45 protein-coding genes (2 of these 45 only partly in view) are annotated in these 57,671 nt (G+C 40.3%); 33 read left to right on the top strand and 12 right to left on the bottom strand.

Annotated elements, in window-relative coordinates; all coding sequences use genetic code 11:
• The 18 genes from HMAT_RS23980 to HMAT_RS23895 all read left to right on the top strand — a co-directional run.
• Nucleotides 1-1,301, top strand: the 3' portion of a protein-coding gene (locus HMAT_RS23980; protein ID WP_158656091.1) for a DUF5008 domain-containing protein. The gene continues 316 nt to the left of window position 1, outside the view; only the last 1,301 of its 1,617 coding nucleotides appear in the window; its start codon lies beyond the left edge, outside the window; the stop codon is at nt 1,299-1,301.
• Between the two features lie 15 nt (nt 1,302-1,316).
• Entirely contained in the window at nt 1,317-3,053 is a 1,737-nt protein-coding gene (locus HMAT_RS23975) for an alkaline phosphatase family protein (RefSeq protein ID WP_104385357.1), read from the top strand.
• 16 nt (nt 3,054-3,069) lie between these two features.
• Nucleotides 3,070-4,440: a DUF1735 domain-containing protein gene (locus HMAT_RS23970; RefSeq protein ID WP_158656089.1), complete on the top strand. Its 1,371-nt coding sequence runs from the start codon at nt 3,070-3,072 to the stop codon at nt 4,438-4,440.
• Between the two features lie 47 nt (nt 4,441-4,487).
• Complete coding sequence (locus HMAT_RS23965) at nt 4,488-5,531, top strand: PKD domain-containing protein (RefSeq protein WP_158656087.1); 1,044 nt, start codon at nt 4,488-4,490, stop codon at nt 5,529-5,531.
• A 289-nt stretch (nt 5,532-5,820) separates the two neighbouring features.
• On the top strand, nt 5,821-8,109 hold the full coding sequence (locus HMAT_RS23960) for a GH92 family glycosyl hydrolase (RefSeq protein WP_199768749.1): 2,289 nt from the start codon (nt 5,821-5,823) through the stop codon (nt 8,107-8,109).
• 158 nt (nt 8,110-8,267) lie between these two features.
• Nucleotides 8,268-8,648 (top strand): hypothetical protein, encoded by a 381-nt coding sequence (locus tag HMAT_RS23955; protein ID WP_158656085.1) that lies wholly within the window; start codon nt 8,268-8,270, stop codon nt 8,646-8,648.
• Nucleotides 8,649-8,796: 148 nt separating this feature from the next.
• The gene (locus HMAT_RS23950) at nt 8,797-9,903 is read left to right on the top strand and encodes an efflux RND transporter periplasmic adaptor subunit (RefSeq protein WP_104385352.1); all 1,107 of its coding nucleotides are present in this window, start codon (nt 8,797-8,799) and stop codon (nt 9,901-9,903) included.
• Between the two features lie 13 nt (nt 9,904-9,916).
• Nucleotides 9,917-14,467, top strand: a complete 4,551-nt coding sequence (locus HMAT_RS23945) for an efflux RND transporter permease subunit (RefSeq protein WP_104385351.1) — start codon at nt 9,917-9,919, stop codon at nt 14,465-14,467.
• Between the two features lie 275 nt (nt 14,468-14,742).
• Nucleotides 14,743-16,263: a DUF6377 domain-containing protein gene (locus HMAT_RS23940; protein WP_158656084.1), complete on the top strand. Its 1,521-nt coding sequence runs from the start codon at nt 14,743-14,745 to the stop codon at nt 16,261-16,263.
• A gap of 255 nt (nt 16,264-16,518) precedes the next feature.
• Nucleotides 16,519-19,491, top strand: coding sequence for a TonB-dependent receptor (locus HMAT_RS23935; protein WP_104385349.1), 2,973 nt, complete (start codon nt 16,519-16,521; stop codon nt 19,489-19,491).
• Nucleotides 19,492-19,501: 10 nt separating this feature from the next.
• Nucleotides 19,502-21,022: a RagB/SusD family nutrient uptake outer membrane protein gene (locus HMAT_RS23930; protein WP_104385408.1), complete on the top strand. Its 1,521-nt coding sequence runs from the start codon at nt 19,502-19,504 to the stop codon at nt 21,020-21,022.
• Between the two features lie 35 nt (nt 21,023-21,057).
• Complete coding sequence (locus HMAT_RS23925; RefSeq protein WP_104385407.1) at nt 21,058-22,530, top strand: glycoside hydrolase family 30 beta sandwich domain-containing protein; 1,473 nt, start codon at nt 21,058-21,060, stop codon at nt 22,528-22,530.
• Nucleotides 22,531-22,541: 11 nt separating this feature from the next.
• A complete protein-coding gene (locus tag HMAT_RS23920; protein ID WP_104385348.1) occupies nt 22,542-23,873 on the top strand; it encodes a DUF5125 domain-containing protein in 1,332 nt (443 codons plus the stop codon).
• A 110-nt stretch (nt 23,874-23,983) separates the two neighbouring features.
• The gene (locus tag HMAT_RS23915) at nt 23,984-24,364 is read left to right on the top strand and encodes a hypothetical protein (protein WP_104385347.1); all 381 of its coding nucleotides are present in this window, start codon (nt 23,984-23,986) and stop codon (nt 24,362-24,364) included.
• A 383-nt stretch (nt 24,365-24,747) separates the two neighbouring features.
• Nucleotides 24,748-25,692, top strand: coding sequence for a hypothetical protein (locus tag HMAT_RS23910; protein WP_104385346.1), 945 nt, complete (start codon nt 24,748-24,750; stop codon nt 25,690-25,692).
• A gap of 5 nt (nt 25,693-25,697) precedes the next feature.
• Nucleotides 25,698-27,686 (top strand): TonB-dependent siderophore receptor, encoded by a 1,989-nt coding sequence (locus tag HMAT_RS23905; RefSeq protein ID WP_104385345.1) that lies wholly within the window; start codon nt 25,698-25,700, stop codon nt 27,684-27,686.
• A 31-nt stretch (nt 27,687-27,717) separates the two neighbouring features.
• Nucleotides 27,718-28,581, top strand: a complete 864-nt coding sequence (locus tag HMAT_RS23900) for an MbnP family protein (protein WP_104385344.1) — start codon at nt 27,718-27,720, stop codon at nt 28,579-28,581.
• 169 nt (nt 28,582-28,750) lie between these two features.
• Nucleotides 28,751-29,773 carry a cytochrome-c peroxidase gene (locus tag HMAT_RS23895; protein WP_104385343.1) on the top strand — a complete coding sequence of 341 codons (1,023 nt, stop codon included), beginning with the start codon at nt 28,751-28,753 and terminating at the stop codon, nt 29,771-29,773.
• Nucleotides 29,774-29,821: 48 nt separating this feature from the next.
• Here the strand turns inward: HMAT_RS23895 and folP are convergent, their stop codons facing one another.
• The 4 genes from folP to HMAT_RS23875 all read right to left on the bottom strand — a co-directional run bounded on the left by folP (nt 29,822) and on the right by HMAT_RS23875 (nt 32,721).
• The gene (gene folP, locus HMAT_RS23890) at nt 29,822-30,661 is read right to left on the bottom strand and encodes a dihydropteroate synthase (RefSeq protein WP_104385342.1); all 840 of its coding nucleotides are present in this window, start codon (nt 30,659-30,661) and stop codon (nt 29,822-29,824) included.
• A complete protein-coding gene (locus HMAT_RS23885) occupies nt 30,658-31,137 on the bottom strand; it encodes a DUF4920 domain-containing protein (RefSeq protein WP_104385341.1) in 480 nt (159 codons plus the stop codon). Before HMAT_RS23885 ends, folP begins: the two co-directional genes overlap by 4 nt.
• A 158-nt stretch (nt 31,138-31,295) precedes the next feature.
• Entirely contained in the window at nt 31,296-31,874 is a 579-nt protein-coding gene (locus HMAT_RS23880) for an L-threonylcarbamoyladenylate synthase (protein ID WP_104385340.1), read from the bottom strand.
• Between the two features lie 28 nt (nt 31,875-31,902).
• The gene (locus HMAT_RS23875) at nt 31,903-32,721 is read right to left on the bottom strand and encodes a 2,3,4,5-tetrahydropyridine-2,6-dicarboxylate N-succinyltransferase (RefSeq protein ID WP_104385339.1); all 819 of its coding nucleotides are present in this window, start codon (nt 32,719-32,721) and stop codon (nt 31,903-31,905) included.
• A 174-nt stretch (nt 32,722-32,895) separates the two neighbouring features.
• Here HMAT_RS23875 and HMAT_RS23870 point away from each other — a divergent pair, with 174 nt between their 5' ends.
• The 5 genes from HMAT_RS23870 to HMAT_RS23850 all read left to right on the top strand — a co-directional run bounded on the left by HMAT_RS23870 (nt 32,896) and on the right by HMAT_RS23850 (nt 39,911).
• Entirely contained in the window at nt 32,896-33,306 is a 411-nt protein-coding gene (locus HMAT_RS23870; protein WP_104385338.1) for an RNA-binding S4 domain-containing protein, read from the top strand.
• Between the two features lie 100 nt (nt 33,307-33,406).
• A complete protein-coding gene (locus HMAT_RS23865) occupies nt 33,407-36,535 on the top strand; it encodes a SusC/RagA family TonB-linked outer membrane protein (protein ID WP_104385337.1) in 3,129 nt (1,042 codons plus the stop codon).
• A 14-nt stretch (nt 36,536-36,549) separates the two neighbouring features.
• Nucleotides 36,550-37,983, top strand: a complete 1,434-nt coding sequence (locus HMAT_RS23860; protein ID WP_104385336.1) for a RagB/SusD family nutrient uptake outer membrane protein — start codon at nt 36,550-36,552, stop codon at nt 37,981-37,983.
• A gap of 1 nt (nt 37,984) precedes the next feature.
• Nucleotides 37,985-39,040, top strand: coding sequence for an isoaspartyl peptidase/L-asparaginase family protein (locus HMAT_RS23855; RefSeq protein WP_104385335.1), 1,056 nt, complete (start codon nt 37,985-37,987; stop codon nt 39,038-39,040).
• 28 nt (nt 39,041-39,068) lie between these two features.
• Complete coding sequence (locus HMAT_RS23850) at nt 39,069-39,911, top strand: cyanophycinase (protein ID WP_104385334.1); 843 nt, start codon at nt 39,069-39,071, stop codon at nt 39,909-39,911.
• Here HMAT_RS23850 and ytxJ read toward each other — a convergent pair whose 3' ends face one another.
• The 5 genes from ytxJ to HMAT_RS23825 all read right to left on the bottom strand — a co-directional run bounded on the left by ytxJ (nt 39,912) and on the right by HMAT_RS23825 (nt 44,379).
• Nucleotides 39,912-40,241, bottom strand: a complete 330-nt coding sequence (gene ytxJ, locus HMAT_RS23845) for a bacillithiol system redox-active protein YtxJ (protein ID WP_199768748.1) — start codon at nt 40,239-40,241, stop codon at nt 39,912-39,914. It lies immediately after the preceding gene.
• 2 nt (nt 40,242-40,243) lie between these two features.
• Entirely contained in the window at nt 40,244-40,984 is a 741-nt protein-coding gene (locus HMAT_RS23840) for a hypothetical protein (RefSeq protein ID WP_104385333.1), read from the bottom strand.
• A 147-nt stretch (nt 40,985-41,131) separates the two neighbouring features.
• A complete protein-coding gene (gene ribH, locus HMAT_RS23835; protein ID WP_104385332.1) occupies nt 41,132-41,620 on the bottom strand; it encodes a 6,7-dimethyl-8-ribityllumazine synthase in 489 nt (162 codons plus the stop codon).
• A gap of 83 nt (nt 41,621-41,703) precedes the next feature.
• Nucleotides 41,704-42,375 (bottom strand): tetratricopeptide repeat protein, encoded by a 672-nt coding sequence (locus tag HMAT_RS23830; protein WP_104385331.1) that lies wholly within the window; start codon nt 42,373-42,375, stop codon nt 41,704-41,706.
• 78 nt (nt 42,376-42,453) lie between these two features.
• The gene (locus HMAT_RS23825; RefSeq protein WP_104385405.1) at nt 42,454-44,379 is read right to left on the bottom strand and encodes a nucleoside-diphosphate sugar epimerase/dehydratase; all 1,926 of its coding nucleotides are present in this window, start codon (nt 44,377-44,379) and stop codon (nt 42,454-42,456) included.
• Between the two features lie 224 nt (nt 44,380-44,603).
• Here HMAT_RS23825 and HMAT_RS23820 point away from each other — a divergent pair, with 224 nt between their 5' ends.
• Nucleotides 44,604-45,815 carry an alanine dehydrogenase gene (locus tag HMAT_RS23820; protein ID WP_104385330.1) on the top strand — a complete coding sequence of 404 codons (1,212 nt, stop codon included), beginning with the start codon at nt 44,604-44,606 and terminating at the stop codon, nt 45,813-45,815.
• 165 nt (nt 45,816-45,980) lie between these two features.
• Nucleotides 45,981-46,832, top strand: coding sequence for an alpha/beta hydrolase (locus tag HMAT_RS23815; RefSeq protein ID WP_104385329.1), 852 nt, complete (start codon nt 45,981-45,983; stop codon nt 46,830-46,832).
• Here the strand turns inward: HMAT_RS23815 and HMAT_RS23810 are convergent.
• From HMAT_RS23810 to HMAT_RS23800, 3 genes are read right to left on the bottom strand one after another with little or no spacing between them, the layout of a single operon-like run.
• The gene (locus HMAT_RS23810) at nt 46,829-47,872 is read right to left on the bottom strand and encodes an ABC transporter ATP-binding protein (protein ID WP_104385328.1); all 1,044 of its coding nucleotides are present in this window, start codon (nt 47,870-47,872) and stop codon (nt 46,829-46,831) included. The genes HMAT_RS23815 and HMAT_RS23810 overlap by 4 nt on opposite strands.
• Nucleotides 47,873-47,895: 23 nt before the next feature.
• A complete protein-coding gene (gene tsaE / locus HMAT_RS23805) occupies nt 47,896-48,306 on the bottom strand; it encodes a tRNA (adenosine(37)-N6)-threonylcarbamoyltransferase complex ATPase subunit type 1 TsaE (RefSeq protein WP_104385327.1) in 411 nt (136 codons plus the stop codon).
• Between the two features lie 12 nt (nt 48,307-48,318).
• Complete coding sequence (locus tag HMAT_RS23800; RefSeq protein WP_104385326.1) at nt 48,319-49,872, bottom strand: bifunctional response regulator/alkaline phosphatase family protein; 1,554 nt, start codon at nt 49,870-49,872, stop codon at nt 48,319-48,321.
• A gap of 267 nt (nt 49,873-50,139) precedes the next feature.
• On the opposite strand from HMAT_RS23800, the gene HMAT_RS23795 reads away from it, so the two are divergent.
• From HMAT_RS23795 to HMAT_RS23760, 8 genes are all read left to right on the top strand, one after another.
• Nucleotides 50,140-51,390, top strand: coding sequence for an HD domain-containing protein (locus HMAT_RS23795; RefSeq protein ID WP_104385325.1), 1,251 nt, complete (start codon nt 50,140-50,142; stop codon nt 51,388-51,390).
• Between the two features lie 33 nt (nt 51,391-51,423).
• On the top strand, nt 51,424-52,464 hold the full coding sequence (lpxD, locus tag HMAT_RS23790) for a UDP-3-O-(3-hydroxymyristoyl)glucosamine N-acyltransferase (protein ID WP_104385324.1): 1,041 nt from the start codon (nt 51,424-51,426) through the stop codon (nt 52,462-52,464).
• A 144-nt stretch (nt 52,465-52,608) separates the two neighbouring features.
• Complete coding sequence (locus HMAT_RS23785) at nt 52,609-54,009, top strand: bifunctional UDP-3-O-[3-hydroxymyristoyl] N-acetylglucosamine deacetylase/3-hydroxyacyl-ACP dehydratase (RefSeq protein ID WP_199768752.1); 1,401 nt, start codon at nt 52,609-52,611, stop codon at nt 54,007-54,009.
• A 10-nt stretch (nt 54,010-54,019) separates the two neighbouring features.
• Entirely contained in the window at nt 54,020-54,808 is a 789-nt protein-coding gene (gene lpxA / locus HMAT_RS23780; RefSeq protein WP_075990789.1) for an acyl-ACP--UDP-N-acetylglucosamine O-acyltransferase, read from the top strand.
• A 23-nt stretch (nt 54,809-54,831) separates the two neighbouring features.
• A complete protein-coding gene (locus tag HMAT_RS23775) occupies nt 54,832-55,455 on the top strand; it encodes an ABC transporter ATP-binding protein (RefSeq protein WP_104385322.1) in 624 nt (207 codons plus the stop codon).
• 84 nt (nt 55,456-55,539) lie between these two features.
• On the top strand, nt 55,540-56,100 hold the full coding sequence (gene efp / locus HMAT_RS23770) for an elongation factor P (RefSeq protein WP_077438233.1): 561 nt from the start codon (nt 55,540-55,542) through the stop codon (nt 56,098-56,100).
• A gap of 165 nt (nt 56,101-56,265) precedes the next feature.
• The gene (locus HMAT_RS23765) at nt 56,266-56,865 is read left to right on the top strand and encodes a 5-formyltetrahydrofolate cyclo-ligase (protein ID WP_104385321.1); all 600 of its coding nucleotides are present in this window, start codon (nt 56,266-56,268) and stop codon (nt 56,863-56,865) included.
• A gap of 178 nt (nt 56,866-57,043) precedes the next feature.
• A protein-coding gene (locus HMAT_RS23760) for a tetratricopeptide repeat protein (RefSeq protein ID WP_158656082.1) crosses the window boundary here: on the top strand, nt 57,044-57,671 show its start. 1,088 nt of this gene lie beyond the right edge of the window; the window shows 628 of its 1,716 coding nt (coding positions 1-628); its start codon is at nt 57,044-57,046; its stop codon lies beyond the right edge, outside the window.

Genomic DNA, 57,671 nt, shown 5'->3' with positions numbered 1-57,671 from the left:
TTTCGGTAACAATTGATGATATCGTTTTCTTTGGCCCACAATTTACTGTTTTAGGAAATGTGGCAATAGATGCAACGTTTCAGGTGGGCGTGGGAACAAATAATTTTGTTTCGGATGTACTCTATTTGGAGGATGGTAAAATGATCTTTACCGGAGCCTTTACAAATTATAATAATAAGGGGTCAATACGTCCCATAAATCGCTTGGTGCGGACATTTGCAGATGGCACCTACGATGCAAGTTTTCGCATAGGAACCGGAGCAAATAATTCACTGAATAGCATTTTAAAGTTTGGTAATTTTTATTATTTGGCAGGTTCTTTTTCTGGATATGGGCAGCGCAATGCTGATATCAGCAACTTGACCCGGATCAATATGACAGGTGCAATAGACACCATGGGCATCAAGCCATTCCGTAGGCCCGGTCAAACGGATACGTTGAAATATTACCCTGCATTTAATGGTGGATTTGACGGCAATGTGGGTAATATCTATGAATCAGATGGAAAGATTTTAGCGACGGGAAATTTTAGGTATTATATTCATCGCACCTATGGTAAGCCAAATAAACTGGAAACGAGAGATACCGTTATCTTGGACAGTACGGAAATCAGGCATGTTGCGCGGCTCAATACGGATGGTTCATTGGATAAATCTTTCAGATTTGCGCCTGATGGAAAATCGTTTGTCGGTGGAAATGGCAATGTTGCCACAGTTTATCATGCCGTTGGTCCACTAAAAGGAAAAATTTTGGTGTATGGTGGATTTAACCGTTTTGATGGTGAGTCCAAAGGATATATCGCCCGCTTAAATGAAAATGGCACCTTAGACGCAACATTTAACCCCGGTGCACAAGGCGCCGATTACAACATCTCATCGGTCACGTATAATAGTGTGACGAATAAGTATCTGGTCGTCGGTTCTTTTACAAAATACAATGGTTCTACCGCTGTCAAAGTCGCCTTGCTCAATGCAAATGGCACGTTGGATCCTTCTTTTCAGGCGAAAATATTCGAGGGTGGAAACCCATCGTATGGTTTGCAGCTAAGCGATGGACTGATTGTACTGGCCGGAGATTTTGTGCGCTATAACAATATCGCCCGTAATGGATTTATGATTTTAAATGCAAATGGCGAATTGAATGCTGCGTATAATACTTCGGGATACTTTTCGGGATATATCAACAAAGCTGTCGAAACGAAAACGGAGGATGGAAAACGCGCATTGCTGCTGATGGGATCTTTTAATCGATTTAATAATGAAGAAGTGCGCAATTTGATTCGCATTAAATTGGAACAATAACCTAAAATTAAACGGATGAAAATGCAAGATAATTTTCGAAACATACATTTGTGGCTAATCTATTTATTGCTGATTTCGACGATGGTTGCCTGCAAGGATGAGTTTGGACGCGTTATACCGGACAATCAGGGCGGGCAGGATACAGTAGATCTAGTGTACGGAAAGCCAAAAGTATTGCTGATAATAGCAGATGGGGCCAGAGGTGAGTCTGTCCGTAATGCCAATATTCCTGTCATGAACGGGTTATTGGATCATGCCATTTATTCATGGGTATCATTGAGTGCAGAGCAGGAAGATAAGCAGGCGACAGGAGCCGATTTAGCGAGTATTATTACCGGCGTCACCCAAAACAAGCATTTGGTGATGGGAGACAATTTTAGCAATAATAACCTACAGACTTTTCCTACGGTCTATACGCGGATTGCTGCGAATGTTAAAGCGCCCGAGTTTAAAGTGTATAGTAGCTCCAAATTGTTTGTTGATAATTTGGCTCCAACAGCCGCCGCCAAGCTTGAAGGATCTGATCAAGCGGTTGCTGATGCCGTAAAAGAAGGATTGAAGCAGCCTGATTTAACGATGTTAACAGCCCATTTTACCGAAATTGACAAGGCGGGAAAGGCAACAGCCTATGATAATAGCAGTGCGCGGTATAAAATGGCCATTGAAAACTTCGATAAGCAGGTGGGCGAAATCACAAAGGCACTGGAACAGCGGTCGACCTTTAAAAAGGAAAATTGGCTGGTGATTATCACCTCAAGTAAGGGTGGGCCTTTTGAAATTCCTCCAGCACAAAACGACAATACGATTTTTAGCAATACAAATGTCAATACATTTACCATATTCTATTCACCGAAATATAATTCAAGATTTATCAATAAACCGTATTTAGGGAGTAGATTTTCGGGAGACTTTCTACGCTTTAAAGGAGGCATATTTGCTGAAATGGGCGAGGCAGATACGCTTTTTGACCTAGGGGATAAGGATAGGGAATTCACCATCGAATTAAAAGTAAAAAAGAACAAAGGTCCAAATAATACATATAAGTTTCCAAATTATCCGTCCTTTATTGGAAAACGTGAAAAATGGGAATCTGGTGCGCCTACCAATGGATGGATTATGGCCTTTAAAGATGATTATTGGATGTTTAATGCACGTGGTCCAAATGGAAGCGGGGAGGTTAACGGCCCAAAATTGAATAATGCAACCTGGAATAATGTCACCGTTGTGGGATCTATAACCAGTGATGGAAAACGGCTCATTAAAACCTATACAAATGGGTTGCCAGGAAATGAAATGGATGTCAGCACTTGGGGAGTGATTAACAGTCCTGCAAAGCTGCGGCTTGGCTTGGTCAATGGCGGTAGCAATTGGAATGAGGGCGACTATTATATTGCGGATGTGCGTTTTTGGAAGACCGCTTTGCCAGAGTCAGTTGTTTCACAATATAATTGTGAGGTGGGAATAAGTGAGGACCATCCTTATTTCCATACGTTAGCGGCGAATTGGCCGGTCGTTGGCACGGTTACAGACGGTATACTTTATGACGAAGGCCCATTTGGAAATACCCTGAAAGTTGGTAATACAAGCTATGAAATATCAAAGCTCAATGATTTTCTATGTGCTCCTTCCGTGGAAACCATCAGCACCTTGGTACCTAAAAGTACGGATATTACTGCGCAGATTTTTAGTTGGCTACAGATTGCAAGACAGGAAAGCTGGCAGTTGGATGGCCGGGTTTGGATCGATAAATAATCTTAAAGAAGATAATATGAAGAGATTTTTTTATTTTTTGGCGATGATTTTGAGTTATAGCCAATTTATGGGCTGTTCGAAAGATAATCTTGAAGCATTTAACTTGCAGGATAACCGTCCTGTACAAGTCATTGCTGAAGGCGGGGGAAAAGACTTGGTCAAGACCAATGATTATGTTCAGGTACCTATGAAAGTTAAGCTGAGCGCTCCCGCATCAAAAACTTTTGATGTCGAGCTCCAGCTGAATACCGACACGGTAACGAAGCTTATTGAATCGGGAGCTTTAAAGGATGTAATAACATTGCCTAATTCGGCCTTTTCTTTCCCGAATGTGGTTAAATTTCAATACGGTTCAGATACGGCATCTTTTGTGCTCACCATATCCAGAACGGAAATAGAACGGGTGTATGGTAAAAAATTTGCACTTTCTTACAAACTAACGAACCCAGGTAAGGGCAATCAGTTGGGCAATCCCAATAGTATCATCGTCACCCTGGATTCCAAAACTCTGCTAACGGCAACAGATATTCATTATCTTTCAATAACGAATTCTCCCGCAAGCATCATTCTGGCGAGCAGTCACAATAATTATAATACAACACCTTCTGGGATTGAAATCCCACTAGGCGTTTCATTGGCCTCCTTTCCGAGTAAATGGTTTTATGTGGAAGTACGTGGTACGACGGACTCTATTTCAAATTGGATAGCTAAGAAAATATTGCCCGCAAATACGGTGGGACTGAAAGAAAATGAGTTTACGCTTCCGTCACGTGTGCAGGTATTGGGCAATAAATCATCTGCGGACTTCAATATTTCAGTTCCTTGGGATATTATCGCAAAAAATAAAGACAAACACCTAGCAATCACTGTCTATTTAAAAGATCCGACATTGCATGTCATCAATCCGAAAAAGAACTACACAACTATTTTAATTGATTGTGCAAACGTTGTTGAGTTTGATGTGACGCAAGAGGGCACGTTAACGGTTAATAGGGATAACAATGGCGGTCCAAATGCGGGTGAGGGAAGTCTTAAATTTGTCGATGATCTGACAAGTACCAAATTTTTACAAAGTGCTTTTACAGGTGACTTGCAATGTACATTGACATTTACGCGGACACTGAAAATTGGGGCCTACACACTTACTTCTGGCAACGACGCGATCGAACGTGATCCAAAGAGCTGGACACTAGAAGGTTCTCTTGATGGTAGCACTTGGGTAGTTATCGATGCGAGGACAAATGAAAGTTTCCCTAATCGGATTCAAACACGAAGATTTAATGTACAGAGACCGGGCAGTTATAAATTTTATCGTCTCAATATCACGGAGAATGTTGGTAGCAGTTTGTTCCAATGTTCGGAATGGCGGATGATTGAATTCTTGTAGTTTGAGCTTCTCACTTGTGTTATTTTATAACGATGAAAATTATAGTCATGAAATTAGGAAGATATATTTATAGTATAGTTTTACTATTTGCTTTACTGGGCTGTGGTAAAGATAAGGAGGTTGTGGTTGAAAAACCGCAACTTCCCAATCCTCAGTCAGCCTTCTCAATTAAGCAGGTCGCCAAGGATGATCCCTTTACATTTGAATTTACAAATCAATCCAAAGATTACACGGAAACGCGTTGGAGTTTTGGCGATGATAGTACATCATCGACAACATCTCCACAGCATACATTTTTAACCACAGGAACTTTTATTGTGAAGTTGCGGGTTCTTAATGAAAATGGCGATTGGGCGCAACGTGAAGAGGTGGTGACAATTGATGCAGAAAAATTGGTGCGCTTCAATGCGACAAAAAATGGGACGGGTAAACTGACCTTGAGCTACGATAGCGATATTGCGGTGAAAGGCGTCACTTGGTCTGTGATGACGGATGAGGACAAGTACCAACAGATTTCCGATCAGGCCAAAGCCGATATAGCTATTGGCGTTGGAACGTTTGCAAGTTATAAACTTGCCGTCAAGACACCAAAAGGTTCTGTGATAGAAATTCCCAAATTACTTACGGATCTGGGGATCGTCAAAGACTTGACCAATATTGATAATACGTTCCGTATTTCGCAGGATAATTCCAGCGGACCAAATGCTGATGAAGGGTCTAAGAAGCTTATAGATGGTGATCTGACAACTAAATTATTTATCGGTGGCTACCAGCCGGGAATGTACTGGCAGTTTGCGTTCTATCAACCTCAGATAATCAATGCGTATACCATCACGACCGGAAATGATTCGCCCGAACGCGATCCCAAAGACTGGGAAATCCAAGGATCGGATAATGGCGAGTCCTGGGTAACTCTGAATACGGTCACAGGCTATAGCTTTGGCACAGCACCAACCGACCGGAGAAGATCGCAGCCGTTTACATTCGTGAATACAAAAGCGTATAGTTACTATCGTTATGTTGTGAAAGCCGTATCGTCGGGATCTAACTTTCAAATGACTGAGTTCCGATTATTAGAGTTGCCACAATAGCTCGGGAAAAATATTTTAGCGGCAACAGATAGTAGGCGTGCTAGAAATAGTGGAATAATTTTTAACAAACAGCATTCAGGTTTACAGCTAATTAAAATGTAAGCTTTAATGCTGTTTGTTATTCCAGATGATACGAAATAGCTGGAATTTTCAAATACAACGGTATGAATTGTAACCATCTTGTGAAAATAGATCAGTTGTCCGCCATATTTAAATTTCTTGATTATATTTACTAATACGTTTTAGCTTTTTAGGCGATTTTAAAATGGCATCGACCAAATCAACAATTATGTTCAATATCAAAAAATTATCAGGCGGCATCCTTTTTCTTTTTGTAACTCGGCTGAGTTTGGCACAACAAACTTCACCAGTAGACTTTGTAAACCCGCTGATCGGTACAGAATCTAAATATGAACTGTCAAACGGCAATACATATCCGGCGATTGCACGTCCTTGGGGAATGAATTTTTGGACACCACAGACGGGCAATATGGGCGACGGCTGGGTGTATACGTATACTGCAGATAAAATCAAGGGATTTAAGCAGACGCATCAACCAAGCCCCTGGAATAATGATTATGGCCAATTTTCGTTGATGCCAATGACGGGTAAACCACAGTTTGATCAGGAAAAACGCGCGAGCTGGTTCTCTCATAAAGCTGAAGTTGTGAAACCGTATTATTATAGCGTTTACCTGGCGGATCATGATGTAACGACCGAGCTTACACCTTCACAGCGGGCGGCAGTATTTCAATTTACTTTTCCCAAGACTGATCAGGCGTACGTGATTATTGATGCCTTTGACAAAGGGTCATATATTAAAGTGATTCCACAGGAAAATAAAATTATCGGTTATTCGACAAAAAATAGCGGTGGTGTTCCGGATAATTTTAAGAATTATTTTATCATTACTTTCGATCGGCCTTTTTCCTACAAGGCGGGTGTAACGAATGGTAATATTAAAGACAATCAGCTGGAAGTTAGGGATGATCACGCTGGAGCGATCGTAGGTTTCCCTTCATTAAAAAGGGGAGAGAAAGTAGTCGCTAAAGTTGCATCTTCTTTTATTAGTTTTGAACAGGCAGCGCTTAATCTGAATGAGGTGACATCTAAAACATTTGAGCAGGTTGCCGACGAGGGCAAGCAACAATGGAATGATGTATTGGGTCGTGTTCAGGTCGAGGATGCCAATATAGATCGTTTACGTACATTTTATTCCTGCCTTTACCGTTCGACATTATTTCCCCGGGATTTCTCGGAAATTGATGCTTCTGGAAAAAGAATGCATTATAGTCCCTACAACGGACAAGTTTTACCTGGTGAGATGTTTACGGATACAGGTTTTTGGGATACATTCAGAAGTTTGTTTCCACTCTTGAATTTACTCTATCCATCCATGAATGACCGAATGCAAGCGGGATTGGTGAATGCTTATAAAGAAAGTGGATATTTACCAGAATGGGCATCACCCGGACACCGTGCATCTATGATCGGTAATAATTCCGCTTCAATAGTAACAGACGCCCTGATAACCGATCGAAAAGGTTATGATAAAGAGCTGCTTTGGGAGGCCCTAAAACATGGAGCCCATAATGCCTATCCCAAACATTCCTCTACAGGACGCTTTGGGCATGAATATTATAACAAATTGGGATACATTCCAGCAGATGTAAAGGTAGACCAGAATGTGGCGCGTTCCTTAGAATACGCTTATAATGATTGGTGTATTTATGAATTTGGAAAGACGCTGGGGAAACCAAAATCCGAAACAGCCATTTATGCGCAGCGTGCAATGAATTATAAAAATCTTTTTGATCCAAGGACAAAGTTGATGCGAGGAAAAAAATCAGATGGCTCTTTTGTGGATAATTTTGACCCTAGCGCTTGGTCTCGTGAGTATACGGAAGGTAATGCCTGGCATTGGAGCTTTTGCGTATTCCATGACCCTCAGGGTCTAATCGACTTGATGGGCGGAAATAAATCTTTTGTTTCCATGTTGGACACCGTGTTCGTTATCCCAAGTTATGAAGGAATGAAAAGCCGTAGCATGATCCATGAGATGCGTGAAATGCAAGTGATGAATATGGGGCAATATGCACATGGTAATCAGCCTATTCAACATATGCCTTATCTCTATAATTATGCAGCAGAACCATGGAAAGCACAATACTGGGTTCGTAAGATAATGGATAAACTGTATCTCCCGACGCCAGACGGCTACTGTGGAGATGAGGATAATGGACAGACCTCAGCTTGGTATGTTTTTTCATCACTGGGATTTTATCCTGTGTCCCCAGGTTCGGGAGAATATGTGATCGGTTCGCCTCAGTTTGATAAGGTGACCTTGAAACTCGAAGGTGGAAAAGAAGTGCATATCCATGCAAAGCAACAGGGGATAGATCAGGTCTATGTGGATCAACTTTTCTGGAACGGAAAAGCTTATGATAAAAACTATATCCGTTATTCAGACCTATTGGACGGTGCAAATCTGGATTTCAAGATGAGTGCAGAGCCGAATAGAAATAGAGGCATCAAGAGAGAAGATGCACCATATTCTTTCAGTAATGAAAAACGTTAAGATAAAGCTTCATTAAAAATGCCTTTTAGGATCAAATGAAATGTACAGTTTGATCTCATAAAATGTAAAATATTAAAAAACCATGATGACGAATCCAATTGCTGTCATGGTTTTTTTACATTAATAAAATAATCTTGGCAGTTTAAAATCATACCTTTGTGGTTCGAAAATTCGATATGTTAGGTAAATTATTCCATCTTCTAACACTCTTTGCGTATCTCAATCTCTTGACGTATGAGTCATTCTCATCAGCGACAGGACAGGTTTTGCATGCTGGAGAAACGATCGTGGAATATTTTTTGGATGATGTATTGGATTTAGAACCTATTCATCCTTCACAGGAAGAGAAAGTATTATTGCAGGACGATTATCGTATATTTTCTGTCAATAGTCAGGTACTATCCATCTTTATATTTGTTTTTGGGATTGTATTTACTGCCTTATGCTTTTCGAAGGATAAGGTACATCCTTTTTATCGGTCAAAGACGCTCTGTCGACCGGGATATTATGAATTCTTGTATAGGTTCCGGCCTTTCTAGGTATTCTCCTTTTACTTTTCTATCGGAGTCTATAAAACTACTGTTTTAACTTTTGTTAATCGTGTCACAGGACAGTTGTTTCCTTGCGTTGTTATGCAATATTAATGTAGCTCCCATCTAGTTTAACATTTTATATTTTATCGTTTTTATGAAGAAATTACTTGCGCTGTGCCTATTATTGGGTACGGTTGGGATGCTGGCTTCTTGTCGTTCCTCTAATGCGAATGCCGAGCAAAAAGAAGAAATTAAAAATATTCCCGTTACACCATTGATTGTCATGGATACTACAGTCTACCAAGAATATATTGCAGATATTCAGGCTTTGAAAAATGTAGAGATCAGATCCAAGCTAAATGGTTTTTTGGATAAAATCTTTGTGGACGAGGGGGCCTGGGTAAAGAAAGGTCAGGTATTGTTCAGATACAACAACGAAGAATATCGTTCAGAACTCGCCAAGGCGAAAGCGCAATATGATAACTCCATTGCCGAAGCGCAGAAAATAAAGCTTGAGATGGAAAGAACCCAAAAATTGGTGGATAAAAATATTGTTAGCCCTTCGGAATACAATTTATTGAAAATTCAGTTGAAGGCCGCCAATTCCAAAATCGAGGAAGCCCGTGCTTTAGTTAACCAAGCTCAGACAAGATTGGATTATACGGTTATCCAGGCACCCTTTGATGGTCGGATAGATCGGATTTTATTAAAAGAGGGTTCGCTACTGACGGAGGGAAGTCTCATTACTACGATTTCTGATTTAAGTCGGGTCAACGTATATTTTGATATTTCAGAACGGGAATACTTAACCATGATGCAAGATAAAATGAATGGTAAAGAGACCCGCAAAACTGTAAAATTGATCTTGGCGAATGGAGCCTTATATCCACATGAAGGCGTCGCTCATATTGTCGAAAGTGAATTCGAAGCAAATACTGGCTCTATTGCTCTTCGTGTACAATTTCCCAATGCAGAGCATATCTTAAAACATGGGGCAACCGGTAAGATTGCCGTGCCAATGGAAACTGGGGAGCACGCATTTGTACATCAAAAATCGGTGTTTGAAATTCAGGACAAAACATACGTCTATACGATGCAACCTGATAGTACAGTCAAGATGACCCCCTTTGTTGCGGGCCCTCGTGTAGGGCATTATTATATTGTTGAAGGTGGTCTTGATCCAAAGGTCCAAGTGGTCTATGAAGGTGTGCAAAACTTGCGTAATGGAATGAAGATTAATCCAAAATTAAGGAAGCTGTAGCGGAGGATAAATTATGTTTGAAACATTTATAAAAAGACCCATATTATCGCTGGTCATATCGGTTTTTATTACCCTCTTAGGGTTGCTGGCCTTATTTACATTACCTATTACACAGTTTCCGGATATCGTGCCCCCTTCGGTGGTGGTGAATGCCAATTATACGGGGGCAAATGCGGAGGTAAGTACCAATGCGGTGGCTATTCCACTGGAAAAAGCAATAAATGGTGTTGCCGGTATGACCTATATGAACTCTGTATCGACCAATAATGGAAGTACGGTGATCCAAATTTTCTTTGAGGTAGGAACAGATCCGGATATTGCTGCGGTAAACGTACAGAATAGGGTGACAACAGTGCTCGATGAGTTGCCCGAAGAGGTCATTAAAGCCGGGGTAACGACAGAGAAAGAAGTCAACTCGATGTTGATGTATCTGAATGTGTTCACTGACGATGAAACTGCTGACGAACGTTTTATCTATAATTTTGCAGATATTAATATCCTGAAGGAGTTAAAACGTATCGAGGGGGTCGGTCTGGCCCAGATTATGGGGATGCGTGACTATGCGATGCGCGTATGGGTAAAACCCGATCGTATGGCCGCCTATAATATCTCTGCAGAGGATGTGGTGGCGGCTTTGCGCAAACAAAATATTGAGGCTGCGCCTGGACAGACCGGGATAAGTTCCGACAAAATGCGGAATATGCAGCAGTACGTCTTGCGTTACCCCGGAAAGTTTACGGAAATTGACGAATATGCGAATGTGCCTATCCGTGCAAATTCCAATGGCTCGATTATTCGTATCAAGGATGTGGCCGACGTCGAGTTTGGTTCCCTGGATTATGAAATGGTCTCCAAGACAGATGGCCGGCCATCGGCCTCGATCATGTTAAAACAGCTTCCAGGATCGAATGCACAGGAAGTTATTCAACGGGTAAAAGATCGTATGGCCGAATTGAAGCAGAATTCATTTCCAGCTGGTATGACCTATACCATGGGCTACGATGTGTCCCGTTTCTTGGATGCGTCTATTTCGTCGGTGATAAAGACCCTATTGGAAGCATTTCTATTGGTCTTCATCGTCGTGTTTATCTTTTTGCAGGATTTTAGAGCGACTGTTATCCCGATTTTAGCCGTACCGGTCTGTCTGATTGGAGCTTTGTTCTTTATGCAGATGTTAGGGTTTTCCATCAATCTACTAACACTATTTGCATTGGTATTGGCCATAGGAATTGTAGTGGATAATGGGATTGTAGTGGTGGAGGCAGTCTATGCCAAAATGGAGGAAGAACACTTGCAGCCAATGGAGGCGACTTTGGAGGCGATGAAGGAAGTTGGCGGGGCAGTCGTGGCAATCACCTTGGTCATGTCAGCAGTGTTTGTTCCGGTCGCATTTCTTTCCGGTCCGGTGGGGATATTTTATAGGCAGTTTTCCCTGACTTTGGCGGCGGCCATTGTGATTTCTGGGATCAATGCCTTGACGTTGACGCCGGCGCTATGTGCGCTTTTCCTTCGGTCACCGCACGACCGTAAGCCATCCAATAATTGGTTGGATCGTTTCTTCAAACAATTTAACGCGATTTATGACCGAACAGCATTTGGGTATAAAGGAATCTTAGTGAAAACAAGTGCGCGACGCGGACTCACCTTGTTATTGTTGGGTGGATTCTTTGTAGCGACCTGGGGAAGCAGTGCGATATTGCCATCCGGATTTATTCCAACGGAAGACCAGGGGATGATCTATGTCGCTGTGACTACGCCCCCGGGTGCTACAGTGGATCGTACCGAACGTGTGTTGGATAAAATAGATTCTGTCGCACGCAAACTGGATATTGTCGAAACGGTTTCAACTTTATCGGGATATAGTATCGTTACCGAGGTGTCGGGTGCTTCCTATGGTATGGGAATGATTAACCTTAAACCTTGGAAAGAAAGAGATCAAACGGTCGATGATGTAATCAAGGAATTGCGCGAGAAAACAAAGGATTTTGTAGATGGGCAGATTGATTTTTTCCCTCCGCCGACAGTTCCGGGATTTGGTAACTCTTCCGGGTTTGAATTACGTTTGTTGGACCGTAGTGGGAATGAGGATCTGAATAAGACCGCAGAGGTACTGGAGAAGTTTATGGAGGATATGGAGAAAAGTGAAGTCATTCAGGATATCAGTTCCAGTTTTGATGTCAACTTTCCGCAATATATGCTGAAAGTTGACTACGATATGGCTGCTAAGAAAGGGATATCGGTAGAAAATGCGATGAATACCTTACAAACTTTGATGGGGAGCCTCTATGCAACCAATTTCATCCGTTATGGGCAAATGTATAAGGTGATGGTACAGGCAGGACCCGAGTATCGCCAGCGACCTGAGGATGTACTCCGTTTATATGTCAAGAATGAAACGGGAGAGATGGTACCATATAATGCTTTTATTTCCATGGAGCGTATTTATGGACCTGAACAGATTACACGGTACAATATGTTTAGTTCGGCGATGGTCACCGGCCAGTCTTCTCCGGGCTTTAGTTCGGGACAAGCCATTGACGAAGTAGAAAAGATTGCATCGTCTTTACCGCAGGGCTATAGTATTGAGTGGTCCGGGATGACGCGTGAACAAAAGATATCGGGAAATCAAGCTTTGTATATTTTTGCACTCTGTTTACTCTTTGTTTACCTGTTGTTGTGTGCTCAGTACGAAAGCTTTTTATTGCCATTACCAGTTCTCCTCTGTTTACCTGCCGGAATTTTTGGAGCCTTTATTTTCCTGAAAATATTTGGTCTGGAAAATAATATTTATGCGCAGGTAGCACTCGTCATGCTGATTGGTCTTTTGGGCAAAAATGCCATATTAATTGTGGAATATGCCAACTTGAAATACAAGCAGGGAATGGATATTGTAACAGCTTCAATTGAAGGGGCTGTCGCTCGTTTACGCCCTATTTTAATGACTTCTTTTGCCTTTATCGCCGGATTGATCCCGTTGATGATGGCGAGTGGTGCCGGAGCTTTGGGGAATCGGAGTATCGGTACTGCTGCGGTCGGAGGGATGCTTATCGGGACGATATTAGGTGTTATTGTTATCCCGGGACTGGTCATCTTATTCTCAAAAAAGGAGAATAAAAAACAGGTCATAAAACAGACATCGTTAGTGATTGCTGCACTAATTCTTTTTGGTAGCTGTTCGGTCCCCAAGAAGGCGGCACAGCCTGAAAAAATTGCCGTACCGACAGCATTTTCAGAAAGGGCTGCTATGGATAGCGTAAATGTGGGTAATCGGTCCTGGCGGGAAATCTTTAAGGATCCGCTTCTGGTCGCATTGATTGATTCCGCTTTGCAGCATAATATTGATATTCGTCAAGCAATCTTACGGCTTGAATCAGCACAGGCTTATTTCAAACAGCGGAAGGCCGCATTAGGCCCCACAGTTGAAGCAGCTGTTGAAGGGGGAATACGTAAATATGGGCACTACACAGAATCGGGCATCGGTAATTATGATTCGAATTTCTCTGATAACCTGAAGAGTGATGAAAAACTGCCGGAACCATTTATTCCCGATTATTTTATCGGACTTCGTTCTTCGTGGGAAATTGATCTATGGGGTAAACTAAAAAGCCAAAAACAAGCTGCTTATTTTGGTTTTTTGGCCGAACAGGAAGGAAAACGCCTATTGGAAACCGAGTTGGTATCTAATATTGCAACAGCCTATTATGAGCTGATGGCCTTAGATCAAAAGATTAAGGTATATAACCGTAATATTGAACTGCATACCAATGCCCTTGAAGTGGTAGAGGTAAAGAAAGATGCCGGTTATGCTACCGAGCTGTCTGTCCAACAATTCAAAGCGCTATTGGCAAATTCCAAATCTGCTCAAGAAAAATTGAGTCAGGAGATTGCACTTTGGGAACATCATATCAACGGATTGCTGGGACGGTATTATCAACCCATCAAGCGCAGTGCGTACGTTGAGAACACCAATCTCTATCATGGAATGGCCTTCGGGACGCCAGATGATCTGGTCAATCAGCGCCCAGATATCAAAACGGCCTATCTGAAGATGATGGCGTCGTCAAACAGTCAGGAAGCGTCACGGCTAGCTTTTTTACCCTCGGTGGCCATTAGCCCTTTTGTCGGTTTGCAGAGTTTCAGTTTCAACAAGTTGTTTAATCTGGACAAGTCCATAGCCTATAATTTATTTGGGGGAATTACATTACCAATATTGAATCAAAGACAGTTGAAGACACAGTATGAAATTGCAAAGGCCGATTATGGAATTGCCTTTTTAAACTATGAGAAATCTGTGGTAAATGCCTATAATGAGGTCTCAAATGTCATCATGACCCAAGAGGCGATCAGCAAACGGCGAACGTTTGTGGATGAGCATGTAAAGGCATTGGATCTATCCATTGAAGCCGCGCAGGAGCTATTTATCGCTGGGCGCGTGACATCTTTGGATGTGGTCACAGCACAAAAAGAATCCTTGGAGGCCCAGATTGGAAAAGTCGAATTGGAGAAAGAAAATACCTTGAACCAGATTTTACTCTACAAAGCTTTGGGTGGTGGTTGGAAATAAAGCTGCCCGTGGAATAATAAGAAAACTATTTTTCATGCGATAAAGAATTAACTTGTTAATTCTTAAACTCTTAATTGGGTTAAGGGAAGGGGCCGTCGTGAGATGTCCTCTTTTTTATTGTTATTTTTATGTAGTTTAGCTTTGACGATGTTGAACCGGGCTTTATTATGTTGCAGCGCATTTTTATTTTCATTTTTCTATTTCATTTAAGTTTTTTACTATCTGCTCAGGACTATTCGGATAGTACCAAGATTTTTCAACGGTTAGAATATCTAATGGAAAATCAGAAGATGTATGTTAAAAATCGGGAAGACAAATTGGACAAACTAAAACAAGAAGCGAAAGCACTTGAAGCTGACCAAATGCGCTTTTTTGAGAAGAATTACGAAATTTTTGAGAGCTATAAAAAGTTTGATTCCGATGCTGCACTTACCTATATCACGCTTTGCCAAAAATTAGCTCCGGCCAACAATGACTCACTTCATACAGTTATTCAACTAGATTTAGCCTGGGTTTATTCGACGATTGGACGTTATATTGAGGCGTCAAAATTGTTGAATGAGATTAGTCCCGCAGGCCTTGGTACCAAACTTTTGGCCAAATATTACGATACCTATAGCTCATTTTATAGTCATTACGGACAAAGTAACAACCGCCAGGAATATTATCAGGCGAGTGAACGTTATCGCGATTCGCTATTAAAGGTCTTACCGACATCTTCATTGGAATACCGGACGACCATTGCGGTAAAAACCTTATTTAATGGCAGTCGGGAAGATGCTAAAAAGCAATTTTTTAAACTTTGGACGGAAAATCAGAAAGACTTGGAGCAGCGCGCCCTCTTGTCCTATTTTATGAGCTTGATCTATAAATACGAAAAAAATACGGCTGGTCAACTTTACTATCTGGCTGTGTCAGCAAGTGCAGATATTGAAATGGCAAATCGTGACAATGCTTCATTTCATGATTTAGCGCTAGCTTATTATGACAAACAGGATTTTGATTGTGCCTTTCGTTATATTGAAAAGGCGATTGATGATGCGATGCTATGTAAAGTACGTTATCGGATTATCGAAGGCACCTCTTCCTATCCGATCATTAATGCCGCATACCAACAGAAAATCAATACCCAGAATAAGCAATTGATCGCTTTGGTTGTTGTGGTCAGTATTTTATTGGTCGGTGTAATTATCGGCTTGATAGTGATCTATCGCCAAGTACAGCATTTGCGCAGGATCAGATCCGAATTGTCCGGAACCAATCAGCAGTTGCGCGCGTTGAACACTGAAATCAATCAAACGAATTTAAAGCTCTCCGAATCCAATCACATTAAAGAGGAGTATATTGCGCAATTTTTTGATATGTGTTCAAGCTATATCGACAAAATGGAGGATATACGAAAAGCTTTACTGAAAAAAGCATCCAATCACCAGTGGGAAGCAATTCGGGAGCAATTGAAATCGACACAGATGGAAGAAAGGGAGGTACAACAACTTTATATCAATTTTGATCGGATCTTTTTGAACCTTTATCCAACGTTTGTTGATGAATTTAACGCTCTTCTTCAGGAGGATGAGAAGATATATCCGAAGAAGAACGAACTGCTCAATACAGAACTGCGTATCTTTGCCCTGATTCGTCTGGGGATAGATGACTCGGTTAAGATTGCCAGTTTCCTTAGATACTCCCTTCGTACAGTTTATAACTATAGGACCAAGGTACGTAACAAAGCAGCTGGTCATCGCGATGACTTTGAGGCTGCTGTTTGTCAAATTGCAACCATTGATCGATCTTAATATCAACTGATAAATACCAAATTATTAATAATACAAGGCTGTATTCGATCTCTTTTTGGTACTTTTTATCTTATATTTATTTTCGTATGATATTGTTTTTTAGTATCTTATGTTTTTTTGTAGGTACTTTTTTAGTACCGTCGCTTTTTTTCCTGTCTGGGTCCTACTAGTTTTGTTTTAAGCGATGGAGCAGGGGAAACTCCTCGCAATTTGGAATAACCAAAGACAAAACAATAACCAATTTTTTTATTTCATATGATTTACTTTACTCGAAAAGTAACCTTTTCCATGGGGCTGATTTTCTTGTGTACCTGGTTGAATTCGGTATTTGCACAAGACCGTATTCAGGTCAGTGGACGGGTGCTTGATGCCCAGGATCAGAAACCACTCACTGGCGTAACAATTACACAGAAAGGTACCAGTAATGCGGTTTCCAGTAACGGAGATGGGCGTTTTCAAATTTCAGCTGTTCAAGGTAGTATTCTTCAATTTAGTTTTGTTGGCTACGACAATAAAGAATTGCCGGCTAATAGTACAATGACTGTTCAGCTGAACGCATCGACCAATGTACTTGAAGACGTTATTGTGATCGGTTATGGTGCCGTAAAACGGAAAGATGTAACCACTGCAATTTCCTCTGTGTCGACCAAAGATTTGGAGAAGAGGCCGGTCGTAAGTTTGGGGCAGGCCATACAAGGGAAGGCTGCAGGTGTTTCTGTGATCCAACCCAATGGAGCGCCCGGTGGTGAGATGTCAATTAAAGTCCGGGGTACAACCTCATTCAATGGTTCAAATGACCCACTTTATGTTGTCGATGGACTACCTGTTGAGGACATCAAATTTTTATCACCAAGTGATATAACGGACATTCAGATTTTAAAAGATGCTTCGTCGGCAGCTATTTATGGGTCGCGTGGAGCAAATGGTGTTATTCTTGTGACCACAAAATCTGGAAAAGCTGGGGAAGCTAAAATTACCCTGGGAGCGCAAGCTACAGCAAATGTGGTAAATAATACCGTAAAAGTGTTGAATACCGCACAATACAAGGAGTTGATGGATGAGACAGGTTATGTAAAGCTGCCAGAAGGGCTTACTGATCAAACAGACTGGTTTAAGGAAACTTATAAAACCGGAGTTCAACAGAATTACCAGTTATCAATCTCTGATGGTAATGAGAAATTACGCTATTATTTGGGCGGAGGTTATCTGACAGAAAAAGGCACACTGCAAGGTTCATTCTTTAGACGTTATAACTTCAAAGCGAATATAGATAATCAGGTGAAAAAATGGATGAAGGTTAACGCCAATTTATCTTATGCGGATTACAATACCAACGGGATTATCTCGGGCAACGGATCTAATCGTGGGGGAGTAGTTACTTCGATCATCAATACGCCTACTTATGCACCTATATGGGATCCTTTGTTTCCTGATCGATACAATACCAATTTCAATGGACTAAATATAAACAGCCCTTTAGAAAATCTCGAACGAACCAAGAATAACAATAATCGGGAGAATAGATTATTGGCAACAGGAAGTGTATTGATATCCTTTATGCCTAATTTAACCTGGAAGTCTTCATTTTCAATGGATAGACGGTCGGGCGTACTGACAACATTTTTAGATCCTTGGATTACGCAACAGGGTAGAAATCAATTTGGAGAGGCCTCTGACGCACGCAACACAAACACGGTATTGACTTGGGACAATGTGCTGACTTACAGCAGAAGCTTTGGAAAACATAGCTTGGAGACGATGGCAGGTTCATCTTGGACAGATTCAAAATATTCCAATAGTTATATTTATGGTTCGAACTATGCCAACGGAATTATCCAGACACTAAATGCGGCAAACAAGATTTCATGGAATGGAACCGGCTCTGGAGCGTCCAATTGGGCCATCCTATCCTATTTTGCCCGTGCGATGTACAATTACGATGGAAAATATCTGGTAACTGCAAATATGCGTGCGGATGGATCGTCTAAATTAAGCCCTTCCGGTCGCTGGGGATATTTTCCTTCGGTGTCGGCTGCATGGCGCTTATCAGCGGAGGATTTTATGAAAGATGTAGACTGGATCAATGATCTGAAAATACGTGGCGGATGGGGGCAGACTGGAAACCAATCTGGACTTGGAGACTACTCTTATCTTTCGTTCAATGTGATTCAGCGCTTACCTTGGTTTGAAGACAAATACCAATATTCCCCGCCGAATATTGGGAATTCGACTACATTGAGAGCGACAGATTTAAAATGGGAGACGACTACCCAGGCAAATGTGGGGATTGATTTTTCTACATTAAATAACAGATTGAACCTGACCTTAGATTACTACCATAAAAAAACAACAGATATGCTGATGGAAGTAAGCTTGCCTACAGGTTCTTCTTCGGCGAGTACAATTAAACGAAACGAGGGCGAGATGACTAATAAGGGATTTGAGATCGGAATAAACTCCAAGAATTTAACAGGAGATTTTACATGGAATACGGATTTTAATATTTCTTTTAACAAGAACCGTCTGGATAAGCTCGTCTTTACAAAAATCTACAATGATGCGGTTACAAATAATCTAGTGAACGCAACTGTCGTTAGGAATGAACCCGGAAGGCCTTTAGGTGGATTTTATGGTTATATCTCTGATGGTGTAAATCCGGAGACAGGTGAATTAATGTATAGAGATTTGAATGGTGATGGCAAAACATCCCCTTCCGACCTGACTTATATTGGAGATCCCAATCCAAAATTTGTATATGGATTGACAAATAGCTTTTCCTGGAAAAATTTTGACTTAAGTATATTTCTTCAGGGTACTTATGGGAATGACATTTTCAATGCGAGCCGAATGGAAACAGAAGGAATGTATGATGGTCGTAACCAAACAACAGTTGTACTCGATCGCTGGCGCGTTCCGGGACAGATTACACATGTGCCCAAAGCAGGATTTGATATTAAAAACTCATCTTATTTTGTAGAAGATGGAAGCTATTTGCGCGTAAAAAATATTTCCTTGGGTTATTCTATCGCACCTGAACGTTTGAAAAAGATTGGAATTCAAAAGATTCAGCCTTATTTTTCGGCAAGTAACCTATTTACGCTGACTAAATATTCAGGCATGGATCCGGAGGTAAACCAGTGGGGGAATTCGGGAAGAGTACAAGGCCTCGATTGGGGGACATATCCACAAAATAGATCTTTTGTACTTGGTGTAAATGTAGAATTTTAATTGAATGGTGATGAAAAAAACAAATATTAAATATTTTTTACCTTTGTTCATGACAGGCTTGTTGCTGGCTTCTTGCTCGCTAAATCGCGATCCACTGGACAGTTATACAGATGTTAGTCAGGGTAAAACAGAAAATGGAACACAGATCGTCTTTAAAAACAGAAGCGAGGTAGATAATTTTCTTTCTGGGATTTACCAACAGATGCGAGATAGGCAAGAGCATTGGTATCTGGACCTATTGTTGATCGGCGATTCCCATGCTGATAATGCGTACGCAGGAACAACAGGTGCCGAAGTTGTACCATTTGAAAATAATTCTATTGAGGGATCCAACTCCGTTGTTGATCGCGATTGGACACGTTATCTTGAAGATATTGCGCGGGCCAACCGTTTAATAATCAATGTTGATAGTGTTGCGGATAAATCCATTAGTGATGCTGACATCAAAGTTTACAAGGCGCAGGGTAAAATCTTTCGGGCACTGGCGATGTTTGATATGGTGCGCATATTTGGCTCCATTCCAGTAATTACAACACAAGGAAAAGATATTACCGCGGAAAATATCGAAGCCGTATACCCGGAGTACTTCCCCAAGCAGGCGACTGAAGAGGAAGCGCATAAACAGATCGAGAAGGATCTGTTGGAGGCCCTGGTTGATGCCCCGGTCAATAACAATGCGAATAAAACCTTGTTTACAAAATCCGTAGCCCGGGCAATGTTGGTAAAACTCTATGCGGAAAAACCCCTCCGGGATTATAATAAAGTTATTCAGTATGCGGACGCATTGACTGGAGATGGATTTGATTTGAATCCCAATTATGGGGATTTATATGAATTGAATGCGGCCAAGACAGACCTAGCGCAACGAAATACAAAAGAATCAATTTTAGAGGCGCAATTTATGCCTGGATCTGGAAACTGGGCGACCTGGATGTTTGGTCGCGACCTGTCTAATTACGACAATGCATTTACATGGGCCAAATGGGTCACACCATCACGTGATTTGATACAAGCATATACGAATGAAGCAGATCAAATTCGGATGGCACAATCTATTGTTTATTATACAACAACCTGGAGCAACTATTACCCATCAAGCCATTATCCTTTTATGTTTAAGTTGCGTTCGGGCATGAGTAGCATCGTCAAGCTCCGCTACGCCGATATTTTGTTATTGAAAGCTGAAGCCATGATCCAATTGGGGTCAAATCTTTCGGGGGCAGCTGATATTATTGATAAGATCCGTACGCGTGTAAAATTGCCCAAATTATCTGCTGGAGTTCGTGCGAATAAAGATGCTTTGCTGGAAGCATATTTAAAAGAGCGTCGCTTAGAATTAGCCTTCGAAGGACAGCGTTGGTTTGATCTGGTTCGTTTGGATAAGGTGGAAGTTGTCATGAATGCTGTGTATGCGAAAGACTCAGGAAGAAAGGCGCAGGTATATCCGTTCACAAAGAATTCCTACCGTCTGCCGATTCCGCAACCTAAAATTGACCAGAATCCTAACTTAGTTCAGAATCCAGGATACTAATTATTTAATTTTTTATGAAACGTAATAATAAAACTATGATATATACATTCTTGTTGTCCTGTCTGATCACAGCAACATCTTGTAACCGTGATAGCTTCACACCTTCACAAGGTGATGATATCAAAAAATCTGGCGATGTCACTATTGTAATGACTAATACAAACCGTGCTTATGATCTGACAAAAAAATATGTCGATTTTAGCACAAAGTTTAATATGTCGCCCAATACGATTTCCTTAAATCCTGATCAGAAGTTTCAGACAATGGACGGATTTGGTGCTGCTATAACGGGCTCTACCTGTTATAATCTGATGAAAATGAGTAAGGAGGATCGGACGAAATTTCTTACCGAGACGTTCTCCGATAAAGATGGTATGGGCATGAGCTATATTCGTATTGCTATCGGATGTTCGGATTTTTCATTAAGCGAGTATACCTGTTGGGACAAGGAAGGAAAGGAAAATTTTGGGCTGCAGTCAGAAGAAAAGCAATATGTTATTCCTGTGCTGAAAGAGATTCTAGCCATCAATCCAAACGTCAAAATTATGGGATCGCCATGGACTCCGCCAAAATGGATGAAGGTCAATAATCTGACAGATTTAAAACCTTTTGATTCCTGGACCAGCGGTCAATTAAATCCGAAATACTATCAGGATTACGGTTGGTATTTTGTACAATGGCTTCAGGCAATGAAGAAGGAGGGCATTAATATTTATTCAATTACCGTTCAAAATGAGCCATTGAATCGAAAAAATTCTGCTTCAATGTACATGTCATGGCAGGAGCAACAAGCATTTATCAAACAATCTCTAGGCCCACAGCTTAAGGCTGCCAGTATTGCTACGAAGATCTACGCATTTGACCATAACTATAATTACGATAATATGGCTGACCAGGAAGATTATCCTATCAAAATCTATAATGATGCAGGAGCGGCTTCCTTTATTGCTGGCGCAGCTTATCACAACTATGGTGGTGATAAAGCGGAGTTAATTGATATTCATAATCAGCGTCCGGATAAGGAACTGGTTTTTACAGAGACATCTATCGGGGAATGGAATGATGGGCGTAATCTTGAAAAGCGTTTAATGGAAGATATGCGCGAAGTGGCGCTAGGGACTGTAAACAATTGGAGCAAGGGTGTTATTGTTTGGAATTTGATGCTGGATACGGATAAGGGGCCAAATCGCGAGGGCGGTTGTCAGACCTGCTATGGTGCCGTTGATATTAGCAAGTCAAATTACAAGAGTATCACGCGCAATTCGCATTATTATATTGTAGGACATCTGTCGTCTGTAGTCAAATCCGGTGCGACACGTATTGGCGCTACAGGATATACCGCTGCAGGACTGGTCTATAGTGCCTTTCAGAATACAGACGGAAGCTATGCTGTAGTGTTGTTGAATGAATCGAATGACAACCGGAAAATTACACTGGCAGATGGTAAACATCATTTTAACTATGAGGTTCCTGCAAATTCAGTCGTCTCTTATCGTTGGAAAAACTAAATACTGGGATTATGAAAAGATATCTCATCAATGTACTATTGGGAGTAATAGCTGTGGTAAGTTCCTGTAAAAAGGATGAAAAATATGCCTATCAAATTGGGGATCCCAAAATTGAATTGAAATCCGACGTTTCTGTAGCCCATTTTGGCGATAGCCTAGTCTTTAATATCCATGTATCGGATAGCGAAGTTGCTTTGTCTACGCTGAAAGCGCAGTTGTATTTTACAGATGACAAGGTTACTGAAACGACGATTCGTACAAAAGAGAACGGCGACTACAGCGGAAAAATTTACGTTCCTTTTTTGAAAGACATTCCGGATGGGAAAGCGACCATTAAGTTTGTTTTGCAGAATATTAGTCAGAAGAAAACCGAACAATCCTTTGATATAAACTTAAGTCGCCCGGACTTTCCTTACCTCACTTTGGTTACCGAATCAAAGTCCTATCGCATGGAGAAGACTGGACGAAACCAATATGCAGCAAACGAGAATTTTTCGGCAGATGTAAAGGGCTATATTCAAGCACCAAAGGTTGGCGAACAAGGTAATGCCATGAGTTTTGGATGGGTTAATAATGCTGTTGATTTTGGTTCTAAAGCTGAGATCCCGTTTTCAAATTCAACGTCTGGCGTATATCCTATACAATTTAATACATTGACGTATCAAGCCTCGCCATTTATTTTCGTATTGCTTAATGGATCGTTGTTCAGCAGTCTTGATGATAAGCATTCTAAAGTTGAGATGGTGTTAAATCAAGGGGAAACAGCGACTTTTGAAGGTATTGCGGATCTACAAAATTGGTGGATTGATCCTGACTTTTTTACGCAATCCGCAGATGGGGGCATATCGTTTAAAGGAGCAACAGGGAAATATCGGATTACTGCTGACTTCGCACTCAAGTACTTTGTCGTTGAGGCCATGGCCGGGAATGACCTTGCTAAATTGCAGGAAGATGGTACTGGAGCTGTATGGATTATTGGAGAAGGCGTTGGAAAACCAAAAGTATCCAGTAATCAGGTAGGTTGGAATACAGATAAAGCACTCTGTTTAGCCCCATTGGGTAATAAAAAGTACCAAATTACATTGAGAGCAGGCGAGTCTATCAATACCGATAATATCAACTTTAAGTTTTTCCATCAGAAGGGCTGGGGCGGAGAATTTGGTGGTACGGACGTGACAACGTCGAGTGATCTGATTTTTATTGGTGATGGTAAAAATGGGCGTGATTCCGGAAATTTGGGTATCAAAACCGGTAAAATGTTGGAAGCTAGCAAAACGTATACATTTACCTTAGATCTAACAGCCGGTAATAAAAAAGCCGTGCTTACAGTTGTACCAAAATAAGCTGTTTTTTGATTTTTCAGTCCCCAGGTAAAACCTTACCTGGGGACTATATTGTTCCTATTGAATTTGTTTAATCAAGGATTCATTTATATATTTGCCGAACTCACAAGATGAAAGCTAGACAGTTCATATGGATTTTATTGCCTTTGATGCTCCTCCAGAGCTTCTCAACAGTATGGCTGTGGTCCATTTTTGAGCTGAATCGAGATTACATTGCACGCTACGAATGTATCAACCGTTTCAATGAAAATGCCCTTTCGTGTAGAGGACAATGTATCCTAATGAAGAAAATGCGTGAACACGAAGAAAAGGAGCAAAAGAACCTTGAATCACGTATTATCGACGTCGTTTTTATCAATAATTCTCAAAATTTTGACTTTAAGGTCTCTTCTTTATTTCAAGAAGATTTAGCGGAACGCTCGTTCCCTGAATACAACGAAAATTATTCTTACAGACCTATTTTTACCATTTTCCACCCCCCATTAGTTTAAATCCATTTTTAGAAATCATCATGAGTTTTTTGCTGATCGCTTATAGCGACAAATAATTCCTCATGTTCACTTCATCGTGTTTAAGCAATAGTGTATTCTGATGGTTCCATCACACCTGATACCACCTAAGGCAGCGTGAATGCCTTAAAAGGAAAATGGACTAATGAATAACAAAATTAAACAGATGAAAACTTTATTTGAACAGGTTGTCTGTTTTTGGATGACGGGTTCCGGGTAATTTAGAAAAATTTCTAGGATAGGATATGTATTGCGGCTACCTTTCTGATAGGCGCGGTCCACTGTCTATATGTTATTCTCTTCTAACCATTCTTGAGCCTGTACTACAACGGATTACCTGTTAACTAAGCTAACATGGTATTTTTATGAAGGTAAGTATATTGGTAAAAACAATAGTTTTTTATGCTGCTCTTGCGTGTGTGTTTCTCGGATCATGTACAAAAGGAAAAACAAATTATGAAGCCGAAAGGGGAGATGTAATTGAAGAGAATACTGAATTTAAGGAAGTCTCAAATGCTGTAACCGCTAATTATACGGTCAGTATAGAAGCTTTAAATGGTGTATTATATCGTGGTTATAATGATATCCGCGTAAGAATTAAGAATACACAAACAAATACTCCCGTGGAAGTGTCGGATCTTACATTTCTGCCTATTAGGACCACTGTCATGGGAGAGAAGAGTTCATGTCCAAATCGGTATAATTTCGATTATAAATCGGCGGATAAGTATTTTTCAGGTTATACGGTTTTCACTACCGAAAGCGATGCCGCGGGTAGTTGGGCACTCTATATCAATTTTACCGTCGGTAATCAATCCTTCTCCTTGATAAAAGAGGTGTCGGTTAGACAACAGCCGAATAAAAATTTGAATATGACGATGTTTACAGGGGGGGATGATGAGCAGTATGTCATCGCATTGATTGCTCCGCAGAAGCCAAATGTCGCCGAAAATAAATTGGTCGCTGGTATCTATAAATTGAACAAGTTGCTTGATTCTTCGGCGAAGGAGATCACTAATCAACTGCAATTTTCCTATTCGCAGGTTGAGCGTTATACGTTGAAGTTAGACCCGCGCATGCCTGAACCTTCCATGGGCAATCACTCATCTCCTAACAACAAAGATTTGTTACAGGACAAGGATGGTTTATACCATGGTGTGGTAAATTATACCATGACAGGAAATTGGACATTAAATTTTATCCTATTGGATCCAGCTGGAAAAGTGATCCGCGGTACCGAGGTGCCAAAGGATTTTACACCGGGAGTGGAAGGACGTAAGAGCGAGCTACATCTCGATATTTTATTCTAAGAGTCATGAAGAAATTAAGTCTAATTCTTTTTATTCTTTCTCTTGGATTGGATGTTAATGGACAAATTATCCCGGTAAAAAGAGATACAACGAGACGATTGGGAGAAGTCAAGGTTGAGGCTATAATCAAGCGAAAGATCGAAAGCGATATGAAAATGGCTGTCTCTGTCGATGAGTTTTTGGCTTCATCAGAGAGTATCAGCTTTATCAAACGTGGGGCCTATGCATGGGAACCCTTACTGAATAACATGAGTACTGAGCGTTCCACAATCACAATTGATGGTATGCATATTTTTGGCGCCTGTACGGATAAGATGGATCCCATTACTTCCTATGTGGAGAGCAATAACCTGTCTTCCATTGATATCAAGTCAGGTCAGGAGGGGAGTATGCATGGGGCAACAGTGGCTGGAAGTATAGATCTAAAAAGGAGAAGTACCCCCTTTGGTCTGGAGCAAAAAGTAGGCGGTGCGTATCAGACAGGGTTCGAGTTTAACAATAAGCAAGCATTTAACCTTGGAAATCTGTTCTATTCAACAGATAACTTCGTGGCTGATGGCAGCATTGCCTTTCGGAAAGCCGGTAATTATTATGACGGAAATGACAAGGAAGTGCTGCACTCACAATTTAATAAACTGAATGCATCATTGGGTCTAGCCTATAAGACAAGCCCACTTTCTGCCATCCGGGTAGATGCGATATTTGACCGTGCAAAAGATGTGGGTTTCCCAGCTTTGCCCATGGACCTTTGGCTATCACGGGCGATTATTACATCCGCATCCTATAAACAATTGTTTGAGCAAGGTCTGGTAAAGGTCTGGGATACCAAAGTTTATTTCAATGCTGTGGAGCACTACATGGATGATACGACACGGCCGGAGAATTTGGTACACATGGATATGCCCGGATGGAGTACGACGTACGGATTGGTATCAAAAATAAATTTAAAGAAAGATCGATATTCTTCAGAGGTACAGTTCAATGCCTACGATAATCTTTCGATAGCGGAAATGCGGATGTACCCTCAGGATCGTTCCAAACAGACCATGTTTGCTTATAGCTGGCCTTGGGTAACAACCCGTTTTGCAAGTGTTGCAATGAATAATTCCTGGGAAATTTCAGAAAGAAGCAAAGTGAATCTCGGTGGTTCGTTAGGCTGGAACTATAACTATTCCAAATACGTGGAATTTAACTGGATTTTCCATCCAGGAACGCCACAAAAAAAGAATAGATGGCTTCCGGGCCTACACGCCAGCTACGAGTTGAACTTAAATCAGTTTGATATTTCGGTAGGAACAGGTTTTGGCCATCGCGCGCCTTCCGTGTCCGAAGCCTATGGCTATTATATTTATAATAGCTTCGACCGTTACGATTATATCGGAAACCCCGATCTAAAGAATGAGATTTCTTATGAGGGCAACGCCAGCGTTGGATTCAAGACCGAGAAGCTAAGTATTGCTGCAAAAGTCAACTATTTCTACATCAACAATTATATCATTGGACGGATTCTGAGTTTAGGAAGTCCTATGAATTATCAATCCGTCGGTGTAAAGGGTTATACTTCTTTAAATAAGGCTACGCTGTTTAATACAGCTGTTAATGTAGATTATAAAATCCTGGATAACCTGCATTGGAAAGCCGTGCTTACCTATGCAAGAGGAAAGGATGATGAAGGCGGGAATCTACCTTTTATACGTCCGTTGAGTTATCAGACTTCACTGCATTATGGGTATAAAAGACTCGGCTTGCGGACCTCCTTACACGGAGATTTTGCACAGATCAACTACAGTCCCATGTACGGCGAAGATCTAACGGGCGCTTACAAAATATGGAGCCTGTCGGCCGATTACAGTTTCAGTCTTGGTAAGTTCAAGTCTGTCTTTCAGTTTGGTGCCGAGAACCTGTTGAATGAATATTATAGTACCTATGCGGATTGGGGAAATATCCCCCGGATGGGACGGAATATTTTTACATCCTTAAAAGTCAATTTTTAAAAAAATCAATCACATTTAAATAACACACATAATGAAAAAATTAACGAACTATCTAATTTTATCTGCTGTTTCATTAACAATGATTTCTTGTAGCAAAAATGACAATAACTCTGTTGCAAATAATATCAGCTTACATTTTAACAACACATTCAAAAATAACACCATTGTCCTTGGTGGAGTATCCAATGATGCAACAGTTAACACATCAGAAATGGGCCAGGTACACCACCTCTCCGAACTCAAGTATGTTGTCAGTAATATTCGGCTTGTCAAAGCTGATGGAACCGAGATTCCTTACAATGTAAATGACCTGGATAAAGGGGCTACTGTGGTGAATCAGGCCAAACCAGCAAGTCTGGACTACGTTTTAACAAATATACCCGTTGGCGAATATCGTCAGCTCAAGTTTGGATTAGGGGTAAAGCAAGAAATCAATACGGTGGATCAGGTAAAGTTTCCAGCGTTTTATGCAGCAGCGGGTGCAAACGATACGGATATGATGTGGCAATGGGCTACTGGATACCGCTTTACGAAGATCGAAGGATTCTATGGCGCCGAAAATAATGCATTTAAGATCCATACGGGAAGTACCTTGAATGGAACGAGCGGTCAGCCTGAAACATATACACAGGGGGTGGATGCTTATCGCGATATTACACTGGATCTCACGACTACCGCTCTGGTTGGGAACAATGCCCCAAAGATCACGATCAAAGCAAACCTTGATAAACTCTTAAGTGGCAAGGAAAAAGTTGCCCTAACAGCGAAAAATGCAACGACGCCGAGTCAGCATAGCAGCATGGAAGCCATGGAAATATTTGTAAATAATATTGGTGGTAATGGTAAAGACGATAAAAGCGGCATGTTTTCGGTCGAAAGTGTTGAAAATAACTAACGAAAAAATAAATTAACGATAAGGCCATCAAGAGTAGGGAAATTTAAATTTTAGAAAGCTACCCTATTCAGATGATGGCCTTGTCTTGCTATAAAAATCTGCTTGGGCCTTGTTCGTTAAAAAAAATAGACATAATGGCTCCATTCTTTTTTCAAAATCATTTACCCTCATGAAAACAGTAATCTGTATTTTAAGTGTATTGTTGATTGCATTGTCATGCAGTAAAGGCGATATGCATGAATCCGTTGAAGAGGACAATCCTGAAATTTCTCTGCAGATACCGGCCGGATTCCCCGCATTAAATGGTTCTGTTGCTGAGAATAGACCTACAAAATATGGCGTGGAATTAGGGGAGAAATTATTTCATGAAAAGAGGTTCAGCGGAAATAATACGATTTCCTGTGCGAGTTGTCACAATCCCAGTCTAGCTTTTTCAGATGGAAAACAGCAGGCAGTTGGAATTTATGAACGGGTGGGACTTCGTAATACGCCCGCTGTTCAAAACATGGCATTTATGAAGTTTTATAATTGGGATGGAAATATCCTGCAATTGGAAAAACAACCTCTCGTTCCGATTATAACACATGAAGAAATGAACTCTTCTATCTTGGAAGTGATCGGTAAAATTGGTGTTGATGCCGATTATAAAAAATTATTTCAAAAAGCATTTGGCGATGCAAGCATAACGGCTGATCGAATTTATCGCAGTATTGCACAATACGAGTATACATTGATCTCTGCTAATAGCAAATATGATCGTGTAATAAGAAATGAAGGCGAGCGACTTACAGCGGAAGAGGAGAGAGGGTATACAACTTTCAAGAGTAAATGTGCAAGTTGTCATGGTACGGAGCTTTTTACTGATCAGAGCTTTAGAAATGTAGGCTTTCCATTGAATCCTAATCCTGAAGAAGCAGGACGAGGTCGGGTTACTGGACGACATGCAGATCAGATGGCTTTTCGTGTTCCCTCTTTAAGAAATGCGGCTTACACAGCGCCTTACGGAAGTTTTGGTCAATTTCCAACCTTAAGATCTGTTTTGGATTATTTTGATAAAGGCGTGTTAGAAGCGGAAAATCTAGATCCTATTCTTAAAGAAAACGGTAATCGAATTCCATTATCAGAACAGGAAAAGCAGGATATTATCGCTTTTATAGAAACATTAAGTGATCCAACATTTCTTGGGAAGTAAATACTACATACCCGGAACGATGTCTATACAAATCGTGTGCACACTGCTCTAAAAGAAGAGATCAATCAGCTGTTTTGCCTCTGCGACATCGTGAACACGCAATAGTTGTACTCCTCTTTCTAAGAGTAATGTATTCAATGCTGTTGTACCATTCAGAGCTTCCTGTGCTGCAATACCCAATTTTTTATAAATCATGGATTTACGTGATATTCCACCTAAAATTGGAAGACCAAAATAGTGGAGCTCATTAACGCGATATAATAACTCATAATTTTGGTCGATCGTTTTTGCAAAGCCGAACCCCGGATCTAGGATAATGTCTTTTACCCCCAAATCCCTTAACTGCGCTACGCTTTCACCTAGAAAGGTAGCAACATCGGTCACAATATCGGTATACTCTGTTTGCTTCTGCATATTTTCGGGAGTACCACGCATGTGCATGAGGATATAGGGTACTTGGTATTTGGCTACTGTGGCAAACATTTCCTCATCAAGCGTACCTCCCGAGACATCATTGATGATATGTACACCAGCGTCAATAGCTTCGGCAGCGACATCTGCTCGAAAAGTGTCTATGGATAAGATGGCTTCTGGAAAGGCTTCTCTGATTGCCAGGATAGGTGGAAGTGCTCTGTCCATTTCTTCCTGAGAAGAGATTAATGGAGCACCCGGACGTGAAGAATAGGCTCCTATATCGAGTATTTGAGCGCCGGCCTGTATCAGATTTTGTGCTTTTTCCAGGGCTTTCTCCACAGTGGTATTATCCCCGCCGTCATAGAAGGAGTCGGGGGTAACATTGAGTATACCCATCACAATAGGTTTCTCAAATGTCATTAGTTTGCCACCTACATTGATGGATGGGGCAGTTGCTGTCTGAAATTTTTTCATCTGACCACAAGTACGCCGTCAGCAACAATATTAATATCGTTTTTTGGCTGAGTAATCTGATTTATTTCGGCTTGAGATTTACCGAGATCTTTTGCAGCATGTTGCAGTGTTGCCACTGAGGTTTCTTTCTTCTTGGCTACGCCTTCGACAACGACAGTTTTACCGATGATATCAGCAGGCATAAAGAATCCGTAATCTTTAAAACGTACCATAATAGGCTCTTCCCCATCGCGGGCTAAGGTCATGAAACAACCTTTCTTCTTACAGACTTCAACAACCTTACCCTCAATTTTGCCAGTGAAAGTATTTTTGTTACTTAGCTCTTTTTCCAGTTTAACAACAGAAATCGCCTTATTTGCCTGAATTTCCTTTCCATATTTTACACCGGGCTTTGCGGAAGGAATCTCCTTTTTTTGCGCATGTAATTGTGTATTTATAGTAATTGCCAGGGCAAAAAATAAAATGATCTTTTTCATCTGTATATATAAGTTGAGTGTTAAAGTTGATGAAACTCCCCGATTTACTTCATCAGCGCAAGCACGATTTTCATGGCCTGTCTCTTTCAAGCGGTAATCAAGATGGTAGAAGGCGTTTTATCCCATTTTATATTTAAAAAAAATTGGAGAGCTTTCTACTACTTTCGAATAAATTCAAATTTACCGCTCGGATCTAGTTTCATGATGGTAGACGATTTACCATCAGTTTTTACATGTCTATCGTAAGCGACAATATAGTCTACACCTGCCTTGATCTCTTCAGCGATTTCGTCAAAATCTTTCGCTGTAGGCCCACCACTGATATTTGCTGAAGTGGAAATAATAGGCTTACGGAAGCGTTGTAGAAGTTGTTCGCAAAAAGGATGTTTGACAATTCGAATGCCAATCGAGCCGTCCTCTGCAATAGCATTGGGGGCCAGATTTTTGGCATTCGAATAGACAATTGTCAATGGCTTGTCCGTATATTCAATAAGCTGATAAGCAACGTCCGGGATTTCGTTCACATAACTTGCCAATTGGTTGTCGTTATGTAAAAGGACGATCAGACTCTTGGATTTATCTCTTCCCTTCAATTGAAAGACTTTCTCTACAGCTTCCGGATTAGTAGCATCACAGCCTATCCCCCAGATCGTATCTGTTGGGTATAAGATTAATCCACCTGCTTTCAGCGTTTCCAACGCCTTGTTTAAATCCTCACGATCCACGAATGCGCTCATTTTTTATTTCTTTAGTTCCGGCTTGAATTTAGACAGCGACATTATGCTCACGCAAAGCATCATTTAATGAAGTTTTCTTATCCGTAGATTCTTTACGTTGGCCAATGATCAATGCACAAGGAACTTGATATTCGCCCGCAGCAAATTTTTTGGTGTAAGATCCAGGGATGACAACCGAGCGTGCAGGCACATAACCTTTATATTCTACTGGTTCAGGTCCGGTAACATCGATGATTTTTGTCGATGCTGTCAATACAACATTAGCACCTAATACTGCTTCTTTTTCTACACGAATTCCTTCAACAACGATGGCTCTTGATCCGATAAATACGTTATCTTCAATGATAACTGGAGCAGCTTGAACAGGTTCAAGTACGCCACCGATACCAACGCCGCCACTTAAATGTACATGTTTACCGATTTGAGCACAAGATCCTACTGTCGCCCAAGTATCTACCATTGTACCCTCATCGACATAAGCACCGATATTAACGTATGAAGGCATCATGATTACTCCTTTCGCTAAATACGCGCCCAGACGTGCAGAAGCTCCGGGAACAACACGTACACCCGTATGTTTGTAATCTGTTTTTAACTTCATTTTATCGTGGAATACAAAAGGACCGGCCGTCATTTCACGCATATCATTGATCGGGAAATACAAGATCACAGCTTTCTTGATCCAGTCATTGACATGCCACCTCGTTCCGATCATTTCCGCTACACGGATTTCACCGCTATCCAGTTTCATGATCACCGTACGAATTGCTTCTGTATATTCTTTATACTCCAATAACTGTCTATCTTCCCAAGTTTCCTCAATCAATTTTTTAAGTGGCTCTACCATATTATTTGTTTGCTTATTTGAATTTGTTTATTTTGATGTACAAACTTAGATAAAGTTGCATTTAAAAGCAACTTTATCGATCTCTCCTGTCATGAAGAAAATATTCATAGGGGAATTATGTTAATTTTCGGTGGAAATACCACGATAATTTGCTAATATAATTATTTTTGAACTATGGCTCCAGCATCAGAAAAATTGAGAATTGATAAATATTTATGGTCGATAAGATTGTTTAAGACGCGAACTTTGGCAACTGAAGCCTGTAAGGCGGGACGGGTCAAGCTGAAAGGTCAAAATATTAAACCTTCTTACGAGGTTAAAATCGGTGATATCTATCATATCCAAAAAGGAATAGAAAAGAAAGTCGTGCAGGTAACCGGCCTTCTTGAGCGCCGGGTGGATGCAAAAACTGCGGTTCAGTTTTATGAAGATCAAACCCCAGTGGAAGAGACTGTAGGCTACAAGTCGGTGTTTCAGGCGCCGGTTCTTAAACGGGATCGCGGAACGGGAAGACCCACGAAGAAGGATCGTCGTGAAATAGATGATTTACAGGCATCCGACTGGTGGGACAAAGAAGATGAATAAGGTAAAAAACATTTCATTTCTTCGATAATTATTTGCATTTTAGGTTAACTAAAGTTGTCCCTATGGATCGGCTTTAACACTGACCAAAATGCAAATAATTATGAGAGGTAGCATGCACGCACAAGCGCTGATGACACTAGCGCTTACCCTAAATCTATCACCGACTATTGCCAAGTCTGGAAATTCCATCTCATCTGCCAATTATGGATATTCATCTTTAGGATTGCAACAAACTATTCGAGGAAAAATTCTTGATGGGAAGGGGCAGGGCATAGGTGCTGTCACGGTCAGAAATTTGACGGCAGGAACAACCGCGCAGTCTGCTCCGGATGGGAGTTTTAGTATTGCTGCAAAACAAGGTGATCAATTGGAATTCTCCTCTGTAGGCTATGATCGACAGACAGTCTCTGTCAATGGTTCGGGCCCCTTAGCAATTACATTGGCAAATAAGAGTACGGTATTGGAGGATGTGACCGTGACAGGTTATACGAACTATTCCAGAAAGCAATCTGCCAATGTCTCAACCACCGTAAAAGCAAAAGATTTAGAGCAGGTACCTATGGCTTCGGTGGATCAAATGCTCCAGGGGCGTGTTCCAGGGATGAGTGTGATGGCTAGCTCAGGGCAACCCGGCGCTACTGCTTCTGTTGTCATACGGGGAGTGGGTTCGATAAATGGTATCTCAGATCCACTTTATGTGATCGATGGAATTCCTATTGCCACTTCGGAACTGAAGAATTTTAGCGCAAATGATTTTGAATCTGTCAATGTATTGCGCGATGCAACGGGAAAATCTCTATACGGATCCAGAGGTTCAAACGGTGTGATTGTCATCACGACAAAAAAAGGTAAATCTGGTCAGTTAAATGTGAATTTTAATTCTCAATATGGTATTTCCAAACTGACACGGCCGAAATTCCAGATGATGAATACGCAACAACGTTTGCAATTTGAAGAAGAGTTGGGGGCATTTGTCGATCCAGATAATAATGAAGGCATAGGGCCTGGATGGACCTATTCACCTAAAAATCCTGATGTGGTCAGCGGAACTCCAGTTTATAAGGCTCGCGCAGCTCAAATTTTGGATAGTTTGAGGGGGATTAATGTTGACTGGCGTGATTACTTCTTTCGCAATGGAAAGTTTATGGATCAGCAGGTGAATGTGAGTGGAGGCGGGGAGCATGTGCGGTTCTATAGTAGTGCGGGGTACTATAAACAAGAGGGTGTTGCCATTCGATCTGGTCTTGATCGATATACCTTGAAGAATAATGTGGATTTTGACAAGGGGAAACTTTCAGGAGGAATAAATGTGACCCTTGGGTATACAAATTCGAAATTTACCGAAGGTGTAGGAGCCTCACGTGTCGGATCGTCTATGGCATCAGTCTATTATGCACTACCTTATGAATATCCATATGCACCGGACGGAACGCTTATTCATTTTGGGAATGAAGACGATTACTTTATTTTAGATCAACGTGAGGGGAGTGCTGGATTGGAGCGCTTGCTCAACTCAAGCAGTTCTTCTGAATTATTTAATACTAATGTTGGTCTCAATCTCAATTATCAATTGCTGCCGACTTTAAAAGTCCATACGCGATTGGGGATAGATTATAATACGACTACCGGCCAAGATTATATCGACCCAGATTCTTATTATGGATCAAGGGATAGGGATCCGACGCTTGGTGGGAAGGGACTGTTCGCAGAAGACAATCTCCGCTCTACCAATCTGATCAGTACCACAGGATTAACCTATCAAAATACTTTTGACGAAAAACACAACTTGGAGCTCTCTGCTTATTTTGAATATTTATATCGACGTAACCGCGCTTTTGGGTACAAAGGCTACGGTATTGACAGCCGCTTGCCCGAGAATCCGAATGGTGTAACAGTAAGTCCGACCTATTTACCTGCAATTTTGGGCGGGCGCACGAAATATGCGTTGGCTTCGTATATGGCCTTGGGAAGGTATACCTATGACAATCGCTATTCGTTGACGGCAAGTTATCGTTATGATGGCTCATCACGTGTGGCGGAAGCCAATCGTTGGCATGGTTTCTACTCGTTTGGCGCCAATTGGAATATCAAGGAAGAGGAATTCCTGAAGTCCAATGAATTTATAAAAGGCTTATCCCTACGAGCTAGTTATGGTACCACGGCCAGTACAATTAATGGTGATTTCAATTACTTGGCAACTTTTAGAAAGGATATTACCTATGGCGGCGAAACGGCCATTCGTCCTTATGATCCCGGAAACCCGAATTATGACTGGGAATATGTGGATGAATTCAATGCTGGATTTGATTTGGAGCTTTTTCCATCAAAGCGGCTTCGTGTTGCCATGGATTATTACAATAAAATAACCAAGAATATGTTTTTTGATCAGCCGATTTCCTTGACATCGGGATTCTTGGATCGTAAGCTACCATTGAGCACGGGCAAGATGCGTAATAGGGGAGTGGAAATGAGCGTGTCCGGTGACGTTGTTAAGACGACGGATTGGGGGCTGACTTTAGGCGTCAATGCCTCGTATAATAAGAATACGATATTGTACCTTTCTGATGCATTGACAGAGGTTTTAGATGGAGATACACGTATCATGCGAGTTGGACTGCCCTATGGAACCTATTATGCGCCTGAGTGGGCCGGGGTTAATCCCCAAACGGGTGATGCACAGTATTATAACCGTGACGGCAGTGTAACGACCGAATACGACGAAACTTCACAGGCTGTTACGAAATCCGGAAGCATGTTCCCGAAATGGGTCGGTGGATTTAATACAACTGTTCGTTGGAAAAGCCTCTCGTTGGACGCCTTGTTTGCATTTGTTAGTGACGTGCGCCGTTGGAATAACGAGGATTTTTATAATGAGAATTCAAGCTATATGACGAGTAACCAAAGTATACGCATGCTTACGGACCGCTGGAAACAACCGGGGGATAATGCTATTTTACAGCGGATTGATATACCGCGCGAATATACGTCCAAAGATATCCAGGACGCCTCCTTCCTCAGATTGCGGAATGTGAATTTGGTTTATCAGTTTCCGAAAACGTTGTTTGGAGATCAAAAGGTGATTAAAGGAGCCCGAATTTTCTTTCAGGGGCAAAATCTATTAACCTGGACGTCTTGGCGAGGGCTTGACCCCGAAAATAGTGAGGGGATTAGCCGTTTTAACTATCCTGCACCGAGGACATATACCGCAGGATTTAGTGTTAACTTTTAAAAAAGACTACAGTAATGAAATTATTTAAAAATATGTTGAGAATTGGCCTCTTTACTGTGGGCTTGGCAACTTTATATTCCTGTAATAAATTAGATCTGAAACCTTCAGATACCATTGATCCTGAAAAGGCTTACCGTAATCTGGAAGACATCGATATGGCCATCAAAGGAGCCTATGCAGGGATGACCTATACGCTCATCGGAAATAGTGTGGTTGTTTCGGATGAAGCGATTTACCCCTCAGAAAATACGGTTGGCAATGTGAGTGCATACCGTTGGCAGTATACGGCTTCAAGCTCCTCGGTGACGAGTGCATTTGGTGAGTATTATGTTGTCATAGATCGCGCGAATCGCGCTTTGGCAGGGCTCGAAAAATTAGAGAAAGTGGATGCTAATAAGAAGAAGCATTACCAAGGGGAGTTGTTGGCCATACGTGCTTTTGCACACGTTGAATTGTTGAGAGCTTATGCCGCCGGTTATGAACCTACCGCATTGGGCATACCCTATATGATGAAGTCTGAAATAGGACATCCCCGGCGGAATACGGTTGCCGAAGTATTCAATTTGGCCCAAAAGGATATTAACGATGCTTTGGCATTAATTGGAGATGAGGAAGCGATGTACCGCTTTTCTAAAACAGGTTTATATGCATTGCAGGCAAGAGCCGCTTTATATGCAAAAGATTGGACCTTGGCAATTACGGCTTCATCGAAAGTCATCGCAGCAAAACCCTTGGCGGATAGAATTTCCTTTCCGAAAATATGGTCAGACGAGAGTTCCAATGAGGTTGTTTTTTCGTTGCATAGGACTGCTGCGGATCTTCCAAAGGACGAGGATTCTCCAGCTGAAGGACCTATCGGGGCGATGTTCTTTAGACAGGACGGCGAAATAGCACTTTACACACCTTCAAATAAGTTGATTGCTTTATTTGACAAGAATAAAGATATACGTTTTAGAAGCTATATTCTCGATGACCCCAATCGTGGGGCAGGGAAACAACAGTACCTGATTGGAAAATATTTGGGCCGTAAAGAAGCTGATGCAACAACTGGCCTCGTAGACGTAAAATTATTTAGAACAGGCGAGATGTACCTGATCCGGGCGGAGGCCAATGCGGAGACCAATAAACTCAATGAAGCAAATAATGATTTGAACACCTTAAGGAGGGCGCGTATTCAAGATTATCAAAATCAGCTCATATCCTCCAAAGACGAACTAATTGACGCTGTTTTGGCTGAGCGTTACAAGGAATTAGCATTTGAGGGACATCGTTTTTTTGATTTAAAAAGAAGGAAAATGCCCGTTCGTCGAGGAGCTCAAGATGCTGTAAATACGGCAGGAGCATTATTGCTGGAACCTTCAAAAGCGCAATACAGTTTTCCAATTCCTGCAGATGAAATATTTGTCAATAAAAATATGGTTCAAAATCCAGGTTATATAAAAGAATAAAATGAAGATACATGCAATGATAGCAGTGATTATGGGGACTGCTGCGGTGACGCTTTCCTGTAATCATAATGATGGAAAGGAAACACAAGAAATGGTGAAGGAACAATTTGTTCTGGCAATTCATGGCGGAGCGGGGACAATTTTGAAAAAAAATATGACTGACTCGATGGAACAGGCTTATAAAACCGTTTTGGAGCAAGCTTTAAAAGTCGGTTATGACCAATTGAAGCAAGGGAATTCCAGCTTGGATGCCGTAGAACAGGCGATTCACGTGATGGAAGATTCGCCCTTGTTCAATGCCGGAAAGGGGGCGGTGTTTACGAATGCGGGCAAAAATGAACTGGACGCGTCTATTATGGATGGGAAGACATTAGCTGCCGGTGCAGTTGCTGGCGTTACAACTATCAGAAATCCAATTTCTGCAGCGCGTGCGGTGATGGAAAAATCGGAACATGTCATGATGGTAGGCAAAGGAGCAGAAGAGTTTGCCAAAGAAGCAGGTTTGCAGCTAGTGGATCCATCCTACTTCTGGACTAAAATGCGTTGGGATGCATTGCAAAAAATTAAAAAAGAAGACAGTACTAAAATGCAGCTCGATCATGATCAAAAGCAGAGTTTGCGTTTGGGCATCATTAATAAGGATTATAAATTTGGGACGGTGGGCTGTGTCGCACTGGATAATCAGGGGAATTTAGCTGCTGGAACTTCAACAGGTGGAATGACAAATAAAAAATTCGGTCGTGTTGGCGATTCGCCGATTATTGGCGCCGGAACCTATGCAAATAATATGACTTGTGCTGTTTCCTGCACGGGATGGGGTGAATTCTATATCCGTAATGTAGCTGCATATTCTGTTTCCGCTTTAATGGAATACAAAGGAGACAATGTATGGCAAGCTGGTCAAGCGGTGATTGATCAGATCGGCAAGATGGGGGGTGATGGTGGAATGATCGTTATGGATAAAGAGGGGCATGTCGCTATGCCTTTTAATACCGAGGGGATGTATAGAGGGACGGTAACCAAGGATGGTAAGATAAAAGTAGAAATTTATAAATAATCAAACGTATTATAAAGGGAAAGCTGTCATGAAAAAGTTGTTGTGTATTATAGTGGTCGTGGTGCTGTGTTCTTTCGCCAGCCAAAAATCAAAGATTTCTCCTAAAGGGACACTGTTTGTTATCGGTGGCGGACATAAGGATGAGCATCTGATGGAAGCTTTGGTACAGGCGGCCCAGCTTTCGTCAACGGACTATATTATGATCTTGCCAATGGCTTCAACTTTGCCCAAAGAGTCCGTTGAGGATATGGTAAAGCAACTGAGTGAGGTAACAAAAAATAAGGTTACCAGTATCAATTTTTCAAAATCAGACGCCGAAAATAAGCATTTGGTTGACTCCGTGCGTCACGCTAAATTGATCTATATCACAGGGGGGGATCAAAACCGTTTTATGTCGATAGTCGAGCATACGGCATTGTTCGATGCGATTCATATGGCTTATCAGCAAGGTGCATGTATAGCGGGTACAAGCGCTGGAGCGGCAATAATGAGCGAGACGATGATTACAGGTAATCAATTAAAAGATTCAACCTATCGGCCGACATTCAATAGACTGGAACATAAAAATTTAGAGACGGCCAAAGGTTTGGGACTGATAAAATCTGCCATTATAGATCAGCATTTTGTGAAGAGAAGCCGATATAATAGACTTTTTACCGCCCTGGCAGAGTTTCCCGACAAGACCTGTATCGGGATCGATGAGGGAACGGCAATTATCGTGCGGCAGAATAACGTAAAAGTGGTTGGAGAATCCCAAGTAATCGTTGCCAAAAATCCACGTGGATTAAAGAAAAAATCCAATGGAATGATCACTTGGGACAATCTTACGCTCAGTGCCTATGATGAAGGTAAAATGTTTAAGCTAAAATAACTAAAGGTATTTTTCGATTTCATCAAATTGGATATCCCCATGTGATGCATCGTAAAGACTGTTTTTTCCTTCGACGATAAGGATCTGGGGGGATTGATGTTGAATATTCCACCGTTGTGCAATTTCATTGGAAAGTGCGCGGTAGCGTAATAAGTCTAACAGGTAGATGGAATAATCCTGATCAGATGTATTTGACATACGTTCTAAGCTGCGCTTTGCCATGTTGCTGATACCACAGGTCGTACTGTGCTTAAATATAGCGGAGACCTTATCCGACTGATAAAGTTCCTGTAACTGTTCTTCCGTATTTAATTCTATCCAATTGATCATAACTATAATTCTTTAAATTTTTTTTGCTCGACTTGTACAAAGGAAGAGACCGAAGAGAATACGCAGCTTTTCTTATTATTGCTGGCGCAGCTAAATAGACTTGGTAAGCGTATACCGTCACCGATCTCCTTGTAACGACTTACCTCATAACTGATTTTTTCTGCTTTATCCGTGTAATCATAACGTGTAATCTCGCCCGTATTTTGATCGATATAAAGTAAACCATCTAACTTTGATCCCAGCACTGCACCTGATGAAGTAATGCTTGCAATGGTCAGTTTTTGCCCGCCAATAAATCGTTCTTCCTGATTTTTGAGCTGGATACTTTTTTGCTCAATAAGCGTTGGTAGCAAAAGCAGATTGAGATCTACAAAAAGTTGGTTTTTAATGGATTTTTTTATTTCCTGACCATCTGTTGCAACATTGCCCCCAATAAAAAGCTTATCTGTACCACTGCCTTTAAAATTGAATAAATAGGTCACCTGATCAGATCCGCTATACCCGTCGAATCTACATTCTCCGGTTGTTCGGTTAAAAAGGAATTTACGCTCCTCATTAGACAGCTCTTCAGACACCGTATTTCCCTTCGCTGAAAAAGCTAAGTATTGCAGGGAATCCCATTTGTCTTGGCCACCAATACTACGCCAGATCTGTTTGTTTAAACTATCATCCTGAGCCGACAGATGTGCCTGACAGAGTATTGATAGCATAAATACCAAAAGTATATTCGATAATGTTTTCATAATCATATCTAAAAAATAAAAATCGATTAATAAGATATTACCATACTTTATTAATCGATTTATTTAAAATAAAAGTACTTGTGCTTTTTTATGTTTTGGCCCAGAATACTTTTTCATGACTGAGTACTAGACAAAATTGATACCAAACTAGAATTTTTTAGCAATGGCAGCCATTTGTATTGCCGTAATAGCAGCTTCTTCTCCTTTATTGCCATGTTTGCCACCAGCACGATCCAAAGCTTGTTGAACATTGTCTGTTGTCAGTACACCGAAGATTACGGGCTTGTTATACTTTAGTCCTACATTTGAAACGCCATTAGCAACAGCATGACAAATAAAATCAAAATGTCGGGTTTCTCCCTGAATGACACAACCCAGACAGATGACAGCATCAAAGCTTTGGTTTCTTAATGCCAGATCCGCTCCAGAAGTCAACTCGAAGCTTCCCGGAACTTCAATGATTTCAATATTACTTTCTTTTGCGCCGTGTTTTTCTAGGCCCGAGATTGCGCCGTTCAATAATGCACCAGTAATTTCTGCATTCCACTGTGCAACCACAATTGCAAATTTGAATGGACTCGCATCCGCAACTTGGATATGCGAAAAGTCTGATAGATTTTTAATGCTACTTGCCATAATAGATACAAAGATAATGAATTTAGATGGTCACAAAAAAAGAGGCTATGAAATAGCCTCTTTTTTTGTGAATTTATGATCTCTTATAAATGTGCTTGTACTCTACCCAATAGACCATCTATAGTAGATGCCTCTTGGCTTTCAGGGAAATCAGTTTTGATTTTTTTGTACGCTGTTTCAGCACTTTTGTAGTCGTTCTGTGCCTCGTAAACAAGTCCTAATTTTTTTAGAAATAACGGTGTTGTGTACGAGTTGCTTGATTTTTCAGAAGCTTGTTTATAATAATCAGCGGCTTTTTTATAGTCTTTAAGCTCTGAATAGGCATCTCCTGTTAAACCGATAACCAGTGGGTCTAAAATTTGACTTCCTGTGGGTGAATATTTTTCCAATGCTTTTGCTGCATCATCAAATTTACCTTGACGTAAGTAAAGACCTCCTAAGTATGCATTTGCAATATTTGCAGATTTTGTGTTTGAATACTCATCGGCAATTTGTTTAAAACCAAGGAATGCTCCGTCACCTGCAATAGCTTTATTCTGTAAGGAGTCAATTGTAACAAGCTGCTCGGCTTTATACATGCGATTCGATGCTTCTTCTGCTCTTGGCTGCAAGTAAAGTTTCTCGTATCCAAAGTACAGCAAAATCAATACAATGATACCACCGAAAATAAACGCAACGCTTTTTTGGTTATCTTGAAAAAAAGATCCTTTTGAAGGTTTTAAACCTTGATTTGTATTATTTGTATTTTTAGACATTACTAATCAGTAAAATATGGATTGCAAAAATACACTTTTCGAGCAAATTTGCAAGTATTTTGGAAATTTTAAAGTGAATTAACTTTTGTTTTCGGACTCATTTGATAATTCGATTTCTTTGTCCAGCTGTTCATAGATTGAATTTTTACTTTTAAATTCTGGAACGATAAGCTTCATCTGGTAGACAACCTCATTTTTATTTTGAGTAGCTAACCTTTCTTTTAATTCAGCCAATTTTAGACTGACAATATTATAATTATTTTCACGGACTTTGGCGATCATAATTTTCTCATGATGTGTCGGAAGCGTATTCTCGAGGTCATTTAGCAACTCTTCATAGAGTTTTTCTCCAGGCCTTAAACCGGTGAACTTGATTTCGATATCTTCATTCGGTTTAAATCCGGAAAGACGGATCATCTTCTTGGCCAGCTCAACTATTTTTACGGATTTACCCATATCAAAGACAAATATCTCCCCTCCTTGCCCCATTGCACCGGCTTCAAGAACAAGTCGGCAGGCTTCGGGGATAGTCATAAAATAACGGGTAATTTCAGGATGGGTTACTGTAACAGGGCCTCCTTTCTGGATTTGATCTCTAAACCTCGGAATGACAGAACCATTGGATCCAAGCACATTTCCGAATCGTGTTGTAATAAATTTAGTGTTCACTTTCCCATCCTGAAGGCTCTCCAGGTGATTGTTTAGTGATTGAACATATATCTCGGCAATTCGCTTTGTCGCACCCATAATGTTCGTTGGATTAACGGCTTTGTCCGTTGAAACGAAAACAAATTTTTCGACCTGAAATTCTACGGCTAGGTCAGCTAGATTTTTAGTTCCCAAGATATTGGTCTGTACCGCTTCCAGGGGATGATTTTCCATCATGGGGACATGTTTGTATGCGGCCGCATGGTATACATAATGTGGTTTGAATGTTTCAAAGAGCAAACGCATTCTTTTTGTACTTCTGATATCAGCGATATAGGTATGATACACCTGATTCGGAAATTCGTCCTGCAGATCCAGCTGTAAATTATGTAACGGTGATTCTGCTTGGTCACACAGAATAATCATCTGAGGTTCATATTTCCCCAATTGAGAGGCAATTTCGCTTCCGATTGACCCTGCGGCACCAGTAACAAGTATTCTTTTGCCTTTTGTCTGGCTTAGGATATGGTCGTCATTGATTTTGATCGGATCTCTTTCCAATAGATCTTCAATTTTTATTTTCTGGATCTGATTGGGATTAAGATCTCCATTCATGATTTTTTTAACTGGCGGGAGTGTTAAGATGCTTACGTTCCTTTCGAGGGCAATATCCGTAATTTCATTCTTGCGTTCCGAAGGAATATTATGTGATGCAATAATGACCTCCTCCACGTTCAGGGTATTGATAAGATGATTAAACTTTTTGGAAGAGTAAATTTTCGTTCCATCAATTACTTTGTTAATTTTCTGATCGTTATCATCCAAAAAACCTATAATGGCATTTTTCGATCGAATGTCATGGTCTAAAGTTCTTTTTACCGCGATACCGAGATCACCGGCACCATAGATTAAAGTTTTCTTTCTGCTGCCATTGACCTTTTTAGTGTATAAAAAGAAAATTTTGATAATGGTTCGATAGACCGTTAATATCAAAAAAGAGAAGAGCGCAAAGAAGATGATTAATGCCGTCGGAATATTTCGCTCGATTTCGTTTGCCTGGATAATCAATTTGATGACCAAAAGCATGAATACGCTAAATATTATAGTAGATAATATTCGTATGGAGTCAATGGCACTTGTGTAACGAATTATTCCCGTATACATTTTGAATAAGTAAAATGATAGGGAGCAAACGCTAATAAACAAAATATATCGTATGCTGAAATCTATGTCAAGGAGAAAGTCGAAGTTAAAATCGTAATAAATAACGTTTGCAAGGAGATAGGCAATAGAAACACTGAAAATGTCCAATAAAAAAATGATCCATCTGGGTACGATACTGATTTTACTTAGCATGGTATTATGTCTGATTAATTTAGACAAATGTAGATAATTTTGTTTCATTCCAATGGTCTTTATATGTATTAATCTTTTACAATATATAATGGAGCATGAGCTCAGATAAGTGCACTAAGAATTGCGATATTACTTGGACAATGAAGGGCATGCGGCAACAATTTTATCTTCGTTTGATTAGATTGATTATTTATCGTAATTTTAACTAAAGTCAATTTAACAAAATGAATGAGTTAGGGAAGCTTGCGAGTCAGGCCATGATGTCTCCAAAAGAGATGCTTTTTGAGAAGAAGAAGAATGAAAAAAGTCTTTTTATTGGTATTCCAAAAGAGACCTCACTTCAGGAAAAGCGTATATGCTTAACACCCTTGGCTGTGGCATTGTTGGTTGAGAATGGTCATGAGGTATTAATTGAGACTGGAGCTGGTGCTGGAGCTAATTTTTTAGATCACCATTATAGTGAACAAGGTGCCCGGATAGTGTCTTCGAGAGAAGAGATCTATCAAGCCGATTTGATTATTAAAGTTGGCAGCCCTACCGTGTCAGAAGTTAAATTGATGAAGGAAAGGCAAGTCCTTTTATCTTCCCAGCAACCATCACTAATGAATTTGGAAGTATTAAAGGCGCTTATGCATAAAAAAATTACCGCAATCTCTTATGAGTACCTTAGGGATGAGGGTGGTTGTTTGGCTGTGGTACGGGCAATGAGTGAAATTGTTGGTGCAACCGCAACCTTAATTGCTGGAGAATATCTAAGTAATGCATTTGGCGGAAAGGGACTTATGCTCGGTGGCGTTACTGGAGTCGCATCTACGGAAGTCGTTATTATTGGAGCCGGGACGGTAGGAGAACAAGCTGCACGAACAGCTTTGGCGCTAGGGGCTCAGGTAAAGGTCTTTGATAATTCGATTTACAAACTTCGGCGTTTGCAAAACAATCTGGGAAGCAGGGTGTTTACTTCCGTTATTCAGCCCATTATCCTGAATAAGGCCGTAATAAGTTCGGATGTTGTCATTGGTGCATTACGAGCGCAGAATGGTCGCTCTGCTTGTGTGATTTCCGAAGAAACAGTTTCAAAGATGAAACCTAATTCGGTTGTTATTGATGTCAGCATTGATCAGGGTGGAAATTTTGAGACATCGGAAGTCACTTCGCATGATAAGCCGGTTTTTAGAAAATTTGATGTCATCCACTATTGTGTTCCAAATATTGCGTCGCGGGTGGCACGTACGGCAACCTATGCGATGAGCAACATTTTCACATCCATCTTGTTGGACTTTGCTGAATTGGGCGGTTTGAGAAATGCGATTTGGAAAAGTCCGGGAATAAGAAGCTCAATCTATTTATACCAAGGTAACCTAACCAATGCCGATATGGCTTCCCGATTTAATATGACAGCAAAAGATTTGGATTTACTGGTTGTGTCATCACTCTAGCTCAGGTAATCATGTTTAATCGGCTAAGATAGAGAGAAGATATTATATCCAGTCGGTACGAAAGAATTTACTATCGGTTGACGATATTTGGTTATATGGTCGTTTAAAGAAGAACAACCAAAGCAAGTAAGAAACAGAAACCTAACAATGATAAAATAAATACAAATGAAAACAATTCTTATGATCTTATGTGCTTTGATTTCGCTTGCAAAGGCTCAGGAAGCGATTAATCTTTATCAGGATTCTATTCCAAATGCAGCTGATAAAGCTCAAGCTCTTTTGGGAAAAAATACACCTAAATTATTTATCTATACGCCAGATAAAAATATAGCTAAAAATATTGCCGTGCTTGTGATCCCGGGGGGAGGGTATTCACATATTGCTATGGATCATGAAGGGCATGCGGTCGCTAAGGAGCTTGTGAAGAACGGCTATGCAGCATACGTATTGCAATATAGACTGCCTTCGCCAAATATTATGCGGGATAAGAGTATCGGACCGCTCCAAGACGCCCAACGGGCGATGCAGTTGATTCGTAGTTCCAACCCGCAACTAAAAAAAGTCGGTGTTATTGGTTTTTCCGCGGGGGGACATCTTGCATCAACCCTCATGACCAAGTTTAAGAAAGCGTATATCGCCAATCCGTCACATGTGTCACTGCGCCCCGATTTTGCGGGACTGATATATCCCGTTATCTCAATGCAAAATGATGTGACGCATAAAGGCTCAAAAATTAATCTCATTGGAGAAAACCCATCTGAAGAAGTTGTCCGGTTATTTTCTTCAGATCTACAGGTTTCTTCGGAAGTATGTCCAACTTTCTTTGTACATGCTAAAGATGACACAGCTGTTCCTATTGAAAATAGCTATAGGATGATGACTGCGCTGGATAAGGCGAATGTTCCAAATACGCTCTATGTCTTTGATGAAGGTGGCCACGGATTCGGATTAATCAATAAAACTTCGGAAAAAAAATGGTTTGATGCATTTCTTTCCTGGCTGTCGACCTTAAATTAATCGAAAGCAATCCAATTGGAAATTGTTAGATCAACGGCTTGATTTTTTTTGGGAATTAACTGTGAAGTGGTGACACAATGCAGATCAACTGTATTATTGGAAATCACAATTTCATAATAAAAACCTCTGAATTTGCTGTCTTTGACAAAGAAAGCCGATTCTTCTGTGGGTGAAAAAGAAATCCATTCCTGGTGAATTGCAATGGACTTTTCGCTTTTAATACCCAAATTTTGTGCCTGTAAAGCATTTAAAATATTACTTTTTGCCAGCAGCTGTGCCGTATACGGGTGTGATGGCTGACTATAGAGTACATGTGGATTATTTTGATCCAATATTTTACCTGATTTCATCACAATAAGATTGTCCGCAAGTGCGAGCACCTCGGTGGGATCGTGCGAAACTAAAATTATCGTCAGTCCTGTATCCCTGACAATATCTTTGATGTCCTGTTGTAGGGTGTCCCGAAAGGATGCATCGACTTGGTTAAACGGTTCATCCATCAACAGTACTTCAGGTTCGTTGATCAACGCGCGGCAGATAGCAACGCGCTGTTTTTCTCCGCCACTGATGTCAGCGACCCTTTTTTTTGCCAAATGATCTATGCGCAAGCGTTGTAAAATCTCGGCGGTTTTATCCTGTTTACGTTTAATATCTGTATTAGGTAGCTGTGAAGCGACATTATCCCATACATTTGCGTAAGTGTTTAAATCGTCGAATCCTTGTGACACAAGCTTCATGGCATCATGTCCGGGTATTAGCTTGTCTTTGCGTGTGGGAACTTGCCAGCCTTTATACCGCACTACTCCGTCGGTTGGTTCCAACAAGCCATAGATTAATCTAAGAAGTGTACTTTTTCCGCTTCCTGATTCACCGATAATAGCGGTTATCTTTCCTTCTTCAATATCAAAAGAAGCATTTTCGACAGCAAACTGCACATTGTTTTCATGAAATGAGAAACTTAATTGTTCGGCATGAATAGCTGCTAATCCGGAGACGTGGGTATCTGATGGAATATATTGACAAGACGATGAATGAGCCATAATGGAGAATGATAAATGCTAGATTAACGGATAGATATTTTTCGGGTATCGGCATCCACGATGCTGATCTGTATTTTCTTTGCTTCTTCAGGCAATAGATTGGGGATTTTTTCAGGCCATTCAATGAAGCAATATGCTCCCGAATAGAAATATTCCTCATAACCAAAGTCAAATGCCTCCTGCTCATTTTTAATCCGGTAAAAATCAAAATGATAGATAGATCCGTTATCAGAATCATATTCATTAACAATCGAAAAAGTAGGACTCGAGGTGCTATCTTTTACACCTAATTGTTCACACAAATATTTTATAAAGGTTGTTTTTCCTGCACCCATTGGGCCATATAGTAGAAAAATTCGATCCTTTGGAAACCTGTTCAAAAGAGTTTGGGCTGCAACAGAAAGATCTGCCGTTGTATTTACGATAATTTCCATGTTGCAAAATTACTATTTCGGCAAGTATGTCGCAAAGGGGATGATCATTTCTTCCAATGATATTCCCCCATGTTGGAATGTTCCGTTGAAGTAGTTGACAAATTGATTATAATTGTTGGGATAAACAAAGTAGGAATCCTCTTTGGCAAATACATAAGTTGAGCTCACATGAAGTTTGGGTAATTGTGCGTCATGGGGATTCTTTATTGTAAATACATCTTTTTCAATGTAGTTTAGATTTTTCCCTTGTTTATAGCGGAGATTTGTATTTGTATTTCTATCTCCGACGATTTTGCTCGGTTTTTTGACTCGAATCGTTCCATGGTCTGTTGTGATAATAACACGCACCTTTTTCTGTGAAAGCCATTTTAGGGTCTCTAAAAGAGGTGAATGTTCAAACCAGGATAGTGTAAGCGAACGGTATGCCGCTTCATCATTCGCCAGTTCACGAATCATGGAACTGTCCGTTCGTGCATGGGATAGCATATCAACAAAGTTGTAGACCAGTACATTGAGCTGATTATGCATCAAGTTTCCTAAATTATCTAAAACGTCCTTGCCTTGTTCAAGTGTCAAAACTTTGGTGTAAGAATGTTTTATCGGTTTACGATATAACCTTTTGACCTGGTCATCTAGAAATTTGTCTTCATATAAGTTCTTGCCCCCTTCATCCTCGTCATTTTGCCATAACTTAGGAAAACGTTTTTCCATTTCCAATGGCGTTAAGCCACTGAAAATTGCGTTTCTTGCATATTGAGTAGCAGTTGGCAGGATACTGAAATAATTGATCTCCTCTTCCAGTCTAAAATAATCTGTAATTACCTCGTTGATGATTTTCCATTGGTCAAAACGCAAATTGTCTATCAGTACGAAGAAAGTCGCGATATCATCTTCAAGGACTGGAAATACTTTCTTTTTAAACAATTGATGGGACAAAATAGGGCCATTCTCTGGGCGATTGATCCAATTGATATAATTGTTTTCGACAAATTTTGAAAACTGCATATTTGCCTCGGACTTCTGCATCGTCAATATTTCATGCATATTGTTGTCCTCAAGCTTTTCGAGTGACAATTCCCAGTAAACAAGTTTTTTATATACTTCTGACCATTGCGTAAAATCTAAGTCATCATTTAATATCATGCCTAGATTGCGGAAATCCTGCTGGTAGGCCATGGAGGTTTTCTCATTGACAATGCGTTTATTTTCGGTGAGCTTTTTTATTGTCATCAAAATCTGCTTGGGATTTACAGGCTTGATGAGATAATCATCTATTTTGGAGCCAATGGCATCCTCCATGACATGTTCTTCTTCATTCTTGGTGACGAGTACGATCGGAACGGTCGGATTAATGGATTTGATGATCGCAAGTGTTTCGAGTCCGGTTAGTCCCGGCATATTTTCATCCAGAAAGATTAAATGAAAAAAACCATTTTTAAAGGCTTCAACCGCATCGTTTCCATTGTTGACCGTATCAACTTTATACCCCTTACTTTCTAAAAATAAAATATGAGGTTTTAGAAAGTCAATTTCGTCATCAGCCCAGAGAATATGTGTTTTTTGCATCTTGTTATATATGTCTACTTGTATGAGAGGTTGGTAGTGTTACTCAAAATTGAATTGTAACAAAAGAAAATACCTCGTTTATTGAATGGATTTCAATATGATACTAACATAAGCAAATATCGTGCTTTAGATTTATTTTTAACATTTCTTAACGATGAACTAACTATCTTTGTTTTAAGTTTATATTAGTGATAACCATAAGTTTGTGTTTTAAAAACTAGGTTTTCAATTTAATATGTTGAAAAGTAGTATTAATTTATCGCCACATTGAACAAAAATAAAATCATCAATGATCCTGTGTATGGGTTTGTTGCCATTCCGACGGGATTGGTCTTTGACCTTGTACAGCACCCTTATTTTCAGCGACTTCGTTATATTAAACAGGTGAGTATGACTCACTTGGTGTACCCTGGAGCATTGCATACACGGTTTCAACATGCAATAGGTGCTATGCATCTTATGTCGATGGCATTGGAAACCCTTCGGAGCAAGGGGATCGAAATTTCAGTGCTTGAAGAAGAGGCGGTCTTGGCTGCTATTTTATTGCATGATATCGGTCATGGGCCTTTTTCTCACTCTTTAGAACATAGTTTGATTGTGGGTGTTTCACACGAGTTGCTTTCCTCCTTGCTGATGGATCGCATAAATCAAGATCTAGGAGGGAGATTAAGCTTGGCTATTGCTATTTTTAATAATCAATATGAGCGAAAATTCCTTCATCAGCTTGTTTCAAGTCAATTGGATGTGGATCGCATGGACTATTTAAATCGAGACAGCTTCTTCACGGGAGTTTCTGAAGGGGTCATTTCATTCGATCGGATTATAAAGATGTTGAATGTTGTGAATGATGAGATTGTCGTTGAATATAAGGGGCTCTATTCCGTGGAAAAATTCCTTATTGCGCGGAGGTTAATGTATTGGCAGGTCTATTTACACAAAACCGTTATCGGAGCAGAGCAATTATTGATTAAAATTTTACAAAGAGCGAAAGACTTGACCGCATCTGGTAAGGAACTTTTTTCTACGCCAGCATTTCATTGGTTTTTGAGTCAGCAGGTTGATCGCACAAATTTTTTGGATGACCCGTTGCATTTAGACTGGTTTACCCGTTTAGATGATACGGATATTATGTCCGCAATAAAAACATGGGAACGACATGAGGATGAGATTTTGAGTAAAATGTGCCAGCGAATTATGAAAAGGGATCTATATCGTTCAATAATGAGCAATAAGCCCTTTTCTACAGCATATCTTGAACTGGTAAAAAGCAAGGTGCAAGCGTTCTTGGGAGTAAGACAGGAAGATATCCATTATTATGTATTTACGGAAGAAATTCACAATCGTGCATATAACCCCTCAAACGATCAAATCAAGATATTATTGAAATCTGGTGAACTCATTGATATTACCGAAGCATCGGATCTTGGAAATTTAGAAGCATTGTCTAAAAATGTATCCAAATATGCGTTATGTTATCCAAAAGAGGTGGGATATATTGCAATTCCTTCTGCTGGATAGTTATTTTTTAATAAAAAAACATAGATTTGTACCATGCAATTTACTGCTCAACAAATAGGGACATTATTAGAAGGAAGGATTGAGGGGAATCCAGAAGTTACTGTAGGTAACCTTGCCAAAATTGAGGAAGGTAAAAAAGGCGATCTTTCTTTTTTGTCAAATCCAAAATATGAGCATTTTATTTATAACACGGATGCTTCCATTGTCATTGTGAATGAAGATTTGCAATTGATGCAAGATACCAAACCGACACTCACGATTATTCGTGTAAAGAATGCGTATGCGGCTTTCTCTACCATACTGAATATGTATAACGAATTTCGTCTTGATAAAAGCGGACGTGAAGAACCATGTTTTATACATCCTGAGGCAACAATAGGCACAGGGGGATATATTGGGGCATTTGCCTATATCGGTAAGGGAGCGAAGATTGGAGATCATGTGAAAATTTATCCACAGGTTTTTATAGGGGACAAAGTCACTATTGATGATAACACAACGTTGTATCCAGGAGTGAAGATCTATCATGACTGTAAAGTAGGTAAGAATGTAGTTGTTCATTCGGGCGTTGTGATTGGGTCTGATGGTTTTGGTTTCGCGCCGCAGGAAGATGGTACTTATAAGAAGGTTCCTCAAATAGGATACGTTCAAATAGAAGATAATGTCGAGATTGGCGCCAATACGGTGATCGATAGAGCGACAATGGGAGCTACGATAGTTCGTGACGGCGTCAAGTTAGATAATTTGATTCAGATAGCACATAACGTTGATATTGGTAAGAATACAGTTATTGCTGCACAGACAGGGATTTCTGGAAGCTCAAAAATTGGAGAGCGTGTGGTATTAGGTGGTCAGGTTGGCGTTGTTGGTCATATTGTTGTGGCTAAAGGCTCCCAAATACAGGCTCAATCCGGCGTTAACAGATCAATTAAAGATGAGGGGAAAAAATGGGGTGGGACGCCGGTAATGCCGTATCAGCCTCAGTTAAGATCCAATGTCATTTTTGCTCGTCTTCCAGAACTGGAGAAACGTATCCAGGAGCTAGAAAAATTAATAGAATCGAAGTTAAAATAATCTTTTTTCATTGAAATAAACTGTTATTTAATTGTAATGAAGCTATCATGAGCAGTCCTAGCTTGCTGCTATTTCGATATAAATATTATAATCTCATGATGGTTCCGTCAAAAGAAGTTTTGATTTAAAAATATGTTATTAGAAATGAATGTGAAACAGAGAACCATCAAAAACGAGGTTGAAATTTCGGGGGTAGGTCTTCATACAGGGAAAATTGTATCTATGACGATCAAACCGGCTCCGGAAAATCACTGGTTTAAGTTCAGACGTGTAGATTTAGAAGGTCAGCCAGAGATTCTGGTTGATGCAGATAACGTCACAGACACTTCCCGAGGAACTACCATTTCTCAAAATGGAGCAAGTGTTAGTACGATCGAACATTTAATGGCATCATTAATTGGTCTGCAAATCGATAACGTCCTGATTGATATTGATGGTCCTGAAATTCCGATATTAGATGGGAGTTCAGCAATTTTTGTGAAATTGTTGGAAGAAGCGGGGTTTGAAGAACAAGATGCTGATAGAGATTATTATGAGATATCCAATAATATCCATTATGCTGAGCCAGATCGTAAAGTTGAGATCTTGGGAATGCCTATGGATGGTTATCGGTTGACTTGTATGATCGATTTTAACTCACCTGTATTGGGGAGCCAACATGCGGCGATTACTTCTATTGAAGATTTTAAAGCTGAAATCGCTTCTTCGCGTACGTTTTGTTTTTTGCATGAATTGGAGATGCTCGTCGATCATGGATTGATCAAAGGTGGGGATCTAAGCAATGCGATCGTGATTGTTGATAAAGAAACTACGCCTGAAGAACTACAGAAGCTTGCACATCTTTTCCATAAAGAGACTGTTGCTGTTGCCAAAGAGGGGATCCTGAATAATAATCAGTTGCGTCATCAGAATGAGCCGGCCCGACATAAACTGTTGGATATGGTAGGTGATTTGGCTTTAGTGGGAAGACCTCTGAAAGGCCATATTATGGCTGCCCGTCCGGGACATGCTGCAAATGTCGCTTTTGCAAAGAAAATTAAAGAGCAGATTAAGAAAGATAAAACCCGTAAAAAAATAAAAGTTTACGATCCAAATATGCCGGCATTGTATGATACCGTGGAGATCATGAAAATTCTTCCACATCGTCAACCAATGCTTATGGTCGATAAAATTTTGGAGTTAACCGAGACACATGTTGTGGGATTAAAGAATGTAACCATGAATGAAGATCTATTTATGGGTCATTTTCCTGGAGCTCCGTTATTTCCGGGTGTGTTGCAGGTCGAAGCGATGGCACAGACTGGCGGTATCTTGGTATTAAAGACTGTTCCAGATCCTGAAAATTGGTTAACATTATTTCTCAAAATCGAGAATGCACGTTTTAAAGCGCAAGTTACTCCCGGAGACTCTGTTATTTTTAGATGTGATTTAATGGAACCAATCCGGAGAGGTATCGCTAAAATGAAAGGTGTGGCCATGGTAGGAGAGAAAATTGTCTGTGAGGCTGAACTTATGGCACAGATCGTAAGAGTAAATAACAACTAAAGAAGTATAGATGATACAGCCATTAGCTTATATTCATCCAGAAGCAAAGATTGCTAAAAATGTGGTCATTGAACCATTTGTAACCATTTACAAAGACGTTGTCATTGGAGAGGGAACTTGGATAGGCTCAAATGTGACCATTATGGATGGAGCTCGAATTGGAAAAAACTGTAAGATATATCCCGGCGCCGTGATTTCTGGTGAACCTCAAGATTTAAAATTTGATGGTGAAATTACAACAGCAGAAATTGGTGATAATACAACGATTCGTGAGTGTGTGACAATTAATCGGGGAACGAAGGATAGATATAAAACTGTCATTGGTAAAAACTGCTTGATTCAAGCTTACAGCCACGTTGCACACGATTGTGAAGTGGGCGACAATTGTGTGTTTTCGAATAATAGTACACTTGCGGGACATATTACCGTCGGGGATTATGTTGTTTTGGCCGGAATGGTGGCCGTACATCAGTTTGTGAAAATTGGGTCACATGCATTTGTCACAGGTGGATCTCTGGTACGTAAAGATATTCCTCCGTTTGTAAAAGCAGCCCGTGAGCCGATTTCGTACGCCGGAATTAACTCTGTAGGATTGAGGAGGAGAGGATTTTCGGAAGAACAGATTGCCGAAATTCAAAACCTTTACCGTATTCTATTTGTTCAAAACAGAAACCTAGCTAAGGCAATAGAAATTATAGAAGCGGAATATCAGGCAACGGAAATCCGTGATGAAATTTTGGATTTCATCCGAAATTCTGGACGAGGGATCATGAAGGGATTCAATAATAGAGCAATGTAATTGCATTACCGAATCGTATCACTTTGGAAATAACATTAAAGGATATTGGTCGAAGATATAACAGTGAATGGATTTTCAGGCATATTAATTATTGTTTTGAGTCCGGAAAGAGTTATGCTGTTCTCGGACAAAATGGTTCTGGAAAATCAACCTTCTTGAAGGTTCTCTCTGGCAGCTTATCACCCTCACAAGGGGAATTGATTTATACCAATAAAGAACTCAATATTGGTATAGATCAGGTTTATCAACAGCTGTCTATTGCCGCACCTTATATGGAATTAATCGAAGAATTTACCTTGCGTGAATTGCTCGATTTTCATTTTCAGTTTAAAAGTTATCTCCCAGGTTTTGATAAAGAAAGTGTTGTGAATTTGTTGGGACTGGAAAATGCCTTGGATAAAGAAATAAAACACTTTTCATCAGGTATGCGGCAACGTGTTAAATTGGTTTTGGCCTGTTGCTCCGATTCACCTTTGGTCTTGTTGGACGAGCCAACAAGCAATCTGGATAGTGCTGGAGAAGAATGGTACCTGAATTTAATAGACCTTACCAAGCTCGATTTTAGATTGTTTATTATTTGTTCAAATCAAAAAAAAGAATACGAATTCTGTGACGAAACTATTTCTATCGCCGACTTCAAAAAGTAGCGAATGAAATTTTAATAACACAATTAGTTTTTGTATTTTTGACGACTCAATAATGAGATAACCGTTTAAAGTTCAATTCAAAGAATGGCTAAGGCATCAGAGGTAAAATCAGGAAATATTTTAAGATTTAACGGAGAGTTAGTCTCTGTAGAAGAATATATACACCGTACTCCAGGTAATTTACGTGCTTTCTATCAAGCAAGAATGCGTAACGTGAAGACCGGAAAATTAGTTGAATATCGTTTTAGAGTTGATGAGAGTGTTGAGATTGCACGTGTGGAAACGAATGATTATCAATACTTATACGAAGATGGTGAATTCTTTGTCGTGATGGACAACAACACATACGAACAATTCAATATCCCCAAATTTTTATTTGGCGATTCAGCTCGTTTCCTGAAAGAAGGAATGACTGTAATTATTGCTTTTGAAAGTGATGAGCCGATCATGGCAGAAGCACCTAAAAGTGTTGAATTGGAAATTACTTATACAGAGCCAGCAGTGAAAGGAGATACTTCTACAAATGCTTTGAAAAAAGCTACAGTAGAAACAGGAGTAGAGATTATGGTGCCTTTGTTTATTAATCAAGGAGAGAAAGTAAGAGTCGATACGCAAACTGGTAATTATATCGAACGCGTAAAGTAATATAAGATTTTAGGTTTAGGTTGATTATTCGGTCTTGATAGCGCTCGCTACAAGGCCGTTTTTTTTCTGCTTCCGTCTATTTGCAGTTTCATTATCGAGAATTAGATCATCCATTTACTGGATGCGTTTTATCTGAATGATGGAATAAAAAAATTATCTTTAAGCATGAAATCTAAAAAGGAATTGAGACAGGAGTTTAAGATAAAAAGATGCCAACTTTCCAAAGAAGATGAGGAAAGTCTTAGCCATGGTTTACTGTTGCAATTTCAAAAAATAGATCTAACAAAGGTTAGCTATATACATGTTTTTCTTCCAATCCAAAAATATCATGAACCCGATACTTATCCCATCATAAATTATGTGAAGGAATTTTTTCCGAAAATTATCTTGGTCGTATCTCGCTCAAATTTTTCGGACTATTCTATGCAACACTATATCCTTGATCATCAAACGATTTTCGAGACGAATGAATGGGGAATTCCGCAGCCTGTTGCAGGAGTAGAAGTATCTCCTTCGGTTATTGATTTTATTCTCGTTCCTTTGTTGGCATTTGATGTTGATGGTCATCGGGTAGGTTATGGAAAAGGATTTTATGATCGTTTTTTTTCGCTTTGTACGTCAGAGACCCAACGTGTAGGATTATCTTTTTTTGATCCAATTGAGCGAATCGCTGATCGAAATGAACACGATGTTGTATTGACTAAAGCAATTACACCAAATCACATTTATAGTTTTAGTTCTCATGGGCACGATGCCTCATTCTAGAGATATCTAAGATGTCCGGGAATCTCCGCTTAATGATTTATTTTATCGGATCAGTGTATTTCTCTTCTTATCTGTATGCTGATTTTAGTGTATGCTGATTTAATTAAAATTATTTTTTATTTTTAGTGAGAAATTCGACTTCTATACCGGTATGCTGAGATTTTTTATTATACTATTTTTGATAACCATAATTCCCGGTCGCGCTGTTTTTGGAATGGATATAATGGATTCCAATTCCTCTGCGGAAGAAAAAAATTTTTACGAGACGATCATCCAAGAGTCACAAAGGCACCGAACTTCCAGTGCTACATTGAGTAGATACCTAACGCCTTATTTTAACCAGGCTATCCGAAAAAACGATAACGCCCTGCTTGCAATTTATTATTGTTTATTAGCGGATCAATCTTTTGACAGCGAAGGTGGAAGAAATAGCTTTAGTGACAAATACTACCTAAAGGCCCTCGATCTGGAAAAGGATTATAATTATCTGAATGTCAAAGCTTGGGTAAAGGTGATGTACGGATTTTATCTGTATAGATGTTTGAAGGCTTCGGAAGCGCTTCCGTTATTATTGGAGGGCGAAAAGGGTCTGGAGGATATACCAACGGAACTGATGTTAGATCTGACGCAGACCTACAAAAAGCTTGGCTATTTCTTCGGAACTTTGGGGGATTATCGTTCGGGAATTAAGTATTTGGAATTAGGTCAGCAACAGGCGGATATTTCTCCGCAATTGAAAGCGGAGATTTTAGACAACTTAGGTGTATTGACTTTAAAAAGCGGTGGGGATACCGTGCAGGCAATGA

The sequence above is a fragment of the Sphingobacterium sp. HMA12 genome (genome assembly GCF_002933815.1).
Classification (GTDB): domain Bacteria; phylum Bacteroidota; class Bacteroidia; order Sphingobacteriales; family Sphingobacteriaceae; genus Sphingobacterium.
The sequence above is the reverse complement of the archived record's forward strand: the minus strand, read 5'-3'. Positions and strand labels throughout refer to the sequence as shown.

Bases quoted from the DNA above. Each gene is read 5' to 3' on its own strand.
- HMAT_RS23975 (WP_104385357.1), top strand. From the start codon at position 1,317: ATGAAAATGCAAGATAATTTTCGAAACATACATTTGTGGCTAATCTAT.
- HMAT_RS23870 (WP_104385338.1), top strand. From the start codon at position 32,896: ATGGCTCCAGCATCAGAAAAATTGAGAATTGATAAATATTTATGGTCG.
- HMAT_RS23820 (WP_104385330.1), top strand. From the start codon at position 44,604: ATGAATGAGTTAGGGAAGCTTGCGAGTCAGGCCATGATGTCTCCAAAA.
- HMAT_RS23960 (WP_199768749.1), top strand. From the start codon at position 5,821: ATGTTCAATATCAAAAAATTATCAGGCGGCATCCTTTTTCTTTTTGTA.
- HMAT_RS23885 (WP_104385341.1), bottom strand. From the start codon at position 31,137: ATGAAAAAGATCATTTTATTTTTTGCCCTGGCAATTACTATAAATACA.
- HMAT_RS23935 (WP_104385349.1), top strand. From the start codon at position 16,519: ATGATTTACTTTACTCGAAAAGTAACCTTTTCCATGGGGCTGATTTTC.
- folP (WP_104385342.1), bottom strand. From the start codon at position 30,661: ATGAAAAAATTTCAGACAGCAACTGCCCCATCCATCAATGTAGGTGGC.
- ytxJ (WP_199768748.1), bottom strand. From the start codon at position 40,241: ATGATCAATTGGATAGAATTAAATACGGAAGAACAGTTACAGGAACTT.
- HMAT_RS23895 (WP_104385343.1), top strand. From the start codon at position 28,751: ATGAAAACAGTAATCTGTATTTTAAGTGTATTGTTGATTGCATTGTCA.
- HMAT_RS23840 (WP_104385333.1), bottom strand. From the start codon at position 40,984: ATGAAAACATTATCGAATATACTTTTGGTATTTATGCTATCAATACTC.
- HMAT_RS23970 (WP_158656089.1), top strand. From the start codon at position 3,070: ATGAAGAGATTTTTTTATTTTTTGGCGATGATTTTGAGTTATAGCCAA.
- HMAT_RS23910 (WP_104385346.1), top strand. From the start codon at position 24,748: ATGAAGGTAAGTATATTGGTAAAAACAATAGTTTTTTATGCTGCTCTT.
- HMAT_RS23925 (WP_104385407.1), top strand. From the start codon at position 21,058: ATGATATATACATTCTTGTTGTCCTGTCTGATCACAGCAACATCTTGT.
- HMAT_RS23825 (WP_104385405.1), bottom strand. From the start codon at position 44,379: ATGCTAAGTAAAATCAGTATCGTACCCAGATGGATCATTTTTTTATTG.
- HMAT_RS23905 (WP_104385345.1), top strand. From the start codon at position 25,698: ATGAAGAAATTAAGTCTAATTCTTTTTATTCTTTCTCTTGGATTGGAT.
- HMAT_RS23865 (WP_104385337.1), top strand. From the start codon at position 33,407: ATGAGAGGTAGCATGCACGCACAAGCGCTGATGACACTAGCGCTTACC.
- HMAT_RS23860 (WP_104385336.1), top strand. From the start codon at position 36,550: ATGAAATTATTTAAAAATATGTTGAGAATTGGCCTCTTTACTGTGGGC.
- HMAT_RS23765 (WP_104385321.1), top strand. From the start codon at position 56,266: ATGAAATCTAAAAAGGAATTGAGACAGGAGTTTAAGATAAAAAGATGC.
- lpxA (WP_075990789.1), top strand. From the start codon at position 54,020: ATGATACAGCCATTAGCTTATATTCATCCAGAAGCAAAGATTGCTAAA.
- HMAT_RS23830 (WP_104385331.1), bottom strand. From the start codon at position 42,375: ATGTCTAAAAATACAAATAATACAAATCAAGGTTTAAAACCTTCAAAA.
- lpxD (WP_104385324.1), top strand. From the start codon at position 51,424: ATGCAATTTACTGCTCAACAAATAGGGACATTATTAGAAGGAAGGATT.
- HMAT_RS23945 (WP_104385351.1), top strand. From the start codon at position 9,917: ATGTTTGAAACATTTATAAAAAGACCCATATTATCGCTGGTCATATCG.
- ribH (WP_104385332.1), bottom strand. From the start codon at position 41,620: ATGGCAAGTAGCATTAAAAATCTATCAGACTTTTCGCATATCCAAGTT.
- HMAT_RS23880 (WP_104385340.1), bottom strand. From the start codon at position 31,874: ATGAGCGCATTCGTGGATCGTGAGGATTTAAACAAGGCGTTGGAAACG.
- HMAT_RS23850 (WP_104385334.1), top strand. From the start codon at position 39,069: ATGAAAAAGTTGTTGTGTATTATAGTGGTCGTGGTGCTGTGTTCTTTC.
- HMAT_RS23965 (WP_158656087.1), top strand. From the start codon at position 4,488: ATGAAATTAGGAAGATATATTTATAGTATAGTTTTACTATTTGCTTTA.
- HMAT_RS23855 (WP_104385335.1), top strand. From the start codon at position 37,985: ATGAAGATACATGCAATGATAGCAGTGATTATGGGGACTGCTGCGGTG.
- HMAT_RS23915 (WP_104385347.1), top strand. From the start codon at position 23,984: ATGAAAGCTAGACAGTTCATATGGATTTTATTGCCTTTGATGCTCCTC.
- HMAT_RS23900 (WP_104385344.1), top strand. From the start codon at position 27,718: ATGAAAAAATTAACGAACTATCTAATTTTATCTGCTGTTTCATTAACA.
- HMAT_RS23875 (WP_104385339.1), bottom strand. From the start codon at position 32,721: ATGGTAGAGCCACTTAAAAAATTGATTGAGGAAACTTGGGAAGATAGA.
- HMAT_RS23920 (WP_104385348.1), top strand. From the start codon at position 22,542: ATGAAAAGATATCTCATCAATGTACTATTGGGAGTAATAGCTGTGGTA.
- HMAT_RS23940 (WP_158656084.1), top strand. From the start codon at position 14,743: ATGGAAAATCAGAAGATGTATGTTAAAAATCGGGAAGACAAATTGGAC.
- tsaE (WP_104385327.1), bottom strand. From the start codon at position 48,306: ATGGAAATTATCGTAAATACAACGGCAGATCTTTCTGTTGCAGCCCAA.
- HMAT_RS23930 (WP_104385408.1), top strand. From the start codon at position 19,502: ATGAAAAAAACAAATATTAAATATTTTTTACCTTTGTTCATGACAGGC.
- HMAT_RS23800 (WP_104385326.1), bottom strand. From the start codon at position 49,872: ATGCAAAAAACACATATTCTCTGGGCTGATGACGAAATTGACTTTCTA.
- HMAT_RS23950 (WP_104385352.1), top strand. From the start codon at position 8,797: ATGAAGAAATTACTTGCGCTGTGCCTATTATTGGGTACGGTTGGGATG.
- HMAT_RS23785 (WP_199768752.1), top strand. From the start codon at position 52,609: ATGAATGTGAAACAGAGAACCATCAAAAACGAGGTTGAAATTTCGGGG.
- HMAT_RS23810 (WP_104385328.1), bottom strand. From the start codon at position 47,872: ATGGCTCATTCATCGTCTTGTCAATATATTCCATCAGATACCCACGTC.
- efp (WP_077438233.1), top strand. From the start codon at position 55,540: ATGGCTAAGGCATCAGAGGTAAAATCAGGAAATATTTTAAGATTTAAC.
- HMAT_RS23815 (WP_104385329.1), top strand. From the start codon at position 45,981: ATGAAAACAATTCTTATGATCTTATGTGCTTTGATTTCGCTTGCAAAG.